Source organism: Rhizocola hellebori (assembly GCF_016862955.1).
Lineage (GTDB): Bacteria > Actinomycetota > Actinomycetes > Mycobacteriales > Micromonosporaceae > Rhizocola > Rhizocola hellebori.
In genome coordinates this window covers 1-51,760 of sequence record NZ_BONY01000037.1, presented here as the reverse complement: position 1 = coordinate 51,760, position 51,760 = coordinate 1, and the positions used below count along the sequence as shown (strand labels likewise).

At 64.0% G+C, this 51,760-nt stretch carries 71 protein-coding genes, 5 tRNA genes and 1 pseudogene (1 of these 77 cut by a window edge); 21 read left to right on the top strand and 56 right to left on the bottom strand.

Translation table 11 applies throughout. The annotated features are described in order from the left end of the window. The 6 genes from Rhe02_RS27765 to Rhe02_RS27740 all read right to left on the bottom strand — a co-directional run. Window positions 1–994 carry the 5' portion of a fibronectin type III domain-containing protein gene (locus tag Rhe02_RS27765; RefSeq protein ID WP_203911322.1) on the bottom strand. Its footprint begins 467 nt before the window's first position, so 994 of the gene's 1,461 nt are visible here — the first part of the coding sequence; its start codon is at window positions 992–994; its stop codon lies off the left edge, out of view. A 291-nt stretch (window positions 995–1,285) separates the two neighbouring features. Continuing rightward, window positions 1,286–1,432, bottom strand: a complete 147-nt coding sequence (locus Rhe02_RS27760) for a hypothetical protein (protein WP_203911321.1) — start codon at window positions 1,430–1,432, stop codon at window positions 1,286–1,288. 343 nt (window positions 1,433–1,775) lie between these two features. Further along, window positions 1,776–1,847: transfer RNA gene (locus Rhe02_RS27755), tRNA-Val, on the bottom strand. Window positions 1,848–1,866: 19 nt separating this feature from the next. After that, window positions 1,867–1,937 (bottom strand) — tRNA-Cys (locus tag Rhe02_RS27750). 23 nt (window positions 1,938–1,960) lie between these two features. Beyond that, window positions 1,961–2,033 (bottom strand) — tRNA-Gly (locus Rhe02_RS27745). A 105-nt stretch (window positions 2,034–2,138) separates the two neighbouring features. Continuing rightward, window positions 2,139–3,203, bottom strand: coding sequence for a CapA family protein (locus Rhe02_RS27740; RefSeq protein WP_203911320.1), 1,065 nt, complete (start codon window positions 3,201–3,203; stop codon window positions 2,139–2,141). Between the two features lie 60 nt (window positions 3,204–3,263). Between Rhe02_RS27740 and Rhe02_RS27735 the strand changes: the two genes are divergently transcribed. Beyond that, window positions 3,264–3,336: transfer RNA gene (locus Rhe02_RS27735), tRNA-Gly, on the top strand. A 49-nt stretch (window positions 3,337–3,385) separates the two neighbouring features. Here the strand turns inward: Rhe02_RS27735 and Rhe02_RS27730 are convergent. From Rhe02_RS27730 to Rhe02_RS27720, 3 genes are read right to left on the bottom strand one after another with little or no spacing between them, the layout of a single operon-like run. Further along, the gene (locus tag Rhe02_RS27730) at window positions 3,386–3,580 is read right to left on the bottom strand and encodes a YegP family protein (RefSeq protein ID WP_239124079.1); all 195 of its coding nucleotides are present in this window, start codon (window positions 3,578–3,580) and stop codon (window positions 3,386–3,388) included. A gap of 24 nt (window positions 3,581–3,604) precedes the next feature. Beyond that, the gene (locus Rhe02_RS27725; RefSeq protein WP_203911358.1) at window positions 3,605–3,961 is read right to left on the bottom strand and encodes a PIN domain-containing protein; all 357 of its coding nucleotides are present in this window, start codon (window positions 3,959–3,961) and stop codon (window positions 3,605–3,607) included. Then, a complete protein-coding gene (locus Rhe02_RS27720; RefSeq protein ID WP_203911319.1) occupies window positions 3,955–4,407 on the bottom strand; it encodes a GNAT family N-acetyltransferase in 453 nt (150 codons plus the stop codon). Before Rhe02_RS27720 ends, Rhe02_RS27725 begins: the two co-directional genes overlap by 7 nt. A 1-nt stretch (window position 4,408) precedes the next feature. Here Rhe02_RS27720 and Rhe02_RS27715 point away from each other — a divergent pair, with 1 nt between their 5' ends. After that, the gene (locus Rhe02_RS27715; RefSeq protein WP_203911318.1) at window positions 4,409–4,654 is read left to right on the top strand and encodes a hypothetical protein; all 246 of its coding nucleotides are present in this window, start codon (window positions 4,409–4,411) and stop codon (window positions 4,652–4,654) included. Between the two features lie 4 nt (window positions 4,655–4,658). Continuing rightward, a complete protein-coding gene (locus Rhe02_RS27710) occupies window positions 4,659–4,880 on the top strand; it encodes a hypothetical protein (protein WP_203911317.1) in 222 nt (73 codons plus the stop codon). A gap of 23 nt (window positions 4,881–4,903) precedes the next feature. On the opposite strand, the gene Rhe02_RS27705 is transcribed toward Rhe02_RS27710, so the two are convergent. From Rhe02_RS27705 to Rhe02_RS27690, 4 genes are read right to left on the bottom strand one after another with little or no spacing between them, the layout of a single operon-like run. Continuing rightward, window positions 4,904–5,491, bottom strand: a complete 588-nt coding sequence (locus Rhe02_RS27705) for a GTP-binding protein (protein ID WP_203911316.1) — start codon at window positions 5,489–5,491, stop codon at window positions 4,904–4,906. Continuing rightward, entirely contained in the window at window positions 5,472–5,864 is a 393-nt protein-coding gene (locus tag Rhe02_RS27700; protein WP_203911315.1) for a DUF742 domain-containing protein, read from the bottom strand. The genes Rhe02_RS27705 and Rhe02_RS27700 overlap by 20 nt, the downstream gene beginning before the upstream one ends. Further along, window positions 5,854–6,264 (bottom strand): roadblock/LC7 domain-containing protein, encoded by a 411-nt coding sequence (locus Rhe02_RS27695; protein WP_203911314.1) that lies wholly within the window; start codon window positions 6,262–6,264, stop codon window positions 5,854–5,856. The genes Rhe02_RS27700 and Rhe02_RS27695 overlap by 11 nt, the downstream gene beginning before the upstream one ends. Further along, on the bottom strand, window positions 6,265–8,511 hold the full coding sequence (locus Rhe02_RS27690) for a sensor histidine kinase (RefSeq protein ID WP_203911313.1): 2,247 nt from the start codon (window positions 8,509–8,511) through the stop codon (window positions 6,265–6,267). A 195-nt stretch (window positions 8,512–8,706) separates the two neighbouring features. On the opposite strand from Rhe02_RS27690, the gene Rhe02_RS27685 reads away from it, so the two are divergent. Then, window positions 8,707–9,501, top strand: coding sequence for a hypothetical protein (locus tag Rhe02_RS27685; protein WP_203911312.1), 795 nt, complete (start codon window positions 8,707–8,709; stop codon window positions 9,499–9,501). A 136-nt stretch (window positions 9,502–9,637) separates the two neighbouring features. Here the strand turns inward: Rhe02_RS27685 and Rhe02_RS27680 are convergent, their stop codons facing one another. Beyond that, entirely contained in the window at window positions 9,638–10,063 is a 426-nt protein-coding gene (locus tag Rhe02_RS27680; RefSeq protein ID WP_203911311.1) for a TIGR02611 family protein, read from the bottom strand. Between the two features lie 271 nt (window positions 10,064–10,334). Here Rhe02_RS27680 and Rhe02_RS27675 point away from each other — a divergent pair, with 271 nt between their 5' ends. Both Rhe02_RS27675 and Rhe02_RS27670 read left to right on the top strand, forming a co-directional pair. Beyond that, entirely contained in the window at window positions 10,335–10,766 is a 432-nt protein-coding gene (locus tag Rhe02_RS27675) for an SsgA family sporulation/cell division regulator (RefSeq protein WP_203911310.1), read from the top strand. A 63-nt stretch (window positions 10,767–10,829) separates the two neighbouring features. Next, window positions 10,830–10,901: transfer RNA gene (locus Rhe02_RS27670), tRNA-Val, on the top strand. 111 nt (window positions 10,902–11,012) lie between these two features. Here Rhe02_RS27670 and Rhe02_RS27665 read toward each other — a convergent pair. The 3 genes from Rhe02_RS27665 to Rhe02_RS27655 all read right to left on the bottom strand — a co-directional run bounded on the left by Rhe02_RS27665 (window position 11,013) and on the right by Rhe02_RS27655 (window position 12,786). Next, window positions 11,013–11,369 (bottom strand): hypothetical protein, encoded by a 357-nt coding sequence (locus Rhe02_RS27665; protein ID WP_203911309.1) that lies wholly within the window; start codon window positions 11,367–11,369, stop codon window positions 11,013–11,015. A gap of 287 nt (window positions 11,370–11,656) precedes the next feature. After that, window positions 11,657–12,058 (bottom strand): hypothetical protein, encoded by a 402-nt coding sequence (locus tag Rhe02_RS27660; protein WP_203911308.1) that lies wholly within the window; start codon window positions 12,056–12,058, stop codon window positions 11,657–11,659. Next, window positions 12,055–12,786 (bottom strand): GntR family transcriptional regulator, encoded by a 732-nt coding sequence (locus tag Rhe02_RS27655; RefSeq protein ID WP_203911307.1) that lies wholly within the window; start codon window positions 12,784–12,786, stop codon window positions 12,055–12,057. The genes Rhe02_RS27660 and Rhe02_RS27655 overlap by 4 nt, the downstream gene beginning before the upstream one ends. A gap of 488 nt (window positions 12,787–13,274) precedes the next feature. On the opposite strand from Rhe02_RS27655, the gene Rhe02_RS27650 reads away from it, so the two are divergent. The 3 genes from Rhe02_RS27650 to Rhe02_RS27640 all read left to right on the top strand — a co-directional run bounded on the left by Rhe02_RS27650 (window position 13,275) and on the right by Rhe02_RS27640 (window position 14,742). Further along, the gene (locus Rhe02_RS27650; protein WP_203911306.1) at window positions 13,275–13,514 is read left to right on the top strand and encodes a hypothetical protein; all 240 of its coding nucleotides are present in this window, start codon (window positions 13,275–13,277) and stop codon (window positions 13,512–13,514) included. Window positions 13,515–13,814: 300 nt separating this feature from the next. After that, entirely contained in the window at window positions 13,815–14,000 is a 186-nt protein-coding gene (locus Rhe02_RS27645; RefSeq protein ID WP_203911305.1) for a hypothetical protein, read from the top strand. 253 nt (window positions 14,001–14,253) lie between these two features. Continuing rightward, window positions 14,254–14,742 (top strand): hypothetical protein, encoded by a 489-nt coding sequence (locus tag Rhe02_RS27640; protein ID WP_203911304.1) that lies wholly within the window; start codon window positions 14,254–14,256, stop codon window positions 14,740–14,742. A gap of 442 nt (window positions 14,743–15,184) precedes the next feature. On the opposite strand, the gene Rhe02_RS27635 is transcribed toward Rhe02_RS27640, so the two are convergent. Next, complete coding sequence (locus tag Rhe02_RS27635; RefSeq protein WP_203911303.1) at window positions 15,185–15,382, bottom strand: hypothetical protein; 198 nt, start codon at window positions 15,380–15,382, stop codon at window positions 15,185–15,187. Between the two features lie 56 nt (window positions 15,383–15,438). On the opposite strand from Rhe02_RS27635, the gene Rhe02_RS27630 reads away from it, so the two are divergent. The 5 genes from Rhe02_RS27630 (at window position 15,439) to Rhe02_RS27610 (ending at window position 17,180) form a co-directional block, all read left to right on the top strand. Continuing rightward, on the top strand, window positions 15,439–15,783 hold the full coding sequence (locus Rhe02_RS27630) for a hypothetical protein (protein ID WP_203911302.1): 345 nt from the start codon (window positions 15,439–15,441) through the stop codon (window positions 15,781–15,783). A gap of 47 nt (window positions 15,784–15,830) precedes the next feature. Further along, on the top strand, window positions 15,831–16,007 hold the full coding sequence (locus tag Rhe02_RS27625) for a hypothetical protein (protein WP_203911301.1): 177 nt from the start codon (window positions 15,831–15,833) through the stop codon (window positions 16,005–16,007). A 60-nt stretch (window positions 16,008–16,067) separates the two neighbouring features. After that, a complete protein-coding gene (locus Rhe02_RS27620; RefSeq protein WP_203911300.1) occupies window positions 16,068–16,469 on the top strand; it encodes a hypothetical protein in 402 nt (133 codons plus the stop codon). A gap of 120 nt (window positions 16,470–16,589) precedes the next feature. Next, on the top strand, window positions 16,590–16,793 hold the full coding sequence (locus Rhe02_RS27615) for a hypothetical protein (RefSeq protein ID WP_203911299.1): 204 nt from the start codon (window positions 16,590–16,592) through the stop codon (window positions 16,791–16,793). Window positions 16,794–16,844: 51 nt separating this feature from the next. Further along, a complete protein-coding gene (locus Rhe02_RS27610) occupies window positions 16,845–17,180 on the top strand; it encodes a hypothetical protein (RefSeq protein ID WP_203911298.1) in 336 nt (111 codons plus the stop codon). Window positions 17,181–17,292: 112 nt separating this feature from the next. Here the strand turns inward: Rhe02_RS27610 and Rhe02_RS27605 are convergent, their stop codons facing one another. The 17 genes from Rhe02_RS27605 to Rhe02_RS27525 all read right to left on the bottom strand — a co-directional run bounded on the left by Rhe02_RS27605 (window position 17,293) and on the right by Rhe02_RS27525 (window position 30,213). Then, on the bottom strand, window positions 17,293–17,547 hold the full coding sequence (locus Rhe02_RS27605; RefSeq protein WP_203911297.1) for a hypothetical protein: 255 nt from the start codon (window positions 17,545–17,547) through the stop codon (window positions 17,293–17,295). A gap of 282 nt (window positions 17,548–17,829) precedes the next feature. After that, entirely contained in the window at window positions 17,830–18,213 is a 384-nt protein-coding gene (locus Rhe02_RS27600; protein WP_203911296.1) for a hypothetical protein, read from the bottom strand. Beyond that, window positions 18,210–18,641, bottom strand: a complete 432-nt coding sequence (locus Rhe02_RS27595) for a hypothetical protein (RefSeq protein ID WP_203911295.1) — start codon at window positions 18,639–18,641, stop codon at window positions 18,210–18,212. The genes Rhe02_RS27600 and Rhe02_RS27595 overlap by 4 nt, the downstream gene beginning before the upstream one ends. Window positions 18,642–18,646: 5 nt before the next feature. Continuing rightward, complete coding sequence (locus Rhe02_RS27590; protein ID WP_203911294.1) at window positions 18,647–19,771, bottom strand: glycoside hydrolase family 25 domain-containing protein; 1,125 nt, start codon at window positions 19,769–19,771, stop codon at window positions 18,647–18,649. A gap of 9 nt (window positions 19,772–19,780) precedes the next feature. Then, window positions 19,781–20,308, bottom strand: coding sequence for a hypothetical protein (locus Rhe02_RS27585; RefSeq protein ID WP_203911293.1), 528 nt, complete (start codon window positions 20,306–20,308; stop codon window positions 19,781–19,783). A 9-nt stretch (window positions 20,309–20,317) separates the two neighbouring features. Continuing rightward, entirely contained in the window at window positions 20,318–22,480 is a 2,163-nt protein-coding gene (locus Rhe02_RS27580) for a hypothetical protein (RefSeq protein WP_203911292.1), read from the bottom strand. After that, complete coding sequence (locus Rhe02_RS27575) at window positions 22,419–23,732, bottom strand: phage tail family protein (RefSeq protein WP_203911291.1); 1,314 nt, start codon at window positions 23,730–23,732, stop codon at window positions 22,419–22,421. Before Rhe02_RS27575 ends, Rhe02_RS27580 begins: the two co-directional genes overlap by 62 nt. Beyond that, window positions 23,732–24,142 (bottom strand): HK97 gp10 family phage protein, encoded by a 411-nt coding sequence (locus Rhe02_RS27570; protein ID WP_203911290.1) that lies wholly within the window; start codon window positions 24,140–24,142, stop codon window positions 23,732–23,734. Before Rhe02_RS27570 ends, Rhe02_RS27575 begins: the two co-directional genes overlap by 1 nt. Window positions 24,143–24,225: 83 nt before the next feature. Next, the gene (locus Rhe02_RS27565) at window positions 24,226–24,648 is read right to left on the bottom strand and encodes a hypothetical protein (RefSeq protein WP_203911289.1); all 423 of its coding nucleotides are present in this window, start codon (window positions 24,646–24,648) and stop codon (window positions 24,226–24,228) included. A 13-nt stretch (window positions 24,649–24,661) separates the two neighbouring features. Next, window positions 24,662–25,000 carry a hypothetical protein gene (locus Rhe02_RS27560; protein ID WP_203911288.1) on the bottom strand — a complete coding sequence of 113 codons (339 nt, stop codon included), beginning with the start codon at window positions 24,998–25,000 and terminating at the stop codon, window positions 24,662–24,664. 12 nt (window positions 25,001–25,012) lie between these two features. Continuing rightward, window positions 25,013–25,411 carry a hypothetical protein gene (locus Rhe02_RS27555; RefSeq protein WP_203911287.1) on the bottom strand — a complete coding sequence of 133 codons (399 nt, stop codon included), beginning with the start codon at window positions 25,409–25,411 and terminating at the stop codon, window positions 25,013–25,015. A 2-nt stretch (window positions 25,412–25,413) separates the two neighbouring features. Then, window positions 25,414–25,836, bottom strand: coding sequence for a hypothetical protein (locus Rhe02_RS27550; protein WP_203911286.1), 423 nt, complete (start codon window positions 25,834–25,836; stop codon window positions 25,414–25,416). Further along, on the bottom strand, window positions 25,821–26,420 hold the full coding sequence (locus Rhe02_RS27545; RefSeq protein ID WP_203911285.1) for a head-tail connector protein: 600 nt from the start codon (window positions 26,418–26,420) through the stop codon (window positions 25,821–25,823). The genes Rhe02_RS27550 and Rhe02_RS27545 overlap by 16 nt, the downstream gene beginning before the upstream one ends. Window positions 26,421–26,463: 43 nt before the next feature. After that, window positions 26,464–26,907: a hypothetical protein gene (locus Rhe02_RS27540; RefSeq protein WP_203911284.1), complete on the bottom strand. Its 444-nt coding sequence runs from the start codon at window positions 26,905–26,907 to the stop codon at window positions 26,464–26,466. A gap of 91 nt (window positions 26,908–26,998) precedes the next feature. After that, entirely contained in the window at window positions 26,999–28,213 is a 1,215-nt protein-coding gene (locus Rhe02_RS27535) for a phage major capsid protein (RefSeq protein WP_203911283.1), read from the bottom strand. A gap of 3 nt (window positions 28,214–28,216) precedes the next feature. Beyond that, entirely contained in the window at window positions 28,217–28,984 is a 768-nt protein-coding gene (locus Rhe02_RS27530) for a head maturation protease, ClpP-related (RefSeq protein WP_203911282.1), read from the bottom strand. Continuing rightward, the gene (locus Rhe02_RS27525) at window positions 28,981–30,213 is read right to left on the bottom strand and encodes a phage portal protein (protein WP_203911281.1); all 1,233 of its coding nucleotides are present in this window, start codon (window positions 30,211–30,213) and stop codon (window positions 28,981–28,983) included. Before Rhe02_RS27525 ends, Rhe02_RS27530 begins: the two co-directional genes overlap by 4 nt. A gap of 136 nt (window positions 30,214–30,349) precedes the next feature. Here Rhe02_RS27525 and Rhe02_RS27520 point away from each other — a divergent pair, with 136 nt between their 5' ends. The 3 genes from Rhe02_RS27520 to Rhe02_RS27510 all read left to right on the top strand — a co-directional run bounded on the left by Rhe02_RS27520 (window position 30,350) and on the right by Rhe02_RS27510 (window position 33,088). After that, entirely contained in the window at window positions 30,350–30,784 is a 435-nt protein-coding gene (locus Rhe02_RS27520; protein ID WP_203911280.1) for a terminase small subunit, read from the top strand. Continuing rightward, complete coding sequence (locus Rhe02_RS27515) at window positions 30,762–32,330, top strand: terminase large subunit domain-containing protein (RefSeq protein WP_239124078.1); 1,569 nt, start codon at window positions 30,762–30,764, stop codon at window positions 32,328–32,330. Before Rhe02_RS27520 ends, Rhe02_RS27515 begins: the two co-directional genes overlap by 23 nt. 362 nt (window positions 32,331–32,692) lie before the next feature. Further along, entirely contained in the window at window positions 32,693–33,088 is a 396-nt protein-coding gene (locus Rhe02_RS27510) for a hypothetical protein (protein ID WP_203911279.1), read from the top strand. Window positions 33,089–33,148: 60 nt separating this feature from the next. Here the strand turns inward: Rhe02_RS27510 and Rhe02_RS27505 are convergent, their stop codons facing one another. From Rhe02_RS27505 to Rhe02_RS27420, 18 genes are all read right to left on the bottom strand, one after another. Beyond that, window positions 33,149–33,319, bottom strand: a complete 171-nt coding sequence (locus Rhe02_RS27505) for a hypothetical protein (RefSeq protein WP_203911278.1) — start codon at window positions 33,317–33,319, stop codon at window positions 33,149–33,151. After that, window positions 33,316–33,552 (bottom strand): hypothetical protein, encoded by a 237-nt coding sequence (locus Rhe02_RS27500; protein ID WP_203911277.1) that lies wholly within the window; start codon window positions 33,550–33,552, stop codon window positions 33,316–33,318. The genes Rhe02_RS27505 and Rhe02_RS27500 overlap by 4 nt, the downstream gene beginning before the upstream one ends. Before the next feature lie 806 nt (window positions 33,553–34,358). Next, a complete protein-coding gene (locus Rhe02_RS27495; protein ID WP_203911276.1) occupies window positions 34,359–37,082 on the bottom strand; it encodes a bifunctional DNA primase/polymerase in 2,724 nt (907 codons plus the stop codon). Window positions 37,083–37,166: 84 nt separating this feature from the next. Then, window positions 37,167–37,841 carry a hypothetical protein gene (locus Rhe02_RS27490; protein WP_203911275.1) on the bottom strand — a complete coding sequence of 225 codons (675 nt, stop codon included), beginning with the start codon at window positions 37,839–37,841 and terminating at the stop codon, window positions 37,167–37,169. 33 nt (window positions 37,842–37,874) lie between these two features. Next, window positions 37,875–38,870 (bottom strand): hypothetical protein, encoded by a 996-nt coding sequence (locus Rhe02_RS27485; protein WP_203911274.1) that lies wholly within the window; start codon window positions 38,868–38,870, stop codon window positions 37,875–37,877. Further along, window positions 38,867–39,418: a hypothetical protein gene (locus Rhe02_RS27480; protein ID WP_203911273.1), complete on the bottom strand. Its 552-nt coding sequence runs from the start codon at window positions 39,416–39,418 to the stop codon at window positions 38,867–38,869. The genes Rhe02_RS27485 and Rhe02_RS27480 overlap by 4 nt, the downstream gene beginning before the upstream one ends. Next, window positions 39,415–40,734: an ATP-dependent DNA helicase gene (locus Rhe02_RS27475; RefSeq protein WP_203911272.1), complete on the bottom strand. Its 1,320-nt coding sequence runs from the start codon at window positions 40,732–40,734 to the stop codon at window positions 39,415–39,417. The genes Rhe02_RS27480 and Rhe02_RS27475 overlap by 4 nt, the downstream gene beginning before the upstream one ends. Then, window positions 40,731–41,285, bottom strand: coding sequence for a hypothetical protein (locus Rhe02_RS27470; protein WP_203911271.1), 555 nt, complete (start codon window positions 41,283–41,285; stop codon window positions 40,731–40,733). The genes Rhe02_RS27475 and Rhe02_RS27470 overlap by 4 nt, the downstream gene beginning before the upstream one ends. Beyond that, window positions 41,282–41,449: a hypothetical protein gene (locus tag Rhe02_RS27465; protein ID WP_203911270.1), complete on the bottom strand. Its 168-nt coding sequence runs from the start codon at window positions 41,447–41,449 to the stop codon at window positions 41,282–41,284. The genes Rhe02_RS27470 and Rhe02_RS27465 overlap by 4 nt, the downstream gene beginning before the upstream one ends. A gap of 336 nt (window positions 41,450–41,785) precedes the next feature. Continuing rightward, window positions 41,786–42,214 carry a hypothetical protein gene (locus Rhe02_RS27460; RefSeq protein WP_203911269.1) on the bottom strand — a complete coding sequence of 143 codons (429 nt, stop codon included), beginning with the start codon at window positions 42,212–42,214 and terminating at the stop codon, window positions 41,786–41,788. Beyond that, window positions 42,211–42,462, bottom strand: coding sequence for a hypothetical protein (locus tag Rhe02_RS27455; RefSeq protein ID WP_203911268.1), 252 nt, complete (start codon window positions 42,460–42,462; stop codon window positions 42,211–42,213). The genes Rhe02_RS27460 and Rhe02_RS27455 overlap by 4 nt, the downstream gene beginning before the upstream one ends. After that, entirely contained in the window at window positions 42,462–42,800 is a 339-nt protein-coding gene (locus tag Rhe02_RS27450) for a hypothetical protein (protein ID WP_203911267.1), read from the bottom strand. The genes Rhe02_RS27455 and Rhe02_RS27450 overlap by 1 nt, the downstream gene beginning before the upstream one ends. Window positions 42,801–42,904: 104 nt before the next feature. Then, window positions 42,905–43,210, bottom strand: coding sequence for a hypothetical protein (locus tag Rhe02_RS27445; RefSeq protein ID WP_203911266.1), 306 nt, complete (start codon window positions 43,208–43,210; stop codon window positions 42,905–42,907). Next, a complete protein-coding gene (locus Rhe02_RS27440; protein ID WP_203911265.1) occupies window positions 43,203–43,451 on the bottom strand; it encodes a hypothetical protein in 249 nt (82 codons plus the stop codon). Before Rhe02_RS27440 ends, Rhe02_RS27445 begins: the two co-directional genes overlap by 8 nt. 235 nt (window positions 43,452–43,686) lie before the next feature. Then, a complete protein-coding gene (locus Rhe02_RS27435) occupies window positions 43,687–44,067 on the bottom strand; it encodes a hypothetical protein (RefSeq protein WP_203911264.1) in 381 nt (126 codons plus the stop codon). Next, window positions 44,064–44,306 carry a hypothetical protein gene (locus Rhe02_RS27430; RefSeq protein ID WP_203911263.1) on the bottom strand — a complete coding sequence of 81 codons (243 nt, stop codon included), beginning with the start codon at window positions 44,304–44,306 and terminating at the stop codon, window positions 44,064–44,066. The genes Rhe02_RS27435 and Rhe02_RS27430 overlap by 4 nt, the downstream gene beginning before the upstream one ends. 74 nt (window positions 44,307–44,380) lie before the next feature. After that, window positions 44,381–44,605 carry a hypothetical protein gene (locus Rhe02_RS27425; protein ID WP_203911262.1) on the bottom strand — a complete coding sequence of 75 codons (225 nt, stop codon included), beginning with the start codon at window positions 44,603–44,605 and terminating at the stop codon, window positions 44,381–44,383. Window positions 44,606–44,621: 16 nt separating this feature from the next. Next, on the bottom strand, window positions 44,622–44,888 hold the full coding sequence (locus Rhe02_RS27420) for a helix-turn-helix domain-containing protein (protein ID WP_203911261.1): 267 nt from the start codon (window positions 44,886–44,888) through the stop codon (window positions 44,622–44,624). Window positions 44,889–45,141: 253 nt separating this feature from the next. Between Rhe02_RS27420 and Rhe02_RS27415 the strand changes: the two genes are divergently transcribed. Further along, complete coding sequence (locus Rhe02_RS27415) at window positions 45,142–45,681, top strand: hypothetical protein (RefSeq protein ID WP_203911260.1); 540 nt, start codon at window positions 45,142–45,144, stop codon at window positions 45,679–45,681. Further along, window positions 45,668–46,939 (top strand): tyrosine-type recombinase/integrase, encoded by a 1,272-nt coding sequence (locus Rhe02_RS27410; RefSeq protein ID WP_203911259.1) that lies wholly within the window; start codon window positions 45,668–45,670, stop codon window positions 46,937–46,939. The genes Rhe02_RS27415 and Rhe02_RS27410 overlap by 14 nt, the downstream gene beginning before the upstream one ends. A 212-nt stretch (window positions 46,940–47,151) precedes the next feature. On the opposite strand, the gene Rhe02_RS27405 is transcribed toward Rhe02_RS27410, so the two are convergent. The 3 genes and pseudogenes from Rhe02_RS27405 to Rhe02_RS27395 form a co-directional block, all read right to left on the bottom strand. Next, window positions 47,152–47,529: a tyrosine-type recombinase/integrase gene (locus Rhe02_RS27405; protein WP_203911258.1), complete on the bottom strand. Its 378-nt coding sequence runs from the start codon at window positions 47,527–47,529 to the stop codon at window positions 47,152–47,154. A gap of 817 nt (window positions 47,530–48,346) precedes the next feature. After that, the gene (locus tag Rhe02_RS50045) at window positions 48,347–48,508 is read right to left on the bottom strand and encodes a helix-turn-helix domain-containing protein (RefSeq protein ID WP_239124077.1); all 162 of its coding nucleotides are present in this window, start codon (window positions 48,506–48,508) and stop codon (window positions 48,347–48,349) included. An 82-nt stretch (window positions 48,509–48,590) separates the two neighbouring features. Continuing rightward, window positions 48,591–49,070, bottom strand: a pseudogene (locus Rhe02_RS27395) (replication initiator); the annotation flags it as partial. Between the two features lie 50 nt (window positions 49,071–49,120). Between Rhe02_RS27395 and Rhe02_RS27390 the strand changes: the two are divergent. Beyond that, on the top strand, window positions 49,121–49,399 hold the full coding sequence (locus tag Rhe02_RS27390) for an NUDIX hydrolase (protein WP_203911255.1): 279 nt from the start codon (window positions 49,121–49,123) through the stop codon (window positions 49,397–49,399). An 897-nt stretch (window positions 49,400–50,296) separates the two neighbouring features. Next, on the top strand, window positions 50,297–51,760 hold a 1,464-nt coding region (locus Rhe02_RS27385; RefSeq protein WP_203911254.1), incomplete at its 3' end, for a tetratricopeptide repeat-containing protein.

Below are 51,760 nucleotides of genomic sequence, written 5' to 3'. Positions count from 1 at the left end.
GCCGGAGCACGGTGAACGAGGTGGCCTGGGCGATGTGGGTCCAGGACAGCGCCACCGACGATGGCGACAGCGCGCGAGCGGTCAAGCCGACGGGTCTGGGCAGCGGGCTATCGCAGGGCTGGGTCGACGCCTGTGCGGCTGCGCTAAGCGCCGATTCGTTGCCTGCCGAGTCCACCGCGGCGACCCTGTATTCGTGAGCGGTGTCGCGCCATAGTCCACTCAGGACAGTCGACGTTGACGGAGTGACCGTGACTGCGCTGCCTCCTTCGTAGACGGCGTATGCCACTGCCGGGTCTGCGCTCGGAAGCGGTGTCCACGACAGAGCTATGGAAATGTTGGTACGGGCGCCGACGGTGGTCCCGGTCGGCGGTGCGGGCCGCTGCGGGTCGCCAGGTGCCGTAGTGACCGTCAGCGGGGCACTGGCATGCAATCCGCCGGTGCAGTCGCGCCGGGCGACCTGGTAGGTGTGGGTCGACGATGGGGCCAGACCGCCGATGCGGGCCGAGTTCAAGGTGGTTTGCAAGATGACCGTGGAGTTTTCGAGTACGACGATCGTGCCCGCCATGTCGTAGAACGGAATGGCGTTGGACCAGGACAGGGACACCGATGACGCAGTGACCTCGGTGGAAGCGAAGCCGCTGGGAACGGTGATGCCACACGCGACCGGGCCACCAGTGAACGCGCTGCGCGTCACCGGCGCGCTGGGCGGCGACTCCTGGCCGGAGCTGTCCACTGCGGTCACCTGGTAGGTATGGCTGCTGCCGAACGCGAGGTTGCGCACAGTCACCCGGGTGGTGGTGTTGCGGGCGACCACGACACCTGCCTCGTACACCCGAAAATGCGCTGGACGAACACCGGTGGCTGGTTGGGTCCAGGTCAAAGTGATTGAGGAGACGCTGTTGGTCGCATTCACGCCGGTCGGCGCGGCCGGGGCGGCAAGGCCGGCCAATGCGGGCGTGGCGAGCCCACCAACGACCAGACAAGCGGTCAGCATGGCCGCAATGGTTGGTAAAGCAACTCGGGGCATGACCGCTCTCCTCACATCGATCAATCGACATTGATATATACCTTAGCATCGGTGCAACCTCTGAGACCTCCGTCGCAAGACGGGTCAGTGCCCTGCCATCCATGTGGCGTAAAACCGTTAGAAGATCGGCGGAGTGGCGCGATAGGGCTCGGCTCGTGACCCGTTTGCACTTCTAAACCATGGAGAAGTCGGCAGAGTACACAGTGGACAGCTGGTGGGCCGACCCATTTTGCAGCCTTCCACATCTGTCCATCCGGTTTAGCTGGAACGCTGCAACGCAACGACAGTTTCTGCGATCTCGGCTTGCCAGTCGCGCGCTTGGTCCTGATCTGCGTCGTCGGCGCTCAGTTTCCCGAACCAGCGCGTGTCAACGCGATCGCGGACGTACTGGCGATAGCTGTCCATCGTGCGGTCGCTTGGCGGCTTTGGAGAGGCCGTCTGAAACCTGAGGCGCCGGGTTCGACTTGGCCGGGCATTCGGGTACCCGCCTAGTCGACGAGCTCCTTTGAACTTCCCGCTTGGACTTCGTCGCCGAAGGTTACCGACATCGCCCAGCCGTGGCGGCCCCCTTCGCGCTACTTGACCCGCCATGAAGCGACGCCGTTCTCCTTGTATGGCTCGACGCCGGCCACCCCTGCCGCCTCCCCCGGTGGCGCCACGCCTAACCGGTGCACCCACAGCGGCAAGCGTGGGTGCACGCAAAAGGCCGCGACCAGATGTTTATGCTGGTCGCGACCTTTTGATCTTGTGGGCGATACTGGGTTTGAACCAGTGACCTCTTCCGTGTCAAGGAAGCGCGCTCCCACTGCGCCAATCGCCCTTTGGGTCTTGCACTAACGAGGTGGAGACGGGATTTGAACCCGTGTACACGGCTTTGCAGGCCGTTGCCTCGCCTCTCGGCCACTCCACCGTGGTGCGCCTTGCGGCTCTCCGAGCGGATGACGAGACTCGAACTCGCGACCCTCACCTTGGCAAGGTGATGCGCTACCAACTGCGCTACATCCGCTTGTCTGGGCGATTGAGCGCCCGACAGACGAGAACTCTAGCCGACGCGCAACGCGTGCGCCAACCGGGTTGCCCGGCGAGTCATCTGGACCACACGGTCGAAAGGCTACGAAGTGGGCTTTGCGGCCAGACCGGAGCACTTGTGGGCGGCGTCGAGCCGGGCTTGTATGGCCGGGAGCTCGGCGTTTGTGGCGGGGCGGGGGATGCCGCCGGTGGCTGAGGAGGTGACCCCGGGGATGAATTTGTGGGCGACCACCTTGCTGCCTGTGTTGCGGGGGCGCACTGTCAATTGGAGCAGGCCGCTGTCGGTGCCTCGGACGTCGGAGTGCCAGACGAAGTTGCCCAGGCCGTAGTGGATGTAAGTGTTGTCCATGAATCCGTCGGCGAGCAGGACGTGGGCGTGGGTGCCCAGGACGATGTCGGCGCCGGCGTCGGCGAGGATTTTCGCGATCTTCTTCTGGTCGGCGCTCGGGCAGGTACCGCTTTCGATGCCCCAGTGGAGGTAGACGATGACGACGTCGGCGATGGCGCGGGCGGCGCGCACGGCGGCGGCGGAGCGTTCGGTGTCGAAGGCCATCGCGATGCCTGGACGGGTGTCAGTGGCTTTCCAGGTGGGGGAAAGTTCCCAGACCTGGGACAGGCCGATCACGGCCAGTTTGACGCCCCTGACGGTCGTCAGGTGGGGCGCGTAGGCCTCGTCGGCGGTGCGGCCCGCACCGACGATGGGCATCTTGGCGGCGGCCGCGGAGTCGATGGTGTCGAGCAGGCCGACCTGGCCGTAGTCGAGCGCATGGTTGTTGGCGACGGTGACCAGGTCGATGCCGGCGGCCTGGATGGCGGCGTAGGCGGTGGTGGGGGCGCGGAAGTGGTAGCGCTTGGGCTCTTCGGTGCCGCGTTCGGTGATGGCCGTCTCCAGGTTGACCATCGCGAAGTCGGCGGCGCGCAGCTGCTCGCTGAACGGGCCGACCGCGGTCTCGGGCTTGTTGAGCAGGCGGCGGGTGCGGTCGTGGAAGTGCAAGTCCCCGGCGAAGGCGAAAGTGATCTCTTCGGCCGCGTCTGGTGCGGTCGGCACGGGGCCCGGCTCGGGAGCGGCACGCCAGCCGGGCGGGCTGGCGCAGGAAGCCGCAAAGGCTATAGCCAGAAGCAGGAACGCGAGTCGAGGGGTCCGCACGGCGAAGAGGGTAACCCGGTGGCACCGGGTCGCGGATACCCGCTAAAGTATGGCAAGCATGCGGATGTAGCGCAGTTGGTAGCGCATCACCTTGCCAAGGTGAGGGTCGCGAGTTCGAGTCTCGTCATCCGCTCAGAGTTTCAAGGGAGGCCGCATCCGCTGGCCTCCCTTTTTCGATGCGCTCAGACCGACATCTTCTGCTCGGTCAGGTCGACCAGCGGCGCTTCCGCGTTGCGGCGAACAGAGTCGATGCCGTCCAGTGCCGCTGATTTTGTTTTGTACGACTCGCCAACGGCGATGATCTGGCCGTTCGCGGCTTTGAGGCGGAAGCGGTACTGCCCCCGGACGTCGGTGTAGAGCTCAAATTTGCCAGCCATAAACCCGAGTATGGCGAAGAAACATCATGAAATCGGGCGAATTGACGAGGGTCCACGGACTTGCGCACCGAGCGCGGTGACACGGTCGCGCAGGCCGCGATCGGCCGTCACCACGATCACTTGGCGATCTGGGTGCCGGCGAACCAGCTCGACTATGGCGTCATCTCCGGAGCCGGACGCGTCGTGCACCGGTACCCCCGGAATGGATTTGATGCCCTTGGCCTTGCCCTCGACGACCATCACGATGTCGGTGTCGCCGTCGGCCTGGGCGGCAAGCCGGTCGCGCAGCCTCTCCGCGGCGCCCTGGCGGTCGCGCCACCAGCCATCGGGCACGGAGCCGACGACGTTGGCGGCGTCGATGATGAGCAGCGGTCTCACAATGACAGTTTCATTCCCAGGTGACTGCTCTCGAAACCAAGTGACTCATAGAAACGGTGGGCGTCGACCCGGCTCTTGTCCGTCGTCAGCTGCACCATGACACAGTTGTTGGCGCGCGCTTCGGCGATGGCCCAGCCGATGATCCGGCGGCCCAGCCCGGCTCCACGCTGATCGCTGCGCACCCGCACCGCCTCGATGAGAGCCCTTTTCGAGCCCTTGCGGCTGAGCCCCGGAATGATGGTCAGCTGGAGGGTGGCGACAACCTCGCCTCCGAACACCCCGACCACCAGTTTTTGCTGCGGGTCCGCGGCGATTTCCAAGAATGCCATTTGGTACCCGAGATCGCCTGGATCCCCTTCGCGAGTGGCCCCAAGCGGGTCGTCGGCAAGCATCGCCACAATCGCGGGAACGTCCTCAATCGTGGCGGGGCGGATCTCAAGATCACTCACAATGTCACCCTACAAGCTGCAATTCTGGCGCGTGCACGGCAACGCGCGGCAAAGCCGCGGGGGGCGCAGGAAGCGTTCGTCGCCGACGATCCCCAGCGCTACTTCCGCCCGCCCTATGTGGGTCATCGCGGGTGGCTCGGGGGTCTATCTCGACGTGCCGGTCGACTGGGCCGAAGTCGCCACCATCGTGGCTGCCGCGCATGACACCGTGGCTGCGGCCAGGGGTGGCGGAAGGTCATTACGCTAAGGCGATGACTCGCATCTCTGGTTTATGGGCGGCCATCGTCACGGGTTTTCTGGGCACCTTTGTCATTCCGGCTGCGGCGTGGGCGGAGCAGTCGGGCGTCGCCGACGAGCTGCGCAAGCGTCCGAAGGTGGGTTTCGGCAGCGCCATCGGCCTAGTTTGCTGCCTGGTCGTAGTAGCTGTAGTCGTGCTGGTGGTGTTCCTGATCATGAAGAGCCGCAAGCGCTGACGCGACAGAAAGTGCCGGCGGCGTTACGCCGCCGGCACCGCTGAGCGCACCATGAGCAGCACGTGCTCAACCAGGGTGATCAGAACGTTCTTGACCGACAGCCGATCGCGGGCGTCGCACAGCAGGATCGGCACGTGCCCGTCGATGTCGAGGGCCTCCCGTACCTGCTGATCGGTGTAGACCTGTTCGGCGTCAAAGCAATTGACCGCCACCACGAACGGCGTGCCCCGCTGCTCGAAATAGTCAATGGCGGCAAAGGAATCGGCGAGCCGTCTGGTGTCGGCGATGACCACCGCGCCGAGGGCGCCCGTGGCCAGCTCGTCCCAGAGGAACCAGAAACGGTTCTGCCCCGGCGTGCCGAAAAGGTAAAGCACCAGAGATGGGTTGATGGTGATCCGACCGAAGTCCATCGCCACCGTGGTGGTGGTCTTCGTGGCGACCCCCGTCGTGTCGTCTGTGTCCATTCCGGCAGTGGTGAGGACTTCCTCTGTCCGCAATGGGCTGATCTCACTCACCGCGCCGACCATGGTCGTCTTACCGGCGCCGAAGCCACCGGCCACCAAGATCTTGAGCGCTTGTGGGGGCGCTGCGTCAGAGCGCACGGAGTCCATGGATAACCGCCTGCAAAGTCTCGATATTGGGAAGTTCTTCTGTATCAGGTGGGTCGTAACGGGCGATCTGGCCATCTGAAAGCAGGTCACACAACAACACCCGCACCACGCCGACGGGGAGGTCAACGCGGGCGGCCACCTCGGCCACCGATTTCGGCTCCTGGGTGACACCCAGGATCAACTGGTGCTCGGGGCTGCGGGTCTCCGCGGCCAGACTGGTGATCGCCACAACGTGCGAGATGAGGTCGAAATCGGCGCTGACCGGCTCTACCCGGCCACCCGTCACCATGTACGGGCGCACCACCGGGCCGGCCTCGTGATCCCACCAGGCCGGGCCGTCGTCGCCGGGGAACTCCGACCGGTCAGCGACCATCTGGGCCAGGCCGGGACGGGGTTCCCAGGTGGGTGCCCACCCTGGTGGCCAGCATCGTCATTTCGTAGGCCAGGACACCTAGGTCGATGTCCGGCTCAGCCAGCACGGCCAGGCACGATCCCTGGCCCGCCTGGCTTACCAACAGGTAGGCATGATCCATCTCGACGATGGTCTGCCTCACCGGGCCCCCGCGGAATCTGTCCCCCGCACCCTTGGCAAGACTGGAAAAGCCGGCAGCAATGGCGGCAAGATGTTCGGCGTCGTCACGGGGCAAGCCCGAAGAAGTAGCCGTGAGTAGCCCGTCCACCGAGAGGATCACCGCGCATCGGGTCTGCGGAACCCGCGCGAGCAGGTCATCTAGCAGCCAATCCGTCGCGTGGCGGGTCGTTGTCGGCCCCACTCAGGCACTCCTTTCCTCTGCAGCCCCCGGTGCATTGTCATGTGGTGTTTGCGCTGGGGTCGCCGCGCTGTCGCCTGACGGACTCACGCCGCCAACAGCATGGGCCCGGCCCCGTACCGTACCCGACTGGAACGCAGACATTCGAGAGCGCACCTCATCGGCAGTCCGCTGCGTCGGCATCCGCTCACCCAGGTTCACCGTGTTCGCTTCGCCTATAACGGTAACCGTTGTCTCGCCCTCATCAGTCGGCGGCGGCCCAGGATTGGCACGACGCACCCGTTTGGGCAGACCATCCACCACGGACACCGTGGTCTCGTTGGCCCTGTCCTGGGTGAACGGCTTGGCGGCCAGCTCCTTGTGGGCCGGTGCGGCCACCGCGGGCTGGCTGGGAACATCCCCATGGCCGGTGCTGACAAGGTCTTCGGGCACCAGCACGACCGCGGTCACGCCGCCGTAGGGCGAGGGCCGCAGCCGCACCGTCACCCCTTGGCGCGCCGCCAGTTTGGCGACGACGAGCAGACCTAGGCGGGCGCTGTGAGCGGGGTCGAAGTTGGGCGGGTCGGACAGCCGCAGGTTGGCCTCGGCCAGCTCGGTCTCGCTCATGCCCAGACCCCGGTCTTCGATCTGCAGCGCGAGTCCATTCCCGACAATCTCGGCGTGCACCCGGACCGTGGTGTGCGGAGGGGCGAACGAGGTCGCGTTTTCCAGCAGCTCGGCGAGCAGGTGGATGATGTCACCCACGGCCCGTCCGGAGATGCGCACGTCGGGAAGCCTGTCCAGGCTCACCCGGACATAGTCTTCGATCTCGGAGGTCGCGCCGCGTACCACGTCGATGATCGGCACCGGATGCCGCCAGCCACGCCCGGGCGCGGATCCGGCGAGGATCACCAGCGCCTCGGCATGACGGCGCATGCGGGTGGCCATGTGGTCGAGGCGGAACAGATCCTCAAGCTCCTGCGGCGAAGTGGTGCGCCGCTCCATCCGGTCGAGCAGGGTCAGCTGGCGGTGCAGCAGGGCCTGTGACCGCCGCGCGATGTTGAGGAAGACCTCGCTGATCCCCTTGCGCAGGGTGGCTTCGTCGATCGCGGCCCGGATCGCGGTGCGCTGCACCGCCGCGAAGGCGTGGCCGACCTGGCCGACCTCGTCCACACCGACCGCGACTATGGGTATGTCGTTGAGCGCGGGATCGGTCATCACCGCCCCCGGCTGGCGCAACGCCGCGATCGCCCGCGGCAGCTGCTCGTTGGCCACGTCAAGGGCGGAGGCGCGCAGCCGGTCGAGCCGGCGTACCACCGAGCGGCCGGTGCGCAACGCGAGCGTCAACGCCAGCGCGGCACACAGCAGGCCGATCATCCCGGCCACGATGGGCCGCGTGAACGCCGCGATGCCGACCTCGTTGGCCAGGGTCACCGCCGCCTTGGCGGCCGCGCCTTCGGTGAGGTTCATCTGGTCGAGAACCGCGTCAGCGCTTGTGCGCCAGACACTTCCGTCGATCGGCACCTTGCCCGCTTGGCGCAGGGTGCCCAGCGACTCCTCCATCGCGTACAGCGCCTGATAGGAGTCGCCGGCGAAGATCCGTGCGTAGTTCTCCTTGTGCGGGGAGGTGAGGGCGGAGATCGCCTCTTCCAGTTGCTGGCGGCGCGCCCCGATGGCGATGAGCATCCGGGTGTGTTCGGTGGTCGTGATCTTCGCGTCGGCGATGGTGGCGGTGATGATCGCGTCTTCCCGGCTCAGCAGCTCCCGGGTCCGGCTGATGATGAACAGGCCGTGGGCGACCTGCGACAGATCGGCGTCGGCCACATGCGTCAGCGGCGAGAACATCTTGTAGGCCGAATCGATCAGCTCTGAGTAGCGCGTGACGGTGGCCATCTGGTCCGTCTTGCTGGTATCAAAGTCGGCCCGGATCTCGGGAAGGCTGTCCATTCCGGACATAAACGCATCTACCAGGCGAACAGAGGCTGCCGTCAGGTCTTCGCGCCCGTTGGACTCGGCGAACCGCGCCTTAAAGGTGTCGTAAAAAGTATTGGTCTTCGATCGCTGCTCGATCAGCTCCGGCGCACTCGGGGTCAGCCCGGCGGACAGCCGCCGCTCGTGCTGCAACTGCACCATGAGAGCCTCGCCGCGATCGGTGACGGCATGCTCATACCTGCTTGTTTCCAACAGGTTCAGTGCGGGACCAACGGTCGCGGCAACCCCGAAGACGGCAAGGCCGGTAATAGCGACGAGCGGCACCACCGCCAAGGTCATAATCTTGGCTCGGATGCTCCAGCCGCGACTTCTCACAGTGACCACGTCCAAGGGTACGATGCGTCGCCACGCATGTCATGGCCCCTCCCCCGGCGCCATGAACCGCGGATCGTATGACGACAATGCCTCCGGGCGAAGAACTTAACTGTTTCGCCCGCTCTTGTCCACTGTGCCGGTTGCGGGCACACTGACCCGGTGAATTGGGACCCTGGCACCATCCTCGCCATCGCCTCGGCCGTGCTTTCCGTTCTGGCCGCGATAATTTCGGGCTTTATGGCGCAGCGATCGCGCCAGCTCGAGCACGTTCTTGAGGCGCAAAGGCGCCGTGAAACCAAGGCAGAACAAACCGAGGAGCTCATTTCTCGGTACCGGGAACCGCTGCTCCTGGCCGCGAACAGCCTCCAAAGCAGGCTGCACAACGGCATCAACGGCCAATACCTGCACGAGTTCCTATATTGCGGCGATCCTGAGGAAGAGCGCTATGCGCGCCACTTCACCGTTTACACGCTGTCCGAATATTTCTGCTGGGTGGAAATCATCAGACGGGAGCTGAGATTCCTCGACCTGGGTGATGAGTCGCGTACCCGCACTTTCAACGCCCATTTGGAAAAGATCAGCTCAATCTTCGGCTCATCCCGCTACGAGCACGCCCATTTCCGGCTATTTCGCGGTCGCCAGCAAGCAATCGGCCAGCTATTGATGGTGCGCCGAGAAGCCAGCGTCGACGTAATGACCTATCCCGACTTCGATGAGCGGATCGTATTAGATCCCGAATTCCGCCGATGGTTCGCCCAATTACTCAAAGATGTGGACTCATTTCTCACGCACGACTGGATCGGCAATATGCGACAGGTCGACGCGCAATGGGCACTTATCGACCTCATCGATTTCCTTGATCCCGCCAAGGTGCGCCTCACCGATAACCGCGCAAAGCTGATGGAAAGCGATCGCGCCAACCGAATTACGCCCGTTCCCAGGCTGAGCGACTGATCAGCTACAGATACGGATCCGGCCGCGCTGACCTGGGGAGGTTGACGGGCGCGGCCGGATCACTTCAGATCACATCTCCTTCTAAAGCTCCGGTCAAGTCATCCGGTCAGCCAGCGCCCAATGACCGAAAACGCGCTCAGTGCGTCGTTATGTATTGCCAGATATCGGCCACCGTCACGCCGAAACTGAAGCGCAGTGTCGCCACAAGCACGGCCGTCACAAAAACGAGTCCCGCAGCCCCTATGAGTAGGCGCACCGGCCATGATTGGCGCGCAATCCACGACGTCCACCCGCGCAGCTTGTTCCGGGTGAAATGGAGCAGGTGCCGGGCCCAGACAAACTCGACCGCCCAGATGATCAGGCCGAGGATCACGATCGCCCATCCCGGCCCCGGTAACGGGATGAGCACGATCCCGACAGCGACTACCAAACCGCCCAGAACGGCTACCAGAATCTTCAGGGCTATCGCCCCGGTGGGATTTGCCCGGATCACCTGAAGAGTGAGCCTCGCCCGGTCGGAAAAGCCCGGTTTGGTGGCTGGTTCTGTCGGATCTTTGGCCATCGGCACTCCCCTTCAAAACCGGACCGTCACCAACTCCGATCACCGGACGTTACCGGAGTGTGTCGAGGGGCATGGCGGCACCTACTAACCATACGCACGGACCAAAGCAGGGCATTTTACCTCTTACGGGCACGTGCAAAAGCCTCTTTGCCTCTCTCTTCCCACTACAGGGTGAGATCGACGCATGGCGGAGCGTAATCGGGAGGTTCACCGTGAGTATTGGAAGGACGAAGCGCGTGAGCTTCGTCGCACTGCCGGGGGGAGTACGTCCATGAGCGCCATCCGTCCTACGACCGTCGAGGTCGAGACGTCACTGCGGCTCGTCGCGCCAGACGCGACGTCTCTGCCGGTCCGCGCAAGCCTGCGCTATGACCCGGCCGACCCATATGCCGTCCACGTCCTGTTCCACGCCGAATCCGCTGGAGGAGAGGCCGTCAGCTGGTCCTTCGCCCGCGAGCTACTAGTCACCGGGCTCGACGAACCCGCCGGCATCGGCGACGTGAGGGTCTGGCCGTGGGCCACCCCGCGAGGCGACTTCGTCGCCCTCGCCCTCTCCTCACCCGACGGCAACGCGCTTTTCGAAGTGCCGCGCAGCGTCCTGGTCCGGTTCCTTCGGCGCACCTATGTAGTGGTGCCCCGCGGCCGCGAAACCGACCACCTCGACGTAGACGCAGCCGTCAACCGGCTCCTCGCCGGCCGCTGACACGCCCCAATCGCCTGCGGCGACTCGACCACTGGGGAAGGTGGTAGAGTACGATCCCGTTGCGGGCGATTGGCGCAGCGGGAGCGCGCTTCCTTCACACGGAAGAGGTCACTGGTTCGATCCCAGTATCGCCCACTTGGTAAAACCGCTGGTAGAACCCGGTTCCTGGAGATCAGGAGCCGGGTTTTTTCGATCTCTCCCCTAGATCATGAGTTGCTGGTGAGTTATCGGCTTTGGATCTTGGGGCTAATTTTGATTGGGCACTGAGCGAAGTGGTTGCGGCGCTTGGCTTACTTGCGCGTGCAGTCCGTCGACGTAGCCGTTCGCATAGCTCTTGCTCGATGCTGCCTCGATAGCGCGGAGTAGCTCCGCCCGCAGCTCGCCCAGCATCTCCTCAGTCGCGCTGGCCATACCGCCGGCCACGCCCAGAAGGAGCAACAGCGTGCCGCCGGCGGACACCGGGATCATGATGAGCATCGCGGCGATAGGTCTTTGAATAACCCACGGCCAGCCCACTAGCAACAGGCCGAGCTTCGCCGCCAGCAGCCCGCCACCACAGGCCCGTAGACGGCAGGCGCAACGGTCCGAGATCCGGAATTTCATTAGGCCTCCAGCTCAGGCTGTGGCGGACCACCCACTGCACGGGGCGATCCGCCAGAACGAACTAGTGCGGGAGACCGATCCGGAACTCAGCCCCTCTCGTCAAGGCTTCCCTGGATGTCGGTCGGTTATGCGGTACATGAGTGAATTGATTCAAGCGTCCACCCGCGGGGGTAGTCTGTGCGGCGCTTTTTTGATCTAGCCCGTAACGCAAACCGTTAAGTCCCGTTACGTTGCGATACAGAGAAGCGGCCCGCCCAAAGTTGGACGGACCGCTTCATCACTCATCGCTAGTCGACGCTTGAGAGGTACAGCGCCATGCGCGTGGACTCGGGATTGCTCGCCCACCGCAGCTCGTAGGCGGTGCCTTCGTTCAGCTCGATGCGCTCACCACTGCCGGCGACGGGCAACCAGCTGACGAACGTGCCCTTAGGCGCGCCGGCGTCGGCCAGGCGGTAGACGTGGCCGGCGTCCGCCTCGCTGGTCGCGCGCCAGCCCACGCCATCGTGAGCGATCTCCCAGACGGGGGCGTGCATCGACACCCAGTGGAGCCGGCTTCCGTCGTTGTCCAGGCGAACCCCGGTCGGCTGCAGCTCGATGCTCATCCCGTCATAGCTGACCACGTCGGTGGCGTAGTCTCGCGGGGCGAGCTCGTAGGCGATCTCAGCAACTCGCTTGAGCGTCTTCATCATGACTCCACTTCATATTCATCGATGGTTCGATCACCCGGCGCCACAACCACTGTGACCGCCACGGGTTGCCGTTCTGCGTCGTATCGCGTGCGAAGCGTCTCCATCATCGGATCGCCCGGCGTGATGCCGAATCGCACCGCCTCGGCCGACGTCGCCGCTCTGGCCACCTTCTGATCACGGGCGCTCACCCAACCACGCCCGAGCTCTTCAAGGACCGCGTAGACGCCTGGCACGATGTCTCCGGGTAGCGAGATCGGCGTACCCTCAACCAACGTCTTCGGGTAGTACGTGTCATTGGAGTTGTTGATTACCCCGTCCACATACCGTAGCCGCCGGCGTGCGACGACGTAAGCGCCAGATTCAAGATTTAGCCTGGTCGCAATGCGTGGCTCGGCGATGAGCACCGCCACCTCGATAGGGTCCTCGGTCGGAGTACGGCCCTGCTCGCGAACGCCACGGGCCCACGCATCGGAAGGCGTCAGATCGGTCTCCCCGCCGCGCTCGGGCCATGAGGCGTACCAGGTGACCGGGTTGCGCTCGGTGACATACCAGCCCTTGCCCTGAACCGATCGCAGAAAGCCTTGCCGCTCAAGCATCTTCAGCGCTTCACGTAGGGTGCCGCGCTTGGCGTCGAACTCCTGCATGAGTGCCGGCTCGGAAGCTAGTCGGTCACCTGGGCTGAGCGACTGAACATGCTCCAGCAATTCGGACGCTAGCCCTTCGTACATCGGCCGACTCAACGAACCCTCCAAAGCGGATCACCAACTCCTGTCCACAAAGTACCGCGAAGTGTTGCGCGACACATTGCCCTCGGTCTAACATCGGTCATCCGACTCATGCGAATGAGTTGGATGACCCGAATGATACTCGGGGCTGCGCAACGATGCGTCGGGTAGTGGGCCGGAACCTGCTACCCGGCGGTCCACACACGCTCAGGGACGGCCCGCGAGTGGTCTCCGTCCGCGGCCGGTGCACCCGATGGAGGTGTCGCGATGTGGGTACGGGAAGCGGCTATAGCGTTGGCAGGACTCATCACCGCATTGGTGGCCTTGAAACTCCGACGTATCTGTTTGCGTCAGCGAATCAGGGCCGAGCTGCACGACGCGGATTGTCGCGCCAGGCTGAGGAAAGCATCCGTCGCGGAAGCTGCTCGCCTCGCCGCAGCCAGAGGCACTGATTGCTACGTGCGCCCGGCCACGCCCGAGGAGCCAATCCCATGACAATGGCGATGGTCAAGCTGTCATTTCCGCCCACGCACATCGAGGAAGCGTGGCGGACCCTGCGCGAGCACGAGCATGACCCGATCACAGGCATTTGCCCGATCGACGGGCGCGCCGAATGCCTACCCTTCCGCGAGGCCCGGGGAGATCTCGCCCTAGCAGGCCTGCTCGACTGGGATCCGCTCGAGGAGATGGCCAGGCACCGTCGCTGGTTATCACACCTTGGGGATCGGTGACGAGCATGACCGCATCGGCCAATGTAGGTCACATCGCCGACCGGCTACGCCCGGGCAAAGCGCTGTGCGGGGAGCAATTGCCCGAGAAGCGGCTAGGCGGCGAACCAAAGCCAGGTGTGTTCTGCAAGGCCTGTGAACACCGTTGGGACCAAGAACGTCAAGGGTCCAAGTAGCTCCCGCATCCGGCGGGTTTGTCGCGCCTTGCTTTCGCCCTGCCTGGCGCGGCGACGCGGCACTCGTGGACTCCCCAAACTCCACGAGTGCCGCTGTCAAGGTCCAATCACGACATTGGAGGTTGCGGTGCCAGTCAACGAACAGCCAAGCCCGGCGTCCACCCAAGTCGAGCTAGCCATGGGGATTCCGCCGAACACGCTCGCTGAAGCGGAGGAGCTCGCCGCGATTGTGCTCGCCCGAGACGGAGAGCTGCAACGATTCCGAGAGCGGATCAGCGGTCGCCGCACGCGGATCAATCGGCGGTTCGTTTGACGCTCGCCCGATCAAACACAGACATGCGGACCTGGTCGCCTGCCGAAGTAGCGCAGTACGACCGTCAGGACGCGCGCCGGCGCCTCCCCTGCCAATGCCGCACCCACCGAGTCCTGCGCGCCCGCGGCGGCAAGCCGACCTATGAGGACATCCGCACGATCAGCGAAGGGCACCGAGCCGCCTTTCGCCTACGCGTCAGGCGCTCGGCGTGGATCCGATCGCGCCCGAGATACCGCCGCTGGAGGAAGCACCGATGAAGGTAAAGACACTGTTGCTGACGATGGGGGGAGTCGCGACGCTCGCGCTAGCTACGGTCACCGTGGCCGTGGTCGAGCTGACCGCACCAGCACCCGAGCACGAGATCGGCCCTGTGCAAACGGATCTCGCACCTCTGGCCCTTCACTGCCCTGGTGTGGCCGAAGCTGTCGACGCGCGCTGGCGATTCTGGGAGGTGGGTGCGGAGGACCGGCCGGAATCAGAGCGCTGGAGACTCGATGTGCCCGGACCCGTGGATTACGAGATCGAGGCGCTGGTCACGCTGCCCGAGCAGGCGGTGTACACCCTGCGGTGGGGGCATCAGTGGAAGCCGGCTGAGGCGCCCCACATGAGCGCGCAGCTCACCTCGCAGCCACCAGCGGGAGTCTGGTGGTCCGCCACCGCCGAGCCGTGCCCTGGTTACGTCGGTCGGGTCTACCGGCTCGACGGCACGAGCACGGTCTATTTCGACCTCACCACGCAGTAGCCCAATGCCAAACCATCTCAAGCCCTTGACGCCTGAGGCCTCCGCTCGCCACCGGTTCGGAGCGGAGGTGCGCCGGCATCGGCTGGCCGCTGGAATGACGATGCTGCGCCTAGCCTGGCACGCGCGCCTACACCGGACCATCGTCTCGCGGATCGAGTGCGCCACAAGGTATCCGTCGGAAGCGTTCGCCACCTTGTGCGATGAGCTCTTTAAGACTGGCGACCACTTTGCGCGGCTATACGCGGCGCTGCAGGCCGAGCGTCCGCCAGATGGGCGACGACGTCAGTAGCTGGCTCACGCTTGAACTTCGGATCCTTCCTCGCCCGCGGCTGAGAACGCGAGCGGGATGAGGCCTCACCGGACGGCCCGGACTCAGACCGGTTGCCGTGGACAGACGGTGATGGCCGGTGATGGTGCCCCGAACCCATGCGGGGCACCATCACTAAACTTCGTCCTGGTGCTCGTCGATGTAATCCTGTAGCCCACGCTCGACGTGTGGCCCGACGACGTCCGCCATCTTGTCGCCTCGCTTGTCGGCTATTTCCTTTGCCTTGTCCCAGATTGGACCGACACGCAGGGTTCGAACGGGCGGAGTCCCAGTGGTCACAGGCCTGCCGCGGCCCCTCTTCGTCTCGGTCACGAAATTAGAGTAGCACGTTAATTGCCCAATGCGATTTAACGTGTTACGCTAAATCCATGACAAACACCAAGCCCATGATCTGGAAGATCGAAGACCGGGAGTTTCAAGGCGAATGCTCGGCCTGCCCTAGGACCGGCCTTCGCTGGATCGCCGTTCTCAGTGACGGTTCAACGGTTGGGCTTGAGTGTGCAAAGAAGATCGTCGGGTTTCGCCCTAGCCCAATCACCTACACGTGGGTTGCGGATTTCGAGCCAATCGCCGAGCACAACGACCACGGCACGCTCTACGTCATGTGGCAACGCAAGGGCGGCAAGGCTACCCGCGAAACCAAGAATGGCGCGCTCGTCTCGGTTGGTGGCGTCCGGTCCGACTGGATCAAGCGCGGATGGGTCGAAAATTAAGTAACACGCTAATTGCGCTCCCCTATTTAACGTGTTACGCTAAATTCATGAGCGAGATGCAGAACAGGATCGCCGAGCTGGCGAAGACACACGGAACACGGATAGCCGCCCAGATGGCGATGAGCGAGGCACAGAGCGCCATCACCGAGCGCGAGCAGGAGCCCGGACACCAAGGCGCCTCATGGGACGCCTCGGAATTCCTCCGCCTAGTCCACCGCCACTGACACAGCCCGCCGAGCCTGACTTCCCCCAGGCTCGGCACCCAATCCACATTGGAGGAAGCAATGAACGGGCTCACAGCACCGGTCCTGAACATCGAAGCATACTGGCGTCACCGCAAAGACGCTTCGATGCCCTGTCACTATTTGTTCCGGGCTGAATTCGCCACACTGGAGCAGGCTCAGCAATTCGCCGCACTGTTCCCGAAAACAGCCAAGCTCACCACGGTCACGTGCTATGACCCTAGCCGTGGCACGAAAACGGGCATCGCGGAAAACTACTCCAACCTCACCGCTGACGGCTCCAACGGTGGCGTGAACGAAACCGCAATTCGCCGCTACCGGACTCTGGTCAAGGCTGCGGCAAAGCTCGGTATCACCGTCGCCTGGTACGCAGACCCGAGGACAAGCAACGCCTACCAGACCCGCGAAGAGTTTGAGCGTGCCGCGGGGATCACCGCGGCTTGAAACGCCTCGCCTGGCGGACACCTCGGAGCGGACCCGCCAGGCGCTAGGCCCATCCGGCGATTGCCGTGAGGAGCGTCGCCGGGTGGTGCTATCCATTCCCACCAACCAAAGGATCAAGCAATGGACATGAGGGAATTGCAGACCCGCGCATATGCATTCATCGGCCGCTACATCAGCAACGAAGGCAAACTCACGCCTCTCGGAATGCAGGCCGATTTGGCCAACCAGCTTTTTAGTGAGTTGGTAGCGGTTTACCACGGTGGTCAGGCTGACGCTTACGACGCGGTGGCCAACCCCAAAACCCTCTACATACCTCAGCAGTAGCGCCCACCGTCCGGACCGCCGGACAACCCGAACCGGCAAGGGGAGGAAGTCATGAACACAGCGAAAACCGTCTTTGACATTCTGCTAAAGGCACTGTCCGGGATGCCGGACACACTAGACCGCACCCATCATTTGCTGCAGTGGCGCGAGATCGTGCGGCGCCTGTTGGCCATCATCGACGAGCAGATAGATCAGCACCTCGACAAGTTGTATGCGGAGGGAATGACAGTCCGCGAGATCGAGCAGGCGACAGGCGTTCCCAGCTCAACGATTCAGGACGCACGCAACCGCGTAGAGCGTCCGGACGCCCGGACAGTCAAACCAACGACGCGCGCCAAGAAAGCACCAAGGCAGAGGGAGGGGCTTTTCGACGCTGTCGCGGCGTGACCGGCAGCCCGGACAGCGCAACGGATTTCACGTGAAACATGTAGATCGGCCCGCCCTCCAAGGCTGAGAGCGGGCCGATTTGCTTCTGTGTCTGGTTAGACCGGAGTGAGTGTCAGCGCCGCCCGTCGCCGTTGAGCATCCGCGTGACCGTCGCCGGCGAATACACTCGACGTCGCACCAGCAACGCGGTCACGATGGGCGCCAGCGCTGCTATCAGGCCGAGAACCGCCGCTTTGGTGGCGACGGGGATGGGCACGAGGGCGGCCACCACGCCGAGCGCGGCTGTACCGACCATGGTGATGCCGCCTACCGACAGCGCCGGCTCTTCGGCATTGGGGTTGAGGGCTGGATCGACGCCTGTTGACATGGTCTTTCTCCTTGCAATAGTACGGTTGTTCTAATAGCCTCCGGACATGGGACCGCGACCGAAGGACTGGGAGCTTCACCAGGGTGACTATGTGCCTTGGGGCGAGCAGGGCATCAAGCTTGTGCCACCAGAGGCGTGCTACCGCGGCCACCCGATCGAAGACAACGGTTGGGGACGCTGCCCCCGATGCAGGAAGATGACGACTAAGTTTTCTTGCCGTGTAAAGGATTGCGACGGAGCCCGCACCACGAAGGCGCACAACATCGACTGTCCGCCCGAGCATTAGACCCTCACCCCCGCGGATCCGTTGGCGCCAGGCTCGCCCACCATTTCGCGGAGGCGTTCAAGCGTCGCGGTGGGCGCCAGGATCGCGGATTTGAGCAGGCGCACCTCTCGGGCTGCTTCGTCGGCCGCGCGTCGAGCGTCGGTCGCCTCGCGCCTGGCATCGGTCGCCTCGCGCTTAGCGTCGGTTGCCTCTTGGCCGGCTCTCTCCGCGGAACGCTCGGCCGCGACGATGAGCTTGAGAGCCGTCGTGGAGATCTGGTCCGCGGCCGACGCCTGCACGAGCGGCCGGCCCATCACCGCGCGCACGATGGCCACCACGGCGCCCAGGATGGCCACACCTAGACCGCCCGAGAGCACCGCCGGCCAGTCGACCGCGCTCATGGCAGCCTCGCTCCCGCGGTGAGCCGTCGCACCTCGCGCCTGATCTGCGCACACCGAATCAGGTTGGCCACCGCCCAGGCGCCCATGAAGCCACCGCTGAACCAGGCGCGCATGCCGGCGCTCACGAATACCGCCGCGGTGTAGGTCGCGAAGACGCCGGCGCCGAGCAGCAGCGCGCCGAGCTCGGCCCACAACGCGCGCAGAATGTCGCCAGTCCAGACCGCGGAGGCCACCCCGACGATGCCCGACAGCATCAGCGCCGTAGCCCAGGCGACCACTACCCAGGCCGGCATGAGCGCGATGACGGACGCCGGCGCCGGCGCGCGGGTCAGCATCCCCAGGCCGAGCGGAATACTGACCGCCAACAGGAGTACCTCGTGCGGTGGGCGCCGGCCGATCAGGACCACCACCGGTGACGGCTCGCCCATGAGCGTCAGTCCGTCGTACGCAGCGCGTCAAGCTGCGCCTGCAGGCCGGCCACCGTCGTAGCCAGCTCTTCGGCGTGCAGTCGCGTGAGCTCCGCCATCTCGCTCTGGTGGCGCTGCTCCACCAGGTCCCGAGTTGCCTGGGCTTCGGCACGGACCGCGTCCACGATCGGCGCCACCTCGACGCCTCCGCCTTCGGCCAGCGCGCGGATCGCCGCGAGCATCGAAGACTCGCGGGTGGCGCTCTCCGCCTGGGACGCGAGCAGCTGGCGGGTCAGGCGGAGCGTCTCCTCAGAGGCTTGCCTGCCGCTGTAGCTGTGGCGCAGTGCGAATGCCAGCGCCGTTCGGGCGGTGCGTTGCTCGGCCGGCAGAACCTTGCCCGTGGGTAGCGTCTCGCCCTCTACCCGCTCCAGCTGCTCATCCCAGCTCATCTCGTCATCTCCTGTGATCAGGGCACGCAATTGGTCGAGCGTGCCGCGGAAAGCATTGGCGTCGCATATGCGCTGCCCGCCGATCGTTGTCCGGCTACCGAATTGGAGGATCACCGGAGACCGCCCGGAGTAGGGGGCCCAACCCGGATGGTTGTCTCCGCCACCCGCGGCGTAAGCCTCCAGGAAATGTATGTATGGGTCCGAGCCGTAGTTGCTCGCCCACAAGACATCGTCGCCGGGAATCGAGTTGCCATACGACCACCTCGGGGCGTATAGAATCGCTCGCTTGCCGGTCTTGGCTCGGAGTAGCTCGGCCATCGCCACGCCGTGTTGCGGGTGGACCTGATCGTAGCTCCAGTGCTCCAGATCGACCTGCCAGAAAAAGCCTTGCAGAGTGCGCCATTCCGGCATCTGTCGGTCAGCTTGATAGATCGCGAAGTCGACCTGAGCGGCAATGGACGGACCGGGGGTGCGGGGTACGACGTAGAAACCCACGATCGGGATTCCAGCGGCCACAGCGGCACGCACCATTTCGCCGGCGCGGTAATGCACAACGCCGGCCGACTCAGTGATCTTGTGCGTAAAGAAGCGGATACCCTCTCGCGCTGCGGCAAAGACGTTGTCCGGCCTAGCGCCACGCTCCCAGTCGAAATCGGAAGCGTCCCAACCGAATACGACTGGCGCGTCAGAATCATCGGCCACGATGACCTCCTAGACCTTCGTCAACTTGAGGTAGCTGCCAGGCAACACGCTGGTGTTCGACGCGTTCGCCGTGTTCTGCGCCCATTGGAATTGAAGGGTTCCGGGTGTTGTCGACACTGCGACGTAGCCCCACATCATGAAGGAGCGGTCCGCGGCAAAACCATCGTCCAAGATCGATGTCGTTTGGTCGGAGTTGAAAAGGAGGTGAACGTTGCCACCGCCGGCGAGCCCCACCCCCAACCTGTTGTAGAGCATCGTCAGTCCAGACGGGTACGTCCAACCAGCCTTGAAATCTGGTGTCGTGCCAGAGTTTTGGATGACCCGCATTTCCATGTGATAGACCGTGTTCGCCAGGACGGGCAGGAACAACACGTCATCGTTTTGGAGTACAGCGCTGTTGTTGACAGTCTCGATGGAGGTCTTCCGCTTCCACAGCGGCGTGAGACTAATACCAAGTGCCTCAAGCGTGTCGATACGCGTCTCATGGTCCTGCATGTGGGCAGCCAGGATCTTTTGCCCTGCAGCTACGTCCGTCATCGCCCCTCCTCAACGTGCATAGCGGGCCGGATCCCACAAGCTGACCTTCGCGCCTGAGCTCAGCGCCTTGTCCCAACCGTCCACATTGCGCACCACGGTCGCGGTCTGTGGCGACGTGGCGCCCGAGATCGCGTCGACCTGAATCCGCATCCCCTCGATATCCCAGAAGATCGGGAAGTTGGGCGCACCCGAGCCGGTAATCCAAAGGGTTCCGTCGCTCGACGCCACAGAGAATGAGGTGGCCGTTGCGCTGTAGCCTGTAGCAAGGGTCGATGTGTCGCTGTCGTAGAGGCTCCCAATCGGGTCGCTGCCGTACACCCCGCACTTGTAGGTGTCGCCGCGCACACACCGGAAGGTGATACTGCGGCTCGCCCCCTCGATGCGTTCGGCGACAATACCCAGCACGGTCAGGTAGACATCCGCCAAGCTCTCATCAGCAGGCAGGCCGGTCAGCAGGATCACGTCGTCGACGTCCACCGCGGCGGTAGCTGCAGCGATGGCCGGCGCAGCGATCAGGTCCACCGTCACGGTTTCATAGAGGACACCCTCCACCGTCAGCGTGTGCAGATACCACCAACCCAGGTCCACCAGTGCATCGTCGGTCTCAGGGTTGACGCTGATGGTGGTCTCAATGCGGCCGATGCCGCTTGGCGGGGGCTGGACGGAAAGCGCCCCGCTCGCCAGCTCGACCCGCATCGACGAGCTCGCCGGCGTCTTCACGGTGACGTCGTTGCGGCGGTCCCGTGCGCCAAGAACCAGCTGCAGCGAAGGCGCAATCGACGTATACGGCAGCGTCAGCGCGACCGAGCGGTTGAGCCGCCCGCGGCCGGTCCGGTAGATGGCGGAGCCGTCGCGCTTTTCGAAGGCCACCCCGCCGTCAGTGCGCTCGATGTCAGCCAGGATCCCCAAGAACTGGGCGACCGGTTGCGGGCCCATCGGTGTGGAATCTTCGCCCTCCACGGTGACCGTGATGCCGTGCTCTCGACCTACGCGCAAGGCTCTGGCGCCGCCAAGCTCACCCTTCCATCCGTACATCGCACGCGCGCCCTCGATACCGTCCGTGCTCGCGTTGAACGCGGGATCGGTGAACACACCTAGGTGGCCCGCCGCGATTGGGTCGGTTCCGCCACTGGCTACGAGGATGCGCTGACCGCTGAGGCTTCGGTAGACGCCCGGGTTGACGTCGATGGTCTGGCCTACGGTTGCACCTGTTGGTGACAACAAGCGCGCGGTGAACACGTCGCCTCCGCCAGTGTCCACACTGGACACCACCAGTGAGCACGCCGCGAGGAAGATGTCGTCCGCCTCAACGCCGTCGCTGTTGCTGAAGATCAACGCGCCGGGGTCGGAAACAGGTGCTGCAGCAACGGTGAGGTTGCCGTGCCCGTACTGCACCTGAATGATCAGATCATCGGCGTAGATGATGAGCCCGGCGTCCGCATTGGTGTCCGTGAGCCGCGTCGCGACCTGGGCTACCCATTGCCCTGTGTCCGTGTAGGCGGGCACGCTGAACTCAATGTAGGTGTCACCGGGGAGCAGAGGTACCGGCAGCGAACCGGTCATTGCCGAGTCTGCTGCCGGCTGCACAGCGTCGACTCCACCGTAGATCAGCGGTTGACCGGGCTGACCGGCCACGGCCGACGCGAACACCGTGACGTCTCTGCCGTCCTCCATTGGCCAGTAGGCATGTGGTACGTAGTCGCCGGCAGAGGTGCCGATCATGCTGCGATACATCGGGGAGCGCGCCGTGTCGACACCTTGGCCGAGCCGGTAGAAGGCGCTGTTCACCTCGACCGTGGTCCACGCGACGCCCTTGCCCACCGAATGCCCTAGTGTGCGCTCGGGTATCCAGCGCGTCACCTCGCCGGTAAGCCGGACGTCAGTGCTCAGCTTGACCCTGATCGGGGTGTTGACGCCGGCAGCGCCATACAGCGGGGACAGCGGCGATTCCGGGTTGATCCAGCCGGCCAGCCGAAGCGAGGTGCGGGCTGGTTCCGGCTCAGTGCCGCCTGGCTTGCGGTCCCGCACGAGGTTGGCGGGTTGGCTGATGTAGGCGGGGTAGGCATGCCAGCTGCCGCTGTAGTAGAGCTCCGCCGTGAGCTGCTGAGCGTTAGGCATTGCCGCGCCCCAGGACCACGACAGGGTCGCCACCGCGAGCGTCAATGGCGTCAACAAGGATCTCCACGAGGAGGTCACTGAGCCGCCCTCCCGAGGCGCGCAGTTCGAGCACCATCCGGCCGTCGCTGCCGACAGGGGATATGCGTTCGCCTGCTTGGAGGATCGCCAGGCCTTCCGAGCCGGGTGCGCCAGGCATGACACCACCCGTGTGGAATTTGGGTAGCTTTGGCGCGCTGATGGTGTTGCCACCAATGCCGGGGATCCAGTTGGGGACCGACCACGACAACTTGCCTATCGTGCCGTTCCATGCGTCGCTGACGTAGTTGAACGCAGCCCGGAAAGGCGCAGTAATGAAGCTACCGATCTTGGAGAAAGAGTCACCGAGCTTTTGCGGCAGCGACGTAATGTAGGCCCAGACATCTGATGCGGTGCTCTTGATCCATGTCCACGTCACGCGCCAGATGTCTTGGAACCACGTGGTTTTAGTCGCTATGAGAACGATCGCTGCGATGAGTATGCCGATACCGACCACGATCCACGTGATCGGGCTGGCCAGCCACGCGAAGTTGAGCGACCACGTGGCAGCCGTAAAGCCTTGCATGACACCGATTGCGGAGAAGACTATCGGCGCAAGGGCGGAAAGGCGATCGGTCCACACCGTGATCTGGTTGGGTGCGACTGCGTTGCGGTGCGCCTCGTTGAGCGAAATCTGTGCGCCCTTGGCGTCGATCGCGGCTTGAGTGTTGTCGAGCAAGGCCTGGTTGCCGTCTTCGGTGGCCTGCTTCGCGTCGAGCTGGGCCTGTGCCAGGTCCGCCTGGGCCTGCTTCATGTCGATGCTGGCCTGGCGTGCCTCCACCGAGGTTTTGCCGAACTCCTTTACTGCTTCGGCATAGGCCACTGCAGCGGTATCGGAGTCAAGCAGGGCCTGCTCGACGTCGATTGCCGCCTGGGCGCCATCACGCTGAGCCTGGTTCAAGTCAAGAGTTGCCTGCCGTGCGTCGCCTAGCGCCTGGTCGAGATCCTGGGCAGCCTGGGATACGTCGACCTGTGCACGCGCGAAGGCGTCAGCCCGGTCGGCGCCTTCCCGATTGAGGTTGGTCAGCGTGTGGACCGAATCGCCTAGGCCGGAGATGCCATCGGTGAGGAACAATGCCGACGAGTTGAGTTTGCCGAAGGCGTTCTCCATGCCGGCGCCGGACGACTTGACAGAGCTCTCCATCTTCGTCGCGCTCGACGTGGTGTCAGCAAAAGCCTTCTCCAGCTTGGCGCTGTCGCCGGCCATGGTGAGTGTGACCGTATTACCCATCAGGTCACCTCGATTCCTGCCTCGGATGCGACGCGCAACAGGGCTGCGCTCAACGCCGCATCGAACTCGTGACGCTTGTCGGCAAGGCTGGCGTAGAGGTAGCGACCTTCCGGCAGGAATGCGCGCTTGATGGAGCGGCGCCGGCCAGTGCGCCCACCGAAGTCAAGCCAGGCGTAATAAGGTGCCCTGTTGCCGCCACCGCCGATCCGTGACTCGGTGCGCGTCGATTTGGCCTTGAGGCTCGCCTGGGCCTTGCCAGTGCGCCTCGGGATGCGTCGTGAGGCCTCATCCACCACGATGCCGGACGCCTCATTGAGCGCCATCCGCAGCGCCTTCGGGAGGTCACCGTTGAGTTTCTTGAGGTTGCGGGAGAAGGCGGCGAGGCCTTCGATCGCGATGATCTCGGCCACCGTCTCACCCCCGTCTCAACCGCTCCAGCTCTTGGCGTTGCGCAATGCGCGCGTAGTAGATGTTCCAGCGCACGAACTCGTCGTTACTCAGCTGGATCCGTAACTGCCCCACCGTCATCGACAGCTTCTGCGCCAGGAAGAACTCGAAACTCGCTTCCTGGGTCTACCTCGAAATCCCTGTAAGCCTGCTTGGCCGCGCCCTTGTCCATTCCGGACAGCTTCTGGATCTTCTGGCTGACCGGCTCGAACTCACCGGCCCCACCTGTCTTCATCCATTCCTTGACCTGGGCCGTGGTCATGGCCGGCTCGACCATCGCGAGCGATACTGTCTCGATCTCGCGCGCAATCGCGTTGGGGAGGCCTTGCACGTGCATTGCCTCGAAACGGCTGAGGCCTCGCACGCGCACCTCACCGAGACCAGGGATCGGCACCACCTCCTCCGGAAACCCGGTCGTGGTGGTCGAGTCGCGCTTGGCCAGCAACGCCTCTGCAGACAGGATCGTCATTGTGGTGCCTTCCCTACCCGAGCGGGTAAAGCTTGTAGGTAACGGTGCTCGTCACCGAATGCGTGACGGTCACGTTCTGGGCGTTGGGGTCGACCTGCTGAGGCAAAATCTTGAACATCTTGCTCGTGCCATTGGTCACTGTCGGAGCGTTGCTCGCGGCTGCGGCGCCTGATGGGGTCACGCTGGCGTCGCTGATCGACATGACGTCGGGGGACGCGTTGCCGTTGATGATCTCCAGATAGCAGCCCTTGGTGCCTATGAGCGCAGCGGGAATGACGTCAGTTGCCGCAACGTTGCCCGGGGTCACGACAACGCCAGTCCGAGTCGGCGTGGTGGCGACGTATGTACCCATATCTATCTCCCCTTATTGATCTGTGCTGTTAACAGCGTCGGACGGTTGCAGCTTGACCGACCACGTCACAAAATCGGCGACAGGTGACGTCTCGACGTACTCCTCCACAAGCACGTTCATCGAGTCCTGCGGCTTGCCCGCGCCTGTACCTTCCGGCCGCCGCACGAAAGGGACCACCTGACCGATGAGCGGCTCGATGACGTCGCGCGGGCCGGCCGCCGTGTTGTCATAGGTACCGCCGATCGATGCGGCACCGTCGCCTAGACCGCCTTCGTAGACATGATCATCTTTGCCGTAGCAAGTCACGTCGTGCTTATCCGCCTTGCGGGTCATCGTGGAAGTGTTGGAGAACGCGGACAGGTTCGCCCCGCCGAGTATCACCACCGTGTTTTTGCCGTGGGTGAACGCCATGACTAAGCTCCTTGTCCTCCGATATCCAGCATGGCGATCGCTGCCATGTATGGGTTTGCGGCGATTTCGATCACGTCGAATTCCCACTTAGCAACGCGAATCTCGTCGAATGCCGTGTAGGTACCCGACTCCAGAACCGCTTTGATCGAGCGTTCGCCTGAGCCCGCCGTGAGCGCCGAGAGCATGTTGCGCGCGTCGATAGTGGTCGGCTTGCCACCAATGACGACCAGCGGCAGCGCGCGCATGCGATCCATGCCACGGCCGTAGGTCTCATCGAAGTCGATGCTGTCCGGATAGGTCAGAAGCGCCGCCGGCGGAGTGACCGGGGACACGGGCCACTCGAACACCTGCAAGCCGCTGATGCTACGCAAACGCACGGCCAGCTCATCCATTACCGACGCGAGATCCATCAGGCTGCCGCCCATCTACGGACGTAGGGCTTCAAGCCCACGGCGACATCGGGATCGAGCCGCTCCAGCAGCCGCAGCTCTGACCCGCCGGCTTGCGGTGAGCCCGCCACGCCGTAGGGGGACTCGCGCCGCGAATGCAACCGCGAGATCTGCAGCATGCAGGCATGCGTTACCGCGGCCGGCTGATCGGCCCAACCAGGCAACCCCAGTACGCCGATCTCCCGCGGCTTGCCGGTCGGCCGGCGCTCGACGTTGGACCGGAACACGATGCGCTCCCACGGCCGACTGTTGAGAGCCGCATCGTCGGGCAGCAAGTCGTACTCAGCGACCTCCGTGCCGTCGACCGTGACCACAAGCCCAGTCGTGCTATAGATATCGCGGATGTTGACAGTCCATAGGCAGTCTTCGCGGTTGTACCAGGCCCGGTAGCGCAACAGCGTCAGGTCGGTGAGCTTGCCAAACTGCCTGTGAGTGTGTTTGTCGACGCCACGGGACGCGGCAGCGATGGCCAACAGGATCTCTGTATCGTCGTTGTCGTGCGTGATGCGGAGGAAATCCTTCGCGTCATCCAGCTCGACGTAGTCCGGCGCCCAGGCCATCGCTGCTCACCTCCTTCTGGAAATCGAATCCGGCTGCAGTTGGCTAGGCCGCGCGGCCGACTGCGAGCACCGTGATGGAAACCTGGTGTGTGTCCGTGGTGCCCGCCCGGGTAGCCCGGAAGCGCAGCCAGGGCCGGCCCGCCTTGACCTTCACCGCGGCTACAGCGGTCTGGTGACCGGAGCCGCCGGTAAGCGTGCCGTCAGTCTCGGCCGTGGCCGGCGTGCCGATCGAGCCGGCGTTGTCGGGCGCGTCCTGGACGCTGAATGAAATCGCGTCCGATCCGGCGCCGGCGGTGCGTGGCGCGCTGAACACGACTAGCACCCGGTCACCCGGCTTGTAGGTGCCAGCCGCGGCAAGCGCCTCAAGGCTGATGTCATCGGGCGTACCGAAGTCGCCGTTGGTCGTGGTCGCTGAGTTGATTGCGAACGTGGCCGAGCCGAGAACGCGCACATTCTCAGTCACCGCGATCAATTCTTTCTCGCTCATTGTCTCTCCTTTGTGGACCGATGGTGCTGCGCGTTCAAGGTGGGTGGGGACCGGCCTCCGCCTGCCGGGACCGGTCCCCAGTTCCGGGGGGTTATGCGGTGTAGCCGGCGCCGACCTTGTAGGCGAAGGTGTCCTGCGGCCGAGCGTCAGCGCGCATCCACGCGGTGTAGCGGTTCTGGCGCTCGTCCGCGTTGCTCCACGGGTTGACGACCACAGCGATGTCACGGACCTTGCGGACCACGTAACCACGCTGGAAGTCACCGAACGCACACCAGTTGGTTCCAGCGCCGTTGGTACCCACGAAGTCGCCCGCGCCGTTGTCGAGCTGGATCGGGTAACCCATGAACGTGCCATCCTGCAGCGCGTCGCTCTGGCCACGCCTCCACAAGGGGTCACCGTGGGAGTCGACCATCTTCCACACCCTGCCCAGACCGAGCTGAGAGAAGAGCCACTTGCCGTTGTCCCAGTACTCATGGTCGACCGAGGTGACGAGATCCACGAAATCCCCGTAGGTCGGTGCCGAGCTGAACTCCTGCCCGGTCACACCGTGGAAGATTCCCTTGGGCTGCTTGACACCCGAGCCGGAAATCAAGTGCGCAGCAAACTTGCGGCCGAGACGCACGCCGAGCAGTCGCGCCAGAAGCGCCTCGATGTCGAAAGCCGCGTCCTGCATGAGCTCCCACGGCAGCTTGATCGCGCCACCGCCGGCGCCGCCCGCCTGGTACGTCCACGCGCCCAGGTCCTGCATGTCGAGACCCAGGTCCGCCCCGGCAGCGTTGGCCGCGTTCTCGTCGACAACCTCGCCCTCGTTGGCCGTGTCGTCGATCACGGGCCAAGGAAGATTGTTGCCTTTCTCGGTCGTGATCTCTTCAGCCACATTGGCAAGCCCGCCAACGGACTTCATGCGCTCGACGATCTTGAGCCGGAATCCCTCCGGGACGAGATAGCCGCCGGCCGGACCCGAGCTGGAGCTCTGCGCGTTGCTCGGGCGCACGGTGCCGATGTCGCTCGGACCACCCACGCGGAGCTCGGTGATGTCCGCGTTGGGGTGTGCCGAACGTAGGTACGCCGTGAACGCGTCTTCGATGGACTCGTGTGCACCCGAGGTCGGCGAGGGTACGCCGGCGGGAACAACGACCGTGTTGTACGCCTTGTGCTTACCGCGGATACCGTCGTCAGCCTTGGCCGATTCGAGCTCCGCCTCAAGCGCTGCGTACCGCGCGACCTCATCATCGGTCAGGCGGCGCCCGTTGGCACTGTCGATGACGGCCTGCATGTCGGCCCAGATCTCATCGATCGTTCTCACTTCTCACCTCTTCGGGAATAGCCGAGCGCCTGCCCGGACGAGTTGTGACCGGGCATCCTCGACGCCGGCTGTTTCCTTTTCGGGGCTACCCTCTTCGGGCGCTTCCTCTTCTTCGGGCTCGGTCGCAGCCGTGGTCCCGTCGTCTATCCGGTCGGCAAGGCCGGCCTTAACCGCTTGCGCGCTGGAGTACCAGGTACCAAAGGAACCGTTGGCCTGCATCGCCTCGCGCCACTTGGCAGCCTTTCCGCCGGCCTTGTCCGCGTAGATCTGTGCCACGTCGGCCGAGATCTCGTCGAGCAGGTCAGCGAACAGGCGCGTCTCCGCAGGATCGCCGTAGGAGAGGCCCGCGGCATCGTGGATCATCATTCGCGAAGGCTTGCCGATCAGCACCTCTTCGGCCGACATCGCGATGAAGCTTGCGGCTGACGCGGCGATTCCATCGACGTGCGCGGTGACTTTGGCCGGATGCGCCTTGAGCGCGGCAAACATGGCGTAGGCGTCCCACACGTCCCCACCGGGCGAGTTGATGTGCAGATCGATGTTGCTCGCGCTGATCGCGTCAAGGTCCTGCGCGAAGTCCAGCGCATTGAGGCCGAACCAAGGATGGATGAGATCGTATATATAGACCTTCGCCCGGTCTCCGTCCGCATTGGACACCCGCCACCAAGGCTGTGCCGATGCCTCCGCCCGGATTCCCAGCTCGGTCCGTGCACGCGCAGCGAACGCCTGAGCCTGAGCGCACCGCGCGCCGAGCCGCCGCAAGTCGATCATGAAAGCGCTCCTGTCTCTGCGATACCGCCGGCTAGCGCCATCGCGTGATTGGCCGGCTCGACTGGCGCCTGTGCCTGCAGCGGGATCCGCAGCGCGTCGACTGGTGACGGCTCGGCCGGCTCGGGTGCAGCGCCACCAACGAAAGTGTGTGTCGGGTCCATCGGCCCCATGTTGCGGATGCGCCGATATTCCTCTTTGGACAGAACGCCTTCCTTGACCTGCATAAGCAACAGGCTGATCTCTTCCTGCGGCGAGCCTCGCTCCAGCCCAGCGAAATCGAATTCGGTGAAGCGCTCACCCTTGATGATGGCTGTATAGGCTTCCTGCATCGGGATGGTGTAGGCGGTCAAGGTGAACCGAGCCAATCCGCGGTTCTGAATCTCGACACCCGTGCCCCACGTCGACACGCTGCCTGGGTCCATCAGCAGGTTCGCCGGCACGCCGAGCCACCGCGCCACTTCCTGAATGCCGAACTGGCGTGACTCCAGGAATTGCGCGTCACTGGCCTTCATCGTCCACGGCGTGAATTTCAGGCGCCGGTTAACCGCGCGGATCTTCCCTGCGTTCTCGACTCCGCCAAGCTGCGCATTCAGCTCATCCGCATCGGCCTTGGCGTCTTCGGGATCGACGTCTTCGTCAGGCGACACCATGCCGGCGATCATCATGCCGTTGCGCCACATCTTGCCCGCGGCTTTCTCGGCCGAGAGCGCGCCGCCCAGAGACATCCGCGCCAGCGTCAGCACCGACATACCGCGTAGCCCGTCAAGCGACGGACCCATGATTTGTGTCATCCCCGTGGCGTCGAGCTCGACCTTCTTGCCGTCTTCACCGCGGAAGCTGTAGAGCTTGCCCCCGACCGCTTTGTTCGACCACTCGACCTTGACACACCCGGGATGGATCGGCCGCAGCGCGACCAGTGCGCCGGCCTGGTTGTAGATGTGCTGCAGGAACGCGTCGCCCCACAGAATCAAGTGAAGGACTTGGATCTGTTTCCAGTTGAAAGGCTGCAGCCCGACCAAAGCGCCGGGATTGTCGAACAACGAACTAACCCGAGTGCGGGAGCCTTCCACGTCGCGAAGCGTGCGCAAGGGCAGGCCGGCGATAGAGCTGCTGATCACCATGCAGCCGCGGTAGAAAGCGCTCAGGGTCATGGCCGTCGACTCGGTCAGCGGTGCGGCTGAATCGCCCTGGCCTCCGGTGACCCACTCGATGAATTGCGGGTCAGTCACGGGAACGACCTCATTGCGAACCAGCCATCGGCTAGCCCGCGAAAAGAACGCTCTCACGCGACTGCGTGCACTCACACGCGCAATCTAACATAATCAAACAAACTTCAACATTTTCCAACAAACGTGAGGTGATGGCGTGGCGGCCCAAACAAGGCGAAGCGGGTTGTCCCTGGCGGTCCGCAAGGCGCTGGACGACGAGACGGCAGGCACGCCGGCGGCAGAGCTCGCCTTGGTCTACGCCGCGCGCATCGATGAGGCGACCCACGTACGGCTCCCGCTGGATCGGGCAATGCAGAACCTACGTAGGGCCTGTGTCGCACACCCCGAAATGGACAAGATGCTCGGTGCGCTCGACAAGGTCAACGCGGCGCTCTCGGCGGTGAGCGTCGCCGGCGAGCTCGGTCCGAAACTGCTCGCCTCCCTCGATGCGCTGCTGCTCACACCCAAGGCTCGATCCGCGCTCAAAGACAAACTGCCAGGTGGCGACGCCCAGCCAGCCAACCCGCTAGGCGCCCTACGTCAAGAGCAGGACGAGCTCAAGGCCCGCCGTGAACGCAACCGCGCTAGCTGAGCCCGGCGCGGAGATCCGGGGAAGCGTCCTACCTCGGATCTACACACCCCCGCTCATCACCGGCCCGCCCGGGGGTTGTCCGTGCGGCTGCGCGCTCACGCGAGAGACTTCCTACGGCTATCTGCTGATCGAATTCGCGGAAATCATCGGGTGGCCTTTCGACCCGTGGCAACAGTTCTTGTCCATACACGCCGGCGAGCTGTTACCTGACGGGCGCCCGCGGTTCCGTCAGCTGCTCGTGATCGTGGCCCGCCAGAACGGTAAGACCGTGTGGACGCGGGTACTCATCCTGTTCTGGATGTTCGTCCAGAAAGCTCCGCTCACCATCGCCACGCACACCGACCGCGGCGAAGCAAAGCTGAGCTGGCTGGCGACCATCAAGATGGCCAACGCCATCAAATGGTTACGCGAAGAGCTGCCGGCCGTGCATCAAAAGCTGCAGATCGGTGAGGAAGACTTCTGGAACGTCCACGACGCCCACTACCGATTTAAGGCACCGAACGGGCGTGCCGGGCGTGGCCCCACCGTGCATAGAGGCTTGCTGGACGAACTGCGCGAGCACACCAACCGCGACACGTTGAGCGCCGTGGAAGGCGCGATGAACGCGGTCAAGGACGCACAACTCGTCATGATCTCCAACCAAGGTGACCGCAAGGCTGTGGTGCTCAAGTCAATACGCGAATCGGCGCTCAACTACATTCACACCGGGCAGGGCGATCGCCGCGTTGGGCTGATCGAGTACTCCGCCCCCGAAGGCGCACGGCCAACCGACCTCGCAGCCCTCGCGATGGCCAACCCCGACTTGGGTAACCGCATCGACCCTGAGGCTTTGCTCGGCATGGCGATGACTGCAGAGAACGCCGGCGGTGAAGACCTCGACCACTTCAAGATCGAATACATGTGCCAGGCGGTCGAGCTCCTCAAAGCTGCCATCGACATAGACATGTGGAAGGACCGGGGACCGCAGGAAGGTCGCGAGCTCGTCGACCTGGCGGCGCACCGCGACAAGCTCGCCCTCTGCTTCGACGTGTCGATCGACGGTAAGCACGTCACGCTCGCCGGCGCCGCGCTCATCGACGGACTCGTCAAGGTCGAGATCATCCAAGCGTGGGACTCGACCAAAGACGCACGCCGCGACCTTCCCTCAGTCGTAGCCAAGCTGCGCCCCCGCGTGCTGGCCTGGCTGCCGGGCGGACCCGCCGCAGCCCTTGCAGCGGAGCTCGTCCGGCCAAAGGTCAAGCCGGTCAACGCGCAGGGTAAGCCGGTGCGCTGGCCGCCTCCGCGGGTCAAGCTGAGCGAGATCACCAGCGAGGCCACCGCGGTGTGTATGGGTTTCTCTGAGCAGGTTGAGTCCGATGAGCTGCGCCACGACGGTCACGCGCTCGGGCTCGCCCACGTGGGCAACGCGGTGCAGCTGTCGCGCGGTGACGCGTGGGTGTTCGCGCGCAAGGGAGCGGGTCACGTCGATGCGCTCTACAGTATGGCCGGCGCCGTGCACGAGGCTCGGATCCTGCCCCCACCGCCGCCGCCGTTGCACGTGACCTGAAACCGTTGTAGCACAACGGATCCCCAAATTGAAGACAATAGAACTTTCCGGATAATTTGGGATTATATAAGGGATTACAATAATTCGATAATGTTCCATCTTTTTTGATCGATACATCGGCGCACACAAAAAAAGACGGCAGCGGGTTTTCCGGGGGCCCCAATCGGTTGAACTTTTCTGATCGAGCCGCCGAATTCTGTTGCGCTGCAACGCTTTCTCAATGCTGGAATCCGTTGCAGCGCAAGGGTTTTCGTGGCGCAATCCTCCGGTCGTACGAAACCGTGGGGGCTGGTTGTCCAATCGCCTTGGTGTGCGAACGTGGGTCTATGACATTCACACCTAGGTCAACTATCGTCCCACTGTTGAGCGTGGCGCTGTTGATCGGCACGGCTGCATGCCAGTCGGAAACCCCTGCGGCCAACGCGGCAGATACGTCGACAGCCAACCCTGCATCACCCAGCCCTACCCCATCGCCGAGCGTCGCCCGCCTTCACGTCGCTGACCTGATGGCGAAGGCTGGTTGCAAGGGCACGATCATCGGTACTCAGCTGTATTCATTCGAGACTGGACGTTGCACGCTATCGGGTGTTGAGGTAACCATTGCCGCGTTCGATACCGCCACGCTGCGCGATGACTGGGTTAAAGCGGCTAAGCAGTTCGGGGGTAGCTACGTGACCGGGCAGGGTTGGGCTGCACGGGTCGAACAGGCTGACACTGCTGAGACGCTGGCGAGGTTGTTGGGTGGCAAGGTCGCCTAAGGCAAGACAGCGACAGAGGGCCTAGCTCAAATCCAGTGGGTGAGCTAGGCCCTCTGCTTATTACTCTTCAGAATCCTCGACCTTGACAACGACCACGAGGTGCTCCGCGATCTCAGTCGTGTAGGCCTCACCATCCTTGAGGAAACCGTCTCTACGCGCTTGGCTGACCGCGCTCTCGGTGGCCTCGGTGTGGTCGGTGTCGCCCGGAAAGCCGTAGGTGTGTTTGCTCATGCTGCCATTCTCCCTGATGCGGTTTGATTGCCGTTGGTGTAGTCGACCTTGAACACATCGGTTGTCGTCGCAAAGTCGCCCGATTCGTCAAGGTAGGTCTTGCCGTCGCGTAGAGCCTTCCGCGTCACGGTGATTGTGTGGGGTTCCCAGACAACACTCATGACCTCCTCGTGCTTTTCAATACCCATGGCCCGAAGCGCTTCCTGGACCTGAGCGAATTTGACGCTACTCATGCGTATTCCCCTATCTCTCGCTACTCGTCCCACTTGGGATCGAGCGTGGCTGGCGGGTCTATTGCAGGGGTGATCGCGTCTGTTACCCGTTTGGATGCGCCGCGATTGCATTCCGCGTGTTCAGGCCCGCGGTATTTTGTGCGGTCGTGGTCGTCGTGCCCTAGGTCCCAAGGCTCGCCTGGTTTGATCGGTAGCTTGCAGCGCGCACAGGACACCCGCCCGGCCTCGACGTGGGGACGCCACTGCTCACGTAGCTCTACGTGGTTCACGCCGTAGCCGCGCTGTGTGGTGGTGCCGCGTGGCGCTCTGTGGGTGCCCATCGGCTACCTCACGTCGATTCCATGAATGGCAATTCCAATTGCGTGCCGGCGGGCTGGCGTATTGGGCATGCGTGTTGGGCGTGGATTGTTCCGGGGATTTGGCGTGGTCTTCGGATTATTGGTGCGGTGCGGTGAATTAGTTCTTTGCGGATGATGGTCAACGTGTAGGTGCTCAGGTTGCGCAGGAGGGCGTCGAGCTCGTTGGCTTGGCCGGCGAGGGGGGCAGCGTCAACGGTGACGGAGAGGCCGTCTACGAGGGCGTGGAGGGTGGGTGTTCGGCAGGTGGGGCATTGGCGTTGGGTGGCGCGGGTGGAGATGAGGTGTTGTCTCATGGTGTGGTCCGGTGAGGATCTTGTGGGTTTGCGGCTTTGGAGGGTTTATTTCGGACGGTCTGGCCCCACTCCCCTAGATCACCTATGATGATCTTGCTGAATTCTCGCGTGTTGGGTGTTTTTAAACCCTCTAAAGCCGCAAACCCACACTTGATCATGCTTGCCACACCTCCAACCGCCATTCCTTGACACCACGAACGTCACCAGCGACCCGCACGCACCTACCGTCCGCCCAACGGCCCATCCGGTTGGCCAGCCAACGCCCGAGCGACTTGGCCACCGCGCCAACCGTGCCGGTCCGGGTGATCCGATCAACCAATGCCGCGGGCAGCGCGTCGAGAGGGATGCACGGATTAACCATGTCGTCGAGCAGCGACGTGCGTTTGCCTGGCCCATTCACGTGGTCGAGCAGTTTGGCCACCGTCCAATGCGATTCGCCGAACACGGCGTGTATTGCGGTGAGGAATTCGGACCATTCCTGATCGTCTTCGCCTGCTGTTTGCTGGGCCGATTCTTCGTGGTCGAATACGCCCGGTATTCCGGCGACGGCCAGGATGGCGCGCACTACGGATATCCATCGGCCGTAGGAGTCGGCCCGCGCCGGCTCGGTGGGCCGGCCCTCGACGATCCACGCCTGCACGAGGGTGAGCAGGGCCCGGATGAGCGGGCCGCGGTGGCGGGCGGTCCAGTAGGTGAGGTCGGGAATGGTGAAGTCGTGTCGCAAATGGGGGTCGGGGATGCCCGGATCGATGGTGACCCAGACCGTACGCCGCAGGAGGTCACCACCGAGCGCGACGTTGTTCCCGGTGATGGTCCATAGCCGGTCGTTGACCGCGGTCACCATCGTGTTGCCGCCCAGACGGCGATCGTCCCAGCGTGAGGTGGTGAGCAGGCCGGAAAGGGTGCTCGAGCGCAGCACGCCGCTGACGTTGTCGAGCTGGACCACCGGCCCGGTGGTGACGTCCAGGATGGAGGTGATCTGTTTGCGCCATTCGGGTTCGTCTTCGGGGACCTCGGCTCGGAACACACCGCCGTGGAGGATTCGTAGGAGGCTGGCGAGCAGGCTTTTGCCGGATCCGGGTTGGTGGGCGGTGATTGCGGCCAGCTTGTACGGGGGTGGTGTGAGCAGCCGCAGTAGCGGGGTGAGCATGAGCCCGATCATGTTGGCTTCGTCGTGTTTGCCGGACCAGCGGAAGTCAGCGAGAGGTTGACGGACCAGCGCGACGGCGTCAGCGAGGGGCATCGGGCCGGGGATGGCCAGATCGTTGTCGGGTAGGTACAACAGGCGGGTGTTTTCGTCATAGCCCGGGACATCGAGTAGCGTGCCGTCTTCGCGGATGAGAGGCACGTGGGTGACGCCGTGCAGCGGCCGGAGGTGTCGCATCTCGTCGGGCGCACCAAGGGCGAGCGCCGCGGCGTCGGTCGGGAATGTGGCGGGTTTCCACCGCTTGACCGTGGGATCGAACTTGACGCATTCGTAGCGGTATTGGATGCGTGAGCGCAGCGTCGAGGTGGTGACGGTGCGGATTTGGCTTGGCCCGTCGTCGCCGCTGGAGGGTGCGATGTAGCCCTCTTCGCCTTGCCGTGGGGTGTAGACGACGTCGCCGCGGCGGGCGAGCATGCCGGCGAGTTGCCCGCGACCGAGGTGGTCTTGCAGCCAGTCGGCCATTTCCGCCGCGGAGAGGATCTCCAGCTTCGGCCGGCCAGCCGACAGGTCCTTTCCGGTAGGCGCCGTCAACAGTTCAGGTTTTGACCGGATTGGCGGGCGTGGGGTGTGCCAGTCGGGGCGACCCAAAATCGCCGTGATGTCCTCGGCTGCGGCTTTGGCGTGGTCGATTGGGTCGCCATAGCCGCGGCCGGCGAGCTCGCGCACAGCCGCCGCGATGTCGCCGCGGTGGTTGAGTACCGCGTGGGCGCCGAGCTTGTCATGCCATGAGTCGGCATCGAACTCTGTGGACGACGTGAACACGTGGAGGGTGTCGCTTCCGGTGGCGTTGGTGGAGGCGGAGATGCCATCGGTTTTGCCTGGGCGGGTCCAGTAGGTGATGCCGTCGTCGCGGCGGTAGTGCTGGCGCCAGCCGTGCGGCTCCAGGATTTCTTCCCATGTTGCCCGCGCGTTGTAGTCGTCCCCCGGCCGCACCGCGCCGCCCGCCATAGTTGGCGCTGCCGGGCTCGCCAGGGTCGGTGTGGCCACCGCGGTAGGCATTCGGTCCAAGGTGCGCAGCAGCCCATGTAGGGCGTCGCGTTGAGCAATGGTGATGGTGGGCACCACGCCCGGCTGGCCAAGGATGATCTGCCAGGGCTGGCCGGTCTTGTGAGTGGACCCGTGCGAGGGCGCGACGACTACGAAGCCACCTTCGCCGCGGGTTTCGACGAGCACGCGGGGGAAGACCTTGTCCGGTTTACGTTGCAGAACTTCGCGTTCTTGGTCGGTGAGCTCGTCTTGGCGTGCGGGTCGTGAGGCGAGCTTGGTCGAGCCGGGTACTGGGCCGTCAGCGAGCCGGTAGAGGATGTGTACCCCGCCGGAGGGTGTTTGCTCGAGGTAGGCGCCTGGGCCGGCCGTGATTGCCGCCCATGCGGCGGCAGCGTCGGGTTGGGAGGCGGCGAGTTGGGTGATGGTGGGCCAGTAGCCTTCGGCGACTGCTCGCCCTTCGAGCTCGAGCATCTCCAGTTGGCCGGAGATGGCGCCGCAGAGCAGCCCAAAACCGGTCGTCACGCGCGCCACGCGTTCGCGTGGGTAGCGGGCTGCTTGGTATTCGGTCCAGGTGACGGTGGGTGCTTTGGAGCCGTCGTCGCGGGCGGGTAGCACGTTGAAGCCGTTGTTGTCCCAGCCGAGCGCGGCGCTGCATGTTTCGTGTATCTGCTTGACCTCGCCCATGATTTCCCCGTATCTATGGATGGTGTGCTCCCCCCGCAAGCCGTGTTGCGGGGGGATTTGGTTTGCCCTGTAACGGTTTCGGGTTTAGAACGGGAGTCCCATGGCGGCGAGTATGGCCGCCCGCTGTTCGTTGGGCAGGGCTGCCCAAACGTTGGGGTCGATGTTGGAGCCGGCTGGCGGGCCGGCGACTGCGGGTGTTGATGCCTTGAGCAGGTCGATGGTGGACGGCGGTGCAGCGGCGACAGGGGGCGCGGTGACGGCCGGTGCAGCGGCGGTGAGCGTGGGCTGGACCGTGGTTGCGGGCGGGGCGCTGAGGAGGTCAGCGCCTACCTGCGGTGGCTGGTAGGCAGCGGCGTACTGTCGTGCGTTGCCCTTACCGTGGCCGGTGCCGCCCGTCCATTGGACGGCGATGATGCCGCCTATAGCGAGGCCTTTCGCACCAGCGGTCTTGACGGCGTCGCGGACGGCAGGCTGCAGGCGCGGGGTGATGTGCAGCGCGCGCTTGCCGTCGTCGTCTTCGTCATCGGGGTCGCGCTGGTCGGTTTGGATGGTGACGACGATCTGCATCATCGGATCACCGGACTTCCAGAACGCCTTTTCGTCGGTGGGTTTCCCGTCGTCGTCGAACTTCACGCACTGGGTGACTTTGGGGTCGTCGGTGATGGTGCCGCGGACCACGTCGCCGAGCGTGTTGAACTTGGCGGATTTGGTGCCGCCGCCACCGTTCATGAGCAGATCGTTTGCTGCGTCTTGCGTCATTTTGTTGTCCCCCTTGGGATTGTTGTGGTTGGGCTAGGCGATGAGGCCAGCTACCTGTTTGTCGATCTTGGCTTGGCTGTCTCCGGGGCATCCGGTCGCGTCCGCGGGTCCACCCGCCCGCCGGAACGGGCACCAATCGCACGATTTGCCGGGCGTGGCAGGCACGGCAGCCCACAGTGCCGGCGTCGCCGCGAGCGGCAGTTTGCCGAGCATGTCTAGGGATGCGTAGTAGCGGGCGACGGCCTTATGGGCTATCTCGGGGTCGTACCGTTCGGTCCATTCGGCGGAGTCGTTGTAGTCGTGGGAACGGGCCAGAAACACGAGGCGAACCCATCGCACCTCACGCCCGGCACGCTCGTGGCCGAGGCCGTACAGGTGGGCTTGCACGCGGTAGTCGGGCTTGACCAGTAGCTCGTTGGGTATGGTTTTGCGTTTCACCTCCCGCAATGCTGTAGTGCCAACGAATTTCCAGTCCACGACCATTGCCCAGTCGGTATCGAAGGCGTCGCCGTGGCCGGAAATACCTGGCGTGTCGTGTAGGCCGGGGTCGATTTCGAGGCGTTGCTCGATGATCCAGCGTTCGCGGCCAAGCTGCGTGTTGTGGTGCTCGAGCGCCTCTTCCATCAGGCCGTGTATTGCGGTGCCTTGCATGGGCGCCCACGGTGGGCGGTTGGCCGGCAGCTGACGGGGCACGCCGGCGAGCTTCATCGCTATCTGCCGGCCGCACGGGGTGCCGAGCTCGGACGGGCCGAGCGTGGTTTGCATCGACCGGGGGCGCGAGGCATCCAACGAGGTGAGCACCTCGCGCATGGTTTCCACGGTCGAATCAGGCTTGGTGCTGGCGTCGGTGGCAACGATGCCGCCGACCGGAGTTTGTGCGACCGCTACGGACGCCGTGGTGGGTTTGGGGACGATGCCGCGGCCGCCCTGGTTGGGACGGATGTGTTCGACGGGGAGCCAGCCGCATGCTTGGGGGCCGCTGCAGAACGGGTCATCGCACGGCTGCTGTGTCTTGGCCGGCGCCGTCATCGGGACACCCCCACGATGTAGGCGGCTAGGTCAGCCTCGATCGCGGCGGCAGCGTAAAGCGTGGAGATACCAGCACACTCGACCCCAATGGATTCGCTTGACGGGTCGCAGATTCCGTCAACCTCGGCTCGGGTATAGACGCCCGCAAGGTGCGCATGACCGGTGTAGCCAGCTCGATTCGGCCTCCACCAGAGCTTGTGCCGGTGCGACCAGATCAGCCACGTGCGCGCCTCATCGTCGACCGGTGTGACGGCTTTCCTTGCTGCCTCGCTCATGCCGGCTGCGGCTGCTTTGGTCAGTTGCCAGAACTCGTCTGCGCACCCTTCATCGATGTCGTCGATGTCGATTTCCATGAAGAGATCGTTCGTGCACCAGGTGCCCGGCATGTGGAGCAGGCCGTCGTTGTGGCGGTCGAACGGCAGCGCGGTGCAGCGCCGGATGCTGATCTGCGCGTCGCGCCCCTGCAGCGCCTCGGCGACGTCCTCCTCGCCGGTGATAACGAAACCGTTGCGCTCGCACACGAACGCCTGCCAGGTAGATTCGGTCATGGCTGGACCCTCAGTCGGTCGATGATGCGGATCTGCTTAGCGGCCCGTGTCGCCGCGGTATAAAGCCAGCGTTGCCCTGCGCGGTGGCCGGCCTCTCGTGCGCCAGGATCGCCGCGGCGGGATGCTTCCTTGCCCTCGATGGAGGCGAACACGCTGGACTCGTCGACCACGAGGACCGAGTCCCATTGGGAGCCTTGGGCTTTGTGGACGGTGACTGCCTGTCCGTAGGTGGCTGCGACGACGTTGCCGCGGCCGTCGCGTTTCGCGGCTTGCTCGCCTTTCAAGCCGGCGAAGCCGGAGCGCCAGCAGGTGAGCTGGCGGGGTGCCCCGTCGTCGTCGAGCACGTCGAGACAGATCCGGTTGTCGTGGTCGGGCACGTCGTGCGCGTTGATGACGCTGAATTGCTGGCCATTGAAGACTTCCGCGCTCCCGGAGTTGGCGAGCACCATGATCCGGTCACCGGCGATGGGCATCGGATGGTGCAAGCCTTTCAAGGCTCGCAGCAGGTGGATGGTTTGCCACCTGGTGTTGTTGGTGCCCACTAGCACCTGATCCACGCTGAGCAGGTCGGCAACGGTCAGGCGGTCGATGCGGCCCGAGTCGCCGTCGAGACCGGTGACGCCATAGTCATGGTCGCGTATGGTCGCGGCCCGGATGGTCGTGGCAATCCGTGTCACCGGCGAATCCAGGGCGGAGCGGAGGACCTCGGTGAGGAGGTGGTTGGGTTGCGCGTCGATGAAGTAGCCGGCGCCGTCGACCGGTGGCAACTGCGCGGGGTCGCCGAGCACGAGGGTTTTGACGCCCCACGAGAGCAGGTCGAGGGCGGTGCGCTCGCCCACCATCGACACCTCATCAATGATGAGCAGGTCGGAACCGTATAGGTCGGATTCCTCTTGCTCTTTCAGGTGCCAGTCGGGCGATTCGAGCTTGCGCTTCTCGATTTCGATTTTACGTTGCAGCACTTGAATGTCTCGCGGGTCCGCGAGCGGGTCGACCAGCAGCGTATCGAGCTGTTTGACGAGCTGATCGAGCTTGGCCCGAGCCTTCATGGCGGGCAGGTAGATCAGGCTGTGAATGGTGGACGCACCCTCAGCACCCTTGCTACGCAGCACATATGCTGCCTTGCCTGTGTATGCGGCGTAGACCGGCAAGCGCACGCCGAGTTGGGAGATCAAGATATTGGCGGTGGTGCTCTTGCCAGTGCCCGCGTATCCGAACAGGCGGAACACCTGCGAATCCGGATCGGTGTACCAGTCCTGGATTTTCTGGCCGGCCTCAGCCTGGCTGGCGGTCAGCTCGATGGTTGCCGTTGTCACGTCGGGTCTCCGATATTGATAGGCCAGTGGACGCCGTCCAGGGCATCGCGGTGGATTTGGGGCATGGTGGTGATCGGCTGCCCGAGATGATCGGCGCCCATTGCCGCGAGAATCACGGCGTCACAACGGTTGTCGTTGCCGGCGGTGTCGTAGTCGGGAAAGCGGCGGGCGACAGCGTCGGCTATCGCCGTCTTGGGGCCGACGCCCTTTCCGAGTGCGTATTTGATTCGCTTGGACACGTTGACTTCGGCGACAGGGATCCGGCGCCCGACGAGCTGGGTGATCACGGCCATGTAGAGGTAGTGCCGCTCGACCGCCCCGCCTCCGGACTGTGCGTAGGCGGGAGCTTCGATCGCCACCAGCACGGGCTCTTGAAGCTCGGTCCACAGCACGATGTCGGCGCACAGCCCGGAGAGCACCTTGGCGCGCTGGTCGATCGGTAGCTTCGTGATGCCCTTGGCGCCGATGAGGTGCGTGCGCGGGTGGGCGCTGCAGGCAAGGCCCGTGCCGGTTATCGAAATGTCCAGGCCAACAACAACGCAACGCTTCAACGCTGCACCTCCTCAACGATGGTCATGAGAAATTCGGAATCGGTGTCGGGGTGGCCATAGATGAAGTGGCGGAGCATGGCGCTCAGCGACGCATCGGGGTCGAGCTCGCACAACTGTTGCTCTGTCGCGCATTCCGGCATCGGGCAAAGTAGGTAGATACTCATGCCTGGCGCTCCCGCTCCTCGTGGCGCTTGCACGGACCTTGTGGCTCTGGACGGTCGCAGCGCCACCGTTGGCGACACGGGCAGAGCATCGACGGCGTGCCGTTAACCGGCGCGGCTGGCAGCCAGAGGTGCGACTCAACAGGATCTGTCATCGCGCACCCCCACGACCCGCTTCAGTCCGACTACGTACGAGCGGCGAAACCTGATGCGGGAGCATCTGCGGAGGGGCGTAAACCCGTGTCAGGTAGTCCGCTTGCCAGTCCGTGAGCGACGCGTCGAGGTGCCGCTCAAGCCAATCGACGACAGACGTAGCGCTCAGTTCTTCATGGTGTTGGGTCATGGCATTCGCCCCCAGTACTTCACGCCACCACGGCGGATCCACTCCGCCTCGATTGCCCTGCAGTCGCAGAGAAAACCGCCCCAAGCTTGGATGTAGGAGCATCGTCGATCGGTGTGGATGACACCCTCCTTCGCCAAGCGCCACCCTGTGGGGTAGTCGAGCATGTCCGTGCGCACTGGCCGGCCAACGCCTTTGGGCCAGCTGAACTGGTCGATGTGCGCGCCGAGCTGTTCGATGTGCTCGCTCGTCGCCGGCCGCCTCCGCCCGCCGGCGACGAGCCCGGCCTGACGTGCGCGGGCTATGAGCTTGCTGATCGAGCTCGGTTGGTAGCCCATGCGCACCGCGATTTCGGCATCGGGGAGGTTGCGTGCCTTGAGAATGCGGTAGTCTGCCGCGAACTCGGGTAGCTTGCGGTAGGTCTTCATCGGTGCCTCCAGAACCGGATGCGCTGCGACATCCGGGCTCGGCGCCACCGGTAGCCGACCTTGTGCCCGCCACCGAAACCGGCGTGATCGCCGAAGTAGTCGCAGATATCGCAGGCCCATCCGATGCGCCAGAGTTTTCGGCATTCATCGCACCGGTAGAGGTCGTCGACGCTGGTGTCCGAGGTCATGGCCCAGTTCGGGCAGGTGTGCGGCGGTGGCGGTGCGGTCGCTTTTCTGATCCAGGGCATCAGCGGTCCACCTCATCCGGCGCGAGGGCGACCCAACCGCGGCGAGGTTTCTTGCCGCACGTCACGCAGTAGTGCTTGCGCACTTTGGCGGTCAGTCGCCGGTAGCCGCACGGCTTGTGTTCGGCGTAATGCTGCGTAGCCTCGATGTGCGCCAGCGACGCTAGTGCCCGCTTGGCCGTCCAGCCGTGCCCGCGATGGGGCAGCCCGTCGAGCTCGGCGTGGTATCCGTCCCAATAGCTGCGCTGGCGCCAGTGCGCCGTGAAGTTCTGCCAGACCTCGTGGAGATTCCGCTCGAATCGCGCACGCTGGTACTTCCAGATCCGTGTAAGTCGATGCATGTCTTTGAGTAGGCCGACGCGGTATACGTCGGGTTGGTTGGTAGCCAAAGGACTCACCTTTCCCCGTGAAGCTTAATTAACCTAGTTGCTACGGTCAATCCTGGCTAGTCCCTAGCGGGCTGGATCGGCACGAGGTCATCGCTCAGAAAGCGGCTGTAGTGGGTCGCGAGATGCTTGACGTCTTCGCGGCGCTGCAGCGCGTGCCAGGCGTCGCGCGCTTTGTCGAGCAGGCCCTCCGGGATCTCGTGCAACCAAGCGTCGATGTGTACGCCGTTGCGCGAGGCCGAGACGATGGAGTTGACACGCTTGGCGGAGAACTCACTGGTGAACCACCGCACTACCTGGCCGTCCGTGATGGTGGCGGTCACGGTGACGATCAGCGGCTCGGGATTTTTGGCAGGCTCAGTCATCGCTTTGTCCAATCTGGAGTTGGACTTCGTTCTCGCGGTCCGCCTTGGCCCGCTTGAGCTCGGCGGTCAGGCGCTCGATCTTTTCGTCAAGGGTTTCGGGGAGCTCGACCAGGCCGGCAGGGAATCCGTAGTTCACGATTGACCCGTCGCCGTTGAGCTCCATCACGATTCCGTCGTTCTCGACCACCGAGCAGGGCGCATCCGTTTCGAGGTAGGCAGTCTCGTCGTGCATCTCGATCACGATGGATCCACCGCCTCGACCACGATTGGATGCTGCACAAGCTCCTCAGGGACGGTGACAGTTGCCTCCGGCTGTAGCGGAGCAAACGCCCGATCCGGAATGCGTAGCCTGACCTTCACTACGACACAGCCCGACTCGACAATCTCCGGCGGACGCTGTGTCGCCTTCACCACGCGAAGCTGATGGAAGCTATGTGGGCGAACCTGAAGATAGGCAACGCCCTCGCGCCAATGGGTCATGCCACACGCCCCGTGAAGAATTCGGCGTGCAGGCGATCCTCTGCTTCAAGCTGCTTTCGCTTGTCCGCTGCGCTCATCGGCCGCCGGCCGTACCGGGCGTAGGGAACCGGGTTGGTTCCCGGCATCGGCCTTGGGGCGAGCTCATGCCATCGGCCCTTGGCGCGGTGTTGCCCTGGTCGGCTGTTCTGCGCCTTCGCTACTCGCCGGCCGTACCACACGAGCAGCAGCAAGCCGGCGATGGCGACGGGGACAGGCAGGAAGGCGAACGCGTTATCCTGGTTGGTTTTCAGGGCGAGCAGGCCCGACGCGCCTAGGAATGCGGTGCTCAGCGCGATGGCGAGCAGGACCGCGGGCAGCTTTGGGTTGTTGAGGTTCATCGGTTTACCCCCGTCATTGCCAAGGTGCGCGGTGTGCGGTGGCGCGCCGTGCTGCGTGAGTCCGCAAGCGATCCGAGCGCGTATACGGCTAGTGCGAAGTCCGCGGCGAGTGCGTCGACCGCCTTGCCCACTACCCAGATCACGGCGTAGCCGATGGCTCGGGCAATGCTGATCGCGATGACGCCTGCTGGCAGTGCTAGCGCCGCAGGGCCGACCGTGGCTAAAGTTGATGTGGTCATCAAGGCTCCTCCGCCTTTCGGTGACTTGGGCCCTAGGTGTCGTAAGCACCGATGGGCCTCATTTCTTTGGTGGGTTACTTGGCCAGCCCGCGGCTCGGCGCAGTGAGCTGGCGGTCACTGAAGTACTTATCGATGGACTTCAGTGAGACCCTGTAGTTGGGCTTGCTGCCCTCCATTGCGACGTTGGACACGACGAGCTGGCCCGCCCAGATCCGGCGGTACACCCGCATGACGCCTCCGCCGAAGTACTCCGCGGCATCGACAACGCTCAGCCAGCGATCGGCCGCGGACACCTTCACGCTAGACATCGGAGCGCTAGACATCGGAAGGCTCCGGGAACAGGGTGCTCACGGTGGTGTCGAGCACCCGAGCGAATGCCTGAGCCGTCGACAGCAGCGCGCGGGTTTCTCCGTCGCGAACCCGGAAGGCGGTCGACTTGCTGACGCCGGCGAGCTCGGCCAGTCGAGCCATGCTCGGAATGCCACGGACCCTCATCAGCTCCCCGAAGATCACTCGGTTGAGAAGCGGCTGCTGTGGGTCGGTCACCCCCTCAGAGGCGACCCAAGTTTGGGTCGATTTCATGTCGCAAACGTTAGAACGACCCAAAGCGGGCACGCAAGCATCGTCGACCCAAAACTGAGCCGCTGTAATCCGACTTAACTACCGTGATATTGACAGCTTGGGCTAGAATCGACCCATGATTGGTACGGCATTACGCCGCTCATCGCCACAAAGAGTAGGTATGAGCATGGATGCGGCCCAAGGTTGGCCCGACCCCGTTTTGGGTCGATCCGGTCAGCGAAACCCCAAGGCGGACAGTCGATATCGTGTGCATATGTCGCTGGCTGACCCCGCCCCTGAGCAAGACACCTGGTGGATGAACTACCTCAAGGGCATCCAGCGCCGGCCCGGATGGAGCGTCGCACGGCTCGCGAGGGAGTCAAACGGCCAACTCAGCCTGAATACGATCAAGCGGATGACCTACGGGACCAAGCGTCGGGTTGACGTGTCGACCGTGCGTCTCATCGCGACGATCGTTGGCGACGATCCAGAGGATGTAGTGCGTCAGGCCGTAGCGTCGCTGATCGTCGAACCCGAGCCCGCCCCTTCGCAATCTGTGGATCCCCGCCTTCACGGACTCGATCCCAACAGCACGATCGTCCGTCACATCATGCTGTTGCCAGTCGATGAGGAAACCCGCGGTTTCATGCTCGATCGTCAGCGGGAGAAGCAGGCTGAGCGCCTCCGCCAGGAACAAGCTGAGCTAGCGGAGCTCGACTACTTCGCCCGGAAGTTGGGGCAAGACGTGGCGGTGGAGGCGTACTTCGAAGCGCGGGAACAAGCCCGGCGGGAGCAGGCCAATGGCGTGGATTAGGCAGCTCGACAGCGGCAAGTGGGCAGCGACCGTCTACACGGGCTTAGGGCCAACCGATCGCATCACTGAGAGCCACATCAGCAAGCCCTGGGTCGTCAAGTGGGCCGGCAAGATGGAGGCCAAGAAAGGTGAGGGTAAATTCTTCGATCCGCGGCTCGGAAAGGTCACGGTAGGCGAACTCTGGGAGCTTTACGCCGCTGACCGCCGGCTGGAGAAGGCGAGCCACAAGCGCGACGCAAGCCACTGGCGGACCTGGGTCGCCCCGCACTGGGCCAAACTTAGCGTCGGACCTGCCAAGAAACCCCACGTCACCGCCTGGGTCAACGACATCGAGGCCAAGGGCGCGAAAGGTTGGACGCAGACCGCCGCTCTCAACGTGCTGCGGAGCATGTTCGAGATCGCTCGCGACTTGGGCGCCGTCGAGCACAACCCCTGTCTTGCAGTGAAGACCGCCCCGCCGGCGCCGCATGAGGATCGTGTGCTCGATGAGTGGGAGGACGACATCCTGCTAGGCAACCTCGAGGAGCGCTTCCCTCAGGTCAATGAGGCGGCACTCTTCGTGGAGGCGCTGCTTTACACGGGGTGCCGATGGGAGGAGCTCGCCGCTGTCCGCCGAAGCGTCGTGCGCACCAAGGATCAAGGCTTTTGGGTGCACAGGGTGCGTGAGAAGACTGGCGAAGACCGCGAATATGCCAAGAGCGCGTCAGGAATTCGATTTGTCACGATCGACGATGATTTATGGCCGCGCTTCGAAAAGGTCTACCTTGAGGCGGATCTCGACACTACCGATGGGGATCTGTTCCGCGCACCCGGGAATGGCAAACGGGTAGGTACCGGAAAGCTGCTCTATGACAACTGGCTCAAGCGGTACTGGAATCGAGGGCTGCGCCGAGCGTCACCGTGGTCACCGGAAGAGATCGAAGCATGGAAGGCGGACCGGGTAGCAGCCGGCGAGCGGCCCTGGAAAGCGAACTACTACGACGAAGTGACCATCCTGGACGATCCGCAACCAACCCCCCACGACATGAGGCACACGTTTGGTACGCGGTGCGCGGAGGCGGGTATGCCACGTCACGAGATTGCCGCGACGATGGGTCACTCCCCCAAGAGCAACGCGGTTGATCGGTACCTCCACGCTCGCAACCAACGCCTGGCCAGAGCACGTGAGGCTATGGCCGGCGTCCGTCGCAAGCGCTCACCCGGTCGCCCAGGGAACGCCTGTTGTGACCAATGTGGACAGTTGTTGCCTGTGAGTTAGGATCTTGAGAAACCACGATAGATCGCGTTACATCGTGATACATGTTTTGGCTGCTAGACTGTGGTTCGATCAAGCGCCGAGCGCGCCTAGTGGATCTCTTCGTTTCCTTCACACGGAAGAGGTCACTGGTTCGATCCCAGTATCGCCCACTTTCAATAAGCACAGGTCAGGCCTCCTTTTCAGGGAGGCCTGATTCGTTTTCGGACCCTTCTTCATCGGCCCCAGTCAGCGAGTGCGTTGCGGACCCTGCTGTCCCGTCCGTCAGATCCGTGGGTGTAGCGGTTGAGAGTCGTGGACGCCTGCTCGTGCCCCATCACCTTTTGGACGTCGTTGATCGGTACGCCGCTGGAGACCAGCCAGGTTGCGTATGAATGGCGTAGGTCGTGGAACCGCAGCCCCCCGCTGGCGCACTTGGCGACCATCGTGACCGCGCTCGCCCGGGTCGTCGTGTCGGCGCTCTGTTCGAAGCCGTTGCAGTCGGTCCAGCCGGCACGGAATTTGCCCGGCCCGACCTCCTCCACCGCACCGAGCAGCCCGGCGCGCACGAGAGCGGGTCGCCAGATCCGGGAGCGGAACAGGGTGCGGCGCATCGGCCCCCGGCCTCGTTGGTGAAGACCTCCCCCGCCGGGCCCGGCTCACACATCTCACGGTGATGGCGCAGCCGGGCGACCACGAGCTCCGGGAGCGGGACGGCGCGACGGCCAGCCTTCGACTTGGGGAACGGCTTTGCCGAAACAGTTCCCGCCACCTCCACGCGCAGCACATGCACCTCACGCTTGACCAGATCGACCGCGTCCCAGCCCAGGCCCACGCACTCACCCCAGCGCAGCCCAGTCCCAGCGGCCAGCGCCACGAGCGCCCAGTGTCGGGCAGGCAGAGCCGGAAGAAGCTGACTCACCACCACCGTGGGAGTGACCGTCTGCCCCTCATGATTCTTGGTGCGGCGCTTGGGGAGCCGGACCCCATCGCACGGGTTGACACCGATGATCCGATCCCGCATAGCCGACCGCATGATGGCCGCCATGAGCTGGTGACATTTGGCGACCGTGGCCGGGGCAAGCCGCTTGCCCAGTGCGGTGACCCACTGCTGCACGGCGAGGTGATCTATCTTGCCGAAAGGCACCGGAGCCCAGGCGGCCAGGACGTGGGTGCGCATCAGGGAGGCGTCCCGAGCTGCTGTGGTCGCTTCGCTGTTGCGTGCTTCCAGCCACCGTTGGGCGTAGACGCCAAAGCGCATCCGGCCGGCATGCGGGTCCACATACGAGCCGGTGTTTAGGCTCGCCTCAGTAGTGGCGAGAAAGGCCTGCGCTTCCTTGCGGGTCTTGAAAGTCTTCGCCTTCTGCCGGTCAGCGACATCGCGCCAGTTGGCCCGGAACTTGCGAGAGGGAGCTTTCGAGATGTGGCCCATTAGCTGCTCGCCTCCTCTTGGAATCCGACTAGCCAGGCGTGGAAGCGTTTCTTAGGGATGACCCAGCGGCCGCCGAGCTTGAGCGCCGGAATCGTGCCGTCACGGACCAGTTCGTATGCACCGCCCAGGGTGAGGCCGAGCATGACGGCGACCTCGGCCACCGTGTAGATCTCTCGTGTGGTCTGGGCCGGTATTGCGATGGCACCGCATGGGCGCTGGTGCGGGGTGGTAATGCTATTGCGGTCACTTGCTTTCTCCTTTACCGGGTGGGTTGTTGATCTGGGTTGCCGGAACATGTCCCGGTGGTCCTAAGGCCCGGCGCAGCACTGCTTTGTGCCGTGTGCGGAGTTCGATGGCGGCCATGACCCGCACGAGGACTGGTGGCACGTCGGGGTCGTCTTTGCGGGCGATCTGGTAGAGGTAGCGGCCGGTGTCGACTTCGGGAAGGTCGGAGCATGCCTCGGCCAGGGCGGCGCGGATCCAGTCCTTCTGGTCGGCGCGGTGGTCGGCGAGGGTCTTGCCTGACCATTGGCGTGAGACGAGGACGCGGCGGCCGGTGAAGCCGAGGGTGTGGCTCTGGTGCACTTTGCCTGAGCAGCGGCCGGGGACCAGGCCCTTGCGCACCTTTTCCGGCTGCACCCCGTAGAGCAGCCAGTTCGCGCACACCGTCGAGCAGGGCAGCACGGCCAGTTCTTCGCAGAGCCGTTGGTGGTGTTTGGTTTGCGCTTCACCGGTGGGGTTGACCGAAACGGTTTGTCCGCGAGGTACTCAGGATGCCGGCTGGGCAGGAGATCGAGTGGTACTTCGCCGACCCCACACCGAGTGCCATGGTCGTGCCCGTGACCGAAGACGGCAATGTCGTTCTGGTCAAGCAGTACCGGCACAATCTGAAGAAAGACACCTTGGAGCTTCCGGCCGGCATCGTGTCTGCCGACGAACCCACAGTAGATGCCGCTCTGCGAGAGCTGGTCGAAGAAACCGGCTACATCCTTGCCGAAGGCGGATCCCTGTACCCCCTAGGCAGCTACTACGCACTGCCCTCCGAGACATAACAAGTATGTCAATCTCTATCTCGCAACGCCGGTTCGCTCAGCAGGAAAGGCCCAAGGTGACACGGAAATTGAAAAGTACTTCGACATGAGCACCGTCCACATGCCGTTTGATTAAGCACTCTCGGAGATAGGTATTACGATCGACGGACTCGAGACCGCCGGTGCACTTTTGCTTGCCCAAAAGAAGCTGGCAAGTCTGACGCCACAATAAGTGGCTCGTTGGTGCCCCGTTGAGCGCGCGACGGTCGCCCAGCTCCGTCCCGGTGAAGTCCTGGGCTCCGCAGCGGAGTGTGCATGGCATGCTATTGGTGTGAGCAGGGACCCAGGCGACCAAACTCCGAGTCCCCGCCCACTGAGGCCCCGTTCGTTCAGGACGGGGCTTCCCCAATGCTCTAGCGCCTACGCTCTCGATACCTCAGTACCGCCACCACCGCACTGACGGTGGCTGCTGTCGCTCCAATCGCGACAACGACGTTCATCAAGGCCATCTCTCACCTCCTGCTCTCCAGCAAGCCTAGAAGCGCATAACGCCATTTAGACCTGTCAACTTGTCGCGGTCTACCTAGTAGAGTGTTCGGTTAATCGCACGCCGAGACCACGCAAAGCATTTTGATCCAATATGGATAGCTCACCTGCAGATTTGAACATCACTTCCAAGATCACGGACCAACATTGGGCAAAACATCGAATGATCAGCCAGCCGCAGCCAGCACCTTGTCAAGCATCAACCGTGGTACGACACAGTTGTCGTGGGGTTGTCTAGTCCCAGCTGATGGTTTCCGTTTCCGTCCCACTTGACGCTTTCCGCCTAGGTCTGATCACTGACTGGTAGACCTGGTTGGTGGTGTCCCGGTGCGACACTGCAACCGTTACCAGCATTGCGAACGGGAGATCATTGTGACGGGTCGGCGTGGCTGGGCCCCGGTTATCGGGTTAGCCGGGATCGGTGGTCTGCTGACGGCGCTGGCCACATTGTTCACCGATCTACCATGGCTGACACTGCCGCTGGGGGTAGTAGGTACAGTGCTGGCCGCTGTTGGCGGCGCGCTCAGCATCACCGCCGCCAAGGTTGCAGTGCCGGCCGCTGGGCCGGGTGCGGCAGGTGGAAACGCCGCGGCGGTGTTCGGGGCGATCCCGAAAGAGGCAGCCTGGTTTCAGCCACGCCCCTCCGAACAGGAGCAACTAGCCAAAGCGTTGGGCGGCCGGGCGCGTGCTGCGCTGGTGGCATTGCCCGGCGCTCGCGGTGCGGGCAAGTCACAGCTCGCCGCCGCCCACGCACGCCAATGCGTCCACCAAGGCTATGACCTGGTCGCGTGGATCAACGCCGAGAACGGGCCGATCACCGACCTGGCCCAATTCGGCGCCCAATGGGGATTCGACCCTTCCCTGTTGTCTGCGGATCAGATTGCGGCGCAAGTGATCCGGGCAATCAGCGTCAACGACCGCAAGCGGCGGCTGCTCGTGTTCGACAACGTCGACGACCCAGACAGTGTCACCGCCTTCCTGCCCGCCACCGGCACCGCAAAAGTGATCGTGACCAGCAACCGGCAAGAATTCACCACCATGCCCGGGATCACCCCGGTGGCGGTGGGCATGTTCACCCAGGCTCAAGGCGTCGCCTTCCTTGCCCAAGCCACCGGTGACCGCGACACGGATGCCGCGCGTGAGGTCGGGGTGCAGCTGGGCTGGCTCCCGCTGGGCCTGTCGCAAGCCGCGGCCTACATGCGGTTGAACCGGCTGTCCTACCGCCTGTACCTGGACAGACTCGCCACCATCGCGCTCGATGAAGTGCTCCTGCAGCAAGCTGGCGCCGACCACCCCGGTGTCCTGAAAGCCACCGCACTGTCCATCGACAGCATCCACCGCGACGATCCCACCGGGCACTCCCAGCGGCTGCTGGCCGTCCTGGCCGTGCTCGCACCCGAAGGCACCAGCCGCTACCTGCTCACCAAACCCCACACGCTGACCGCACTCGACCTTGACAGCACGACAATGAGCCAAGCATTGCGGGTACTGGCCAACGCCTCCCTCATCACGCTCGCCGAACGCGAGCCATCCGACCACCCCACCAGCCATCACGACGACCCGGTCGTTATCGCGGTGCACCGGCTCACCGCCACCGTCATCCGCCACGGCGCCCAACCACTTCTGAGCCAAACGATCGCGACCGCCACGGCCATGCTCGACACCCTCACCGGCGATCTACCGCTGTCCGACGTCGCGCACCGCCGCCACGAACTCGACGAACTCGTCAACCACCTACAAGCCCTGCGCCAGCACAGCCCACAACCCACCGAAACACTGCTGACCGTCCGCAACTGGGCTGGACAAGCCCTCAATGCTGTGGGCCGAGTGGACGAC

What these genes read in the sequence shown, in the direction of transcription:
- Rhe02_RS27660 (WP_203911308.1), bottom strand. Translation starts at nt 12,058, where the DNA reads ATGATGAAGACGCTCAAGCGAGTTGCTGAGATCGCCTACGAGCTCGCC.
- Rhe02_RS27730 (WP_239124079.1), bottom strand. Translation starts at nt 3,580, where the DNA reads ATGGCTGGCAAATTTGAGCTCTACACCGACGTCCGGGGGCAGTACCGC.
- Rhe02_RS27605 (WP_203911297.1), bottom strand. Translation starts at nt 17,547, where the DNA reads ATGTCAACAGGCGTCGATCCAGCCCTCAACCCCAATGCCGAAGAGCCG.
- Rhe02_RS27610 (WP_203911298.1), top strand. Translation starts at nt 16,845, where the DNA reads ATGAACACAGCGAAAACCGTCTTTGACATTCTGCTAAAGGCACTGTCC.
- Rhe02_RS27710 (WP_203911317.1), top strand. Translation starts at nt 4,659, where the DNA reads ATGACTCGCATCTCTGGTTTATGGGCGGCCATCGTCACGGGTTTTCTG.
- Rhe02_RS27460 (WP_203911269.1), bottom strand. Translation starts at nt 42,214, where the DNA reads ATGAAGACCTACCGCAAGCTACCCGAGTTCGCGGCAGACTACCGCATT.
- Rhe02_RS27435 (WP_203911264.1), bottom strand. Translation starts at nt 44,067, where the DNA reads ATGAACCTCAACAACCCAAAGCTGCCCGCGGTCCTGCTCGCCATCGCG.
- Rhe02_RS27545 (WP_203911285.1), bottom strand. Translation starts at nt 26,420, where the DNA reads ATGGCCTGGGCGCCGGACTACGTCGAGCTGGATGACGCGAAGGATTTC.
- Rhe02_RS27620 (WP_203911300.1), top strand. Translation starts at nt 16,068, where the DNA reads ATGAACGGGCTCACAGCACCGGTCCTGAACATCGAAGCATACTGGCGT.
- Rhe02_RS27615 (WP_203911299.1), top strand. Translation starts at nt 16,590, where the DNA reads ATGGACATGAGGGAATTGCAGACCCGCGCATATGCATTCATCGGCCGC.
- Rhe02_RS27540 (WP_203911284.1), bottom strand. Translation starts at nt 26,907, where the DNA reads ATGAGCGAGAAAGAATTGATCGCGGTGACTGAGAATGTGCGCGTTCTC.
- Rhe02_RS27665 (WP_203911309.1), bottom strand. Translation starts at nt 11,369, where the DNA reads ATGAAATTCCGGATCTCGGACCGTTGCGCCTGCCGTCTACGGGCCTGT.
- Rhe02_RS27575 (WP_203911291.1), bottom strand. Translation starts at nt 23,732, where the DNA reads ATGGGTAATACGGTCACACTCACCATGGCCGGCGACAGCGCCAAGCTG.
- Rhe02_RS27480 (WP_203911273.1), bottom strand. Translation starts at nt 39,418, where the DNA reads ATGACCGAATCTACCTGGCAGGCGTTCGTGTGCGAGCGCAACGGTTTC.
- Rhe02_RS27680 (WP_203911311.1), bottom strand. Translation starts at nt 10,063, where the DNA reads ATGGCCAAAGATCCGACAGAACCAGCCACCAAACCGGGCTTTTCCGAC.
- Rhe02_RS27465 (WP_203911270.1), bottom strand. Translation starts at nt 41,449, where the DNA reads ATGAGTATCTACCTACTTTGCCCGATGCCGGAATGCGCGACAGAGCAA.
- Rhe02_RS27600 (WP_203911296.1), bottom strand. Translation starts at nt 18,213, where the DNA reads ATGAGCGCGGTCGACTGGCCGGCGGTGCTCTCGGGCGGTCTAGGTGTG.
- Rhe02_RS27450 (WP_203911267.1), bottom strand. Translation starts at nt 42,800, where the DNA reads ATGCATCGACTTACACGGATCTGGAAGTACCAGCGTGCGCGATTCGAG.
- Rhe02_RS27410 (WP_203911259.1), top strand. Translation starts at nt 45,668, where the DNA reads ATGGCGTGGATTAGGCAGCTCGACAGCGGCAAGTGGGCAGCGACCGTC.
- Rhe02_RS27595 (WP_203911295.1), bottom strand. Translation starts at nt 18,641, where the DNA reads ATGGGCGAGCCGTCACCGGTGGTGGTCCTGATCGGCCGGCGCCCACCG.
- Rhe02_RS27390 (WP_203911255.1), top strand. Translation starts at nt 49,121, where the DNA reads ATGCCGGCTGGGCAGGAGATCGAGTGGTACTTCGCCGACCCCACACCG.
- Rhe02_RS27760 (WP_203911321.1), bottom strand. Translation starts at nt 1,432, where the DNA reads ATGGACAGCTATCGCCAGTACGTCCGCGATCGCGTTGACACGCGCTGG.
- Rhe02_RS27565 (WP_203911289.1), bottom strand. Translation starts at nt 24,648, where the DNA reads ATGACGATCCTGTCTGCAGAGGCGTTGCTGGCCAAGCGCGACTCGACC.
- Rhe02_RS27485 (WP_203911274.1), bottom strand. Translation starts at nt 38,870, where the DNA reads ATGACGGCGCCGGCCAAGACACAGCAGCCGTGCGATGACCCGTTCTGC.
- Rhe02_RS27555 (WP_203911287.1), bottom strand. Translation starts at nt 25,411, where the DNA reads ATGGCGTTCACCCACGGCAAAAACACGGTGGTGATACTCGGCGGGGCG.
- Rhe02_RS27445 (WP_203911266.1), bottom strand. Translation starts at nt 43,210, where the DNA reads ATGACTGAGCCTGCCAAAAATCCCGAGCCGCTGATCGTCACCGTGACC.
- Rhe02_RS27675 (WP_203911310.1), top strand. Translation starts at nt 10,335, where the DNA reads ATGAGCGCCATCCGTCCTACGACCGTCGAGGTCGAGACGTCACTGCGG.
- Rhe02_RS27505 (WP_203911278.1), bottom strand. Translation starts at nt 33,319, where the DNA reads ATGAGCAAACACACCTACGGCTTTCCGGGCGACACCGACCACACCGAG.
- Rhe02_RS27530 (WP_203911282.1), bottom strand. Translation starts at nt 28,984, where the DNA reads ATGATCGACTTGCGGCGGCTCGGCGCGCGGTGCGCTCAGGCTCAGGCG.
- Rhe02_RS27585 (WP_203911293.1), bottom strand. Translation starts at nt 20,308, where the DNA reads ATGACGGACGTAGCTGCAGGGCAAAAGATCCTGGCTGCCCACATGCAG.
- Rhe02_RS27420 (WP_203911261.1), bottom strand. Translation starts at nt 44,888, where the DNA reads ATGAAATCGACCCAAACTTGGGTCGCCTCTGAGGGGGTGACCGACCCA.
- Rhe02_RS27495 (WP_203911276.1), bottom strand. Translation starts at nt 37,082, where the DNA reads ATGGGCGAGGTCAAGCAGATACACGAAACATGCAGCGCCGCGCTCGGC.
- Rhe02_RS27625 (WP_203911301.1), top strand. Translation starts at nt 15,831, where the DNA reads ATGAGCGAGATGCAGAACAGGATCGCCGAGCTGGCGAAGACACACGGA.
- Rhe02_RS27430 (WP_203911263.1), bottom strand. Translation starts at nt 44,306, where the DNA reads ATGACCACATCAACTTTAGCCACGGTCGGCCCTGCGGCGCTAGCACTG.
- Rhe02_RS27630 (WP_203911302.1), top strand. Translation starts at nt 15,439, where the DNA reads ATGACAAACACCAAGCCCATGATCTGGAAGATCGAAGACCGGGAGTTT.
- Rhe02_RS27490 (WP_203911275.1), bottom strand. Translation starts at nt 37,841, where the DNA reads ATGACGCAAGACGCAGCAAACGATCTGCTCATGAACGGTGGCGGCGGC.
- Rhe02_RS27655 (WP_203911307.1), bottom strand. Translation starts at nt 12,786, where the DNA reads ATGTACGAAGGGCTAGCGTCCGAATTGCTGGAGCATGTTCAGTCGCTC.
- Rhe02_RS27405 (WP_203911258.1), bottom strand. Translation starts at nt 47,529, where the DNA reads ATGCGCCGCACCCTGTTCCGCTCCCGGATCTGGCGACCCGCTCTCGTG.
- Rhe02_RS27705 (WP_203911316.1), bottom strand. Translation starts at nt 5,491, where the DNA reads ATGGACTCCGTGCGCTCTGACGCAGCGCCCCCACAAGCGCTCAAGATC.
- Rhe02_RS27700 (WP_203911315.1), bottom strand. Translation starts at nt 5,864, where the DNA reads ATGGTCGCTGACCGGTCGGAGTTCCCCGGCGACGACGGCCCGGCCTGG.
- Rhe02_RS27650 (WP_203911306.1), top strand. Translation starts at nt 13,275, where the DNA reads ATGACAATGGCGATGGTCAAGCTGTCATTTCCGCCCACGCACATCGAG.
- Rhe02_RS27500 (WP_203911277.1), bottom strand. Translation starts at nt 33,552, where the DNA reads ATGAGTAGCGTCAAATTCGCTCAGGTCCAGGAAGCGCTTCGGGCCATG.
- Rhe02_RS27550 (WP_203911286.1), bottom strand. Translation starts at nt 25,836, where the DNA reads ATGGGCGGCAGCCTGATGGATCTCGCGTCGGTAATGGATGAGCTGGCC.
- Rhe02_RS27640 (WP_203911304.1), top strand. Translation starts at nt 14,254, where the DNA reads ATGAAGGTAAAGACACTGTTGCTGACGATGGGGGGAGTCGCGACGCTC.
- Rhe02_RS27690 (WP_203911313.1), bottom strand. Translation starts at nt 8,511, where the DNA reads ATGACCTTGGCGGTGGTGCCGCTCGTCGCTATTACCGGCCTTGCCGTC.
- Rhe02_RS27560 (WP_203911288.1), bottom strand. Translation starts at nt 25,000, where the DNA reads ATGGGTACATACGTCGCCACCACGCCGACTCGGACTGGCGTTGTCGTG.
- Rhe02_RS27455 (WP_203911268.1), bottom strand. Translation starts at nt 42,462, where the DNA reads ATGCCCTGGATCAGAAAAGCGACCGCACCGCCACCGCCGCACACCTGC.
- Rhe02_RS27715 (WP_203911318.1), top strand. Translation starts at nt 4,409, where the DNA reads ATGTCACCCTACAAGCTGCAATTCTGGCGCGTGCACGGCAACGCGCGG.
- Rhe02_RS27415 (WP_203911260.1), top strand. Translation starts at nt 45,142, where the DNA reads ATGTCGCTGGCTGACCCCGCCCCTGAGCAAGACACCTGGTGGATGAAC.